The following is a 56,219-nucleotide window of genomic DNA, read 5'->3' on the forward strand; positions in this document are numbered from 1 at the left end:
GCATCGACGTTGCCGCTCTCGAACGCGGCGCGCGCGTCGGCCGGCGCAAGGTACACGGGGCGGATTTCGTCGTAACGCACGCCGGCTTTCTTCAACGCTTCGAGCAGCAGGTAGTTCGCGCTCGAACCCTTCTGCAGTGCGATCTTCTTGCCGCGCAGGCCGGCGACCGAACGGATCGGCGAATCGGCCTTCACGACCACGGCTTCGTTGTGCGGCGCCGGCGGTTCCGCGCCGACATAGACGAAGTGCACGCCGGCCGCCTGTGCGAACACGGGCGGCGGCGCGCCCGTATAGCCGAAGTCGATGCTGCTCGCGTTCAGCGCTTCGAGCAGTTGCGGGCCGGCCGGGAATTCGAACCACTGCACGCCATAGCCGAGCGGCTTGAGCCGCGCTTCGAGCGAACCTTGTGCCTTGATGACCGACAGCAGGCCGGCCTTCTGGTAACCGATGCGCACGACCTTGTCGGCGCCGCCTTGCGCGAAGGCCGACGCGGCGGACAGCGCGACGAGCGTGGTGACGGCGGCGGTGCGGGCGATCCAGCGGGTGAAGCGAATCATCGAACGGACTCCATGCAGAACATCTTCGGGCGAGCGGCGGTGCCGCTCGGTTGGAAGAATCGTCGCATGGGCGATCGTGCCCGCAAACGAAGCATTGCCGATATCAATATGACGGCAGCACGCTTACGCTTCGTCGCTGTCGTCTTTCGATGCCGGCGTGCCGGACTGTCGCGCGGCCTCGTCGCTGAGCTTCTTGTCGAGGATCGTCGCGACGCGGCCGCCGAGATACGCACTCGCCGCGGTTTCCAGTGCGCGGTTCGTCTCGCCTTCGACGAACACGGCCGCAAGCGGGCGCAGGCGCCAGATCGCGTCGACCAGCTCGGGCACGTCGGTGGCGGGCGGCAGCGTGTCGGCGTCGTAGCGGTCGAGCCGCTTCACGACGAGATCGACGAGCAGTCGCGCGATCGCGTCGAAATGCGGCCGTGCGAGGCTGATCACGTCGAGCAGTTCGCGCGGCGGGATGCCTTCCTTCGTCATCGCGGCTGCCGCTTCGAGCAGCGCGGGGCTCTTCGCGACGAACGACAGGCCGCGCCGTTCGAGCAGGCCGAGTTCGGTCACGCGCGACAACTGCGTGGTGGCCTGCGGGCCGAACATCTGCGCGAGCGCGGCGAGCGAATAGGTCTTCGGCAGTTCGTGCGACCAGCGGCCGCCGATCGCGTTTTCGAGGCCGAGGATCGAGCGCAGGTCGTGGCCTTCGTCGATCGCCTTGATCAGGTCCTGGATGTTCGACAGCGTGTAGCCGCGCGCGAGCAGGTGGTTGATCAGCTTCAGGCGCGCGACGTGCGTGTCGTCGTAGATGCCGACGCGGCCGCGCTTTTCCGGCGGCGCGAGCAAACCTCGATCCTGGTAGGCGCGGACATTGCGCACGGTCGTGTCGGACACGCGTGCAAGTTCGTCGACCGTGTACTCGTTGCGGGAGTCCGGCGCCGCCTCGTCGGGTGTGGAATGAGTCTGTTTTGACATGCGGCCATTCTAGCGCGACGCGACAGGCTCCGGCGAGACGGGGCGCGTGTTCGCGCCGTCGCCGAGCGGGCGCTGCAGCAGCGCCGTATCGATCCAGCGGCCGTGCTTGAAACCGGCCGCCTTCAGCATGCCGGCCGGCTCGAAGCCGAACGCGCGATGCAGCGACGTCGAGCCGCCGGTGCCGCCGTCGGCGATCACCGCGATCATCTGCCGCCACGGGCCGGCCTCGCAGCGTTCGATCAGTGCCGCGAGCAGCGCGCGGCCGATTCCGCGTCCGCGCTGCGCATCGTCGATGTAGATCGAATCCTCGATCGTGAAGCGGTATGCGCTGCGCGTGCGGTATCGCGTCGCGTACGCGTAGCCGGCCACGCGGCCGTCGCATTCGGCGACGAGATACGGCAGCCCGTGGCGCAGCACCGCGTCGCGGCGCACGCGCAGTTCGGCGACGTCGGGCGGCGTTTCCTCGAACGACGCGACGCTGTGGTGCACGTGGTGCGCATAGATCGCGTGGATCGCATCGAGGTCGGCGTCGGTCGCGTCGCGAACGACACAGGCGGGGGCGGTGGGCATGGCGGCAGGTCCGGCGAATTCGGAACGCAAACCGCTACTATGCCGGCCGCCGGAGCGCATGGCAAAGCCGGGTGCGGAGGCGGCCGCCTACAGCCGGCCGTCCGCCGCGTGAACGGCATCGGCGATCGCGTCGGCGACGCGCTGCACGCGCGGCGACCGGCGCACGTCCGGGTGGACCACGAGCCAGATCTCGCGCTCGATGTCGCAACGCGGCGCGGCCGTCAGCTCGACGAGCGGTGCACCGGCGTGCGCGGCCGGATCGTCGACGAGAAACCGCGGCAGCAGCGCGACGCCGGCGCCGGCCGCGCACGCGCAATGCTGCGCGGCCAGGTCGTTGGTGACGAACGCGAAACGGCGTCCGGCCGCGAAGCGGGCGAGCCACTGATGCTGCGGCGTTTGCGCGAGCGCGTCGTCGTAGCCGACGAACGGCCAGGTGTCGGGCGGTGCGTCCGCCCATTCCGGCGACGCGCACAGCGCGAAGCGCATCGTGCCGAGCCGGCGCGCGGCGAGCCCCGGCTCGGTCGGCCGCGACAGCCGCACCGCGAGATCGGCTTCGCGCGCATACAGATTCGCCGCGTGCATCTCGCCCAGCAGGTCGATCCGCAGCGACGGCCACGCACGCTGCGCGCGGGCGAGCCGCGGCGCGAGGAAGTGGCTGGCGAACACCGGTGACGCCGATATGCGCACCACGCCGTCGAGTGCCGCCGCGCCCTGGGCGGCGCGCGCGAACGCGTGCGCGTCGGTTTCGAGGCGTGCGGCGTGCTCGGCAAGGTGCAGCCCTTCGTCGGTCGGCGGCCAGCCGCGCGGCAGCCGGTCGAACAGCCGGATGCCGAGCGCGGACTCCAGCGCGTCGATGCGCCGCGCGACCGTCGAATGCTGGACCTGCAGCGCCCGTGCGGCGGCCGACAGGCTGCCGCCGCGCATCACCGCGAGGAAATAGCGGATGTCGTCCCAGCTCATCGGCAGTGCGGACGCGGGAACGGGATCCTGATCGGTCGAATTTTGCACAGTAGATGGGCGCGTGGCGTGAATTCCGTTCGATTATGCACGATGGGATGATCGTGTCACTTCATTCGATTACGAGGAACGTCATGACCCAGACTGCCACTGCCATCCGGATCGGGATCGACCGTTACGGCGACGCCGGCGTGCTGCGCCGCGTCGATGCGCCCGTCGCGCCGCCCGGCGCCGGCGAAGTGCGGATCCGCCAGACCGCGATCGGCGTGAATTTCGTCGACATCTATTTCAGGACCGGTGCGCATGCGTTGCCCGCGCTGCCGGACGCGCTAGGCGTCGAGGCGGCCGGCGTGATCGACGCGGTCGGGCCGGGCGTGATGGATCTCGTTCCCGGCCAGCGTGTCGCCTATGCGGGCATGCCGACCGGCAGCTATGCGAGCCTGCGCACGATGCCGGCCGAGCGCGTGCTGCCGATTCCCGACAGCCTGAGCGATGAAGCCGCCGCAGCTGGGCTGCTGAAAGGGATCACCGTCTACATGCTGCTGCATCGCGTCCGGCAGGTCGGCGCCGGCGACACGGTGCTCGTGCATGCGGCGGCCGGCGGTGTCGGGCTGCTGGCGACGCAGTGGGCGCGTGCGCTCGGCGCGCGGGTGATCGGCACGGTCGGGTCGTCCGCGAAAGCCGCGCTCGCGCGCACGCATGGCGCCGACGCGGTCGTCGATTACCGTGAGGAGGATTTTGTCGCGGCGGCCCGCGCGTTCGGCGGCGGCGCGGGGGTCGATTACGCGATCGACGGGATCGGCGGCGACGTGCTGACGCGTACGCTCGGCGCGGTCCGTCCGTTCGGGATGGTCGCGAGCATCGGGCAGGTGGCCGCGATCGGCGCGCGGCAGACGTTCGATCTCGACGAACTGGGGCCGGCGCGGTCGATCGCGCTCGCGCGGCCGAGCGTGCTCGGCTTCATCGCGCGTGACGTCGACGGCTATCGGGAGGCGGCGCGCGCGACGCTCGAACGGCTGGCGGGCGGGATGCATATGGAGATCGGCGCGCGGCTGCCGCTCGAGCAGGCGGCCGATGCGCACCGGCTGCTGGAGTCGCGCGCGACGACGGGCGGGGTCGTGCTGGTGCCTTGACGGCGGGCGGATGGGGATCGCGACGCGGCTCGACGCTCGCGTCGCGATCCACGGGAGGCTCAGTTGTGCTTGCGCAGCGGCGCATCCTCGACGAACCACGCGAGCACGAACGCGATCGCGATGACCGTCGCCGCCGCCAGATACACGACATGCAGCGAGCCGGCGAACGCATGCAGGTACGCGTCGCGCACGGTATCCGGCAGTTGGTGCACGGCGGCCGGGCCGAGCGCGGGCGGCAACTCCGTGCCGGCCGGCAGCGCAGCCGTCACCCGCGCCTGCAGCCCGTGCGAGAACAGCGCGCCGAACGCCGCGACGCCGAGCGAGCCGCCGATCGAGCGGAACAGCGTCGCGCCCGACGTCGCGACGCCCATGTGCCGAAATTCGACCGTGTTCTGCACGGCGAGCGTGAGCACCGGCATCACCATGCCGAGCCCGATCCCGAGCAGCGCCATGTACGCATACATCGTGTGCAGCGGCGTATCGAGCGTCAGCGTCGACAGCAGCGCCATCGCGATGCCGCCGGTCAGCGTGCCCAGGATCGGGAACATCCGGTACGAGCCGAGCCGCGAGATCAGCCGGCCGCTGACGATCGACGTCACGAGCATCCCGCCCATCATCGGCAGCAGCTGCATCCCGGCCTGCGACGGCGTCGAGCCTTTCACGACCTGCAGGTAGAGCGGGATAAACGTGACCGAGCCGAACAACGCGATGCCGACCACGAAGCCGATCAGGCTGACCAGCACGAAGGTGCGATGGCGGAACAGCTCGAGCGGCATGATCGGTTCGGCCGCGAGTCGCTCTTCATAAATGAAGCCTCCGATCGCGACGACGCCGAGCACGAGCGTCATCCACAGTTGCGGCGACGTCCACGGCAGCAGCGAGCCGCCTTCGCTCGTGAACAGGATCACGCAGGTGAGGGCGGTGGCGAGGAACGCGGCGCCCATGTAGTCGATCCGGTGCTTCACGTGCGCGGTGTGCGGCCGGAACGCGACGCCGATCACCGCGAGCGCGAGAAAGCCGAGCGGCAGATTGATCGTGAAGATCCAGCGCCACGACAGGTGCTCGACCAGGAAGCCGCCGAGCAGCGGGCCGATGATCGTCGCGAGGCCGTACACGCCGCCGAACATCCCCTGGTAGCGCGCGCGGCGATCGGGCGGCACCAGATCGCCGATCGCGGCCATCGTGACGACCATCAGGCCGCCGCCGCCTAGCCCCTGCAGCGCGCGCAGCACGATCAGCTGCGTCATGTCCTGCGCGACGCCGCACAGCGCGGAGCCCGCGAGAAACAGCACGATCGCGGCCTGCAGCACGATCTTGCGGCCGTACAGGTCGCCGAGCTTGCCGTACAGCGGCAGCACGACGGTGGAGGAGAGCAGGTACGCGGTGACGACCCACGACAACTGGTCGAGCCCGCCGAGCTCGCCGACGATCGTCGGCAGCGCGGTCGACACGATCGTCTGGTCGAGGGCGGACAGCAGCATGACGAGCAGCAGCGCGGCGACGATCAGCCCGGTCGGCGCGTCGCGGCGGGCCGTTTCGGCGGCCGGCGGAGTGAGGAGGGTGTCGGTTGTCATTGATATATCTGCCATGGCAGGGAATTGTGTCGAACTATAGCCATGGATAATTGACTAGTCAATTTCTGCCCAGCCTCGATGTGTTGCAACCGTAACAGGAGATTGCCGGCCCGAAAAATTGACCGGGATCAGACGGAAAGCGGGGCCGGACTCAAGTTTTTTGCAGGCAAACCGTAATACAGAGTGCTGCGGACCGATTGCCGCGGCACTTTTCACCGCTCACGTCCCGTCATGAACCTGAACGCCCTGTTTTCCCGTTTCTCGATCCGTACGCGGATCTTCTCCACGCTCGGTCTCGTCGCCGTACTGCTCGTCGTATCGGGGCTGATCGGCCTCGCCGGCATGCAGAGCTCGAACCGCGCCCTCGACGAGGCTTATACGCAGCAACTGGCTGCGAAGACCGCGCTGTCGGCGGCCAGCCTGAACCTGACGATCGTGCGCACGACGCTCGATCGCGCGCTGCTGCATCCGGAAGCGCCGGAAGTGCCCGATCTCGTCAAGAAGGCCGAGAACTATCTCGCGAAGGCCGACACCGCGTGGCGCGGCTATGCGTCGATGCCGCACGACGGCGACGAAGGCCCGCTCGCGAGCCGCCTCGACGCCGCGCGCCAGGCGCTGATCGGGCAGGCACTGAAACCGATGATCGACGCGGTCCGCGAAGGCCGCCGCGACGAGGCCGACCGGCTGCTGATGTCGGTCGCACCGCCGCTGTCGGTCGCGCTTACGCAGGCGACCGATGCGCTCGATGCGTACCAGGTCGCGCGCGGCAAGGATGTCTACGACACCGCGCAGACCTATTACGGCTGGATGCGCGCGGGCGCGATCGCCGGTATCGCATTCGGCCTGGCCGCGTGCCTCGGCTGCGCGATCGGCCTGCATTACGCGATCACGCAGCCGGTGAACCGCCTGCTGTCGCACTTCCGCCGCCTGTCGGACGGCGACCTGACGTCGGAGGTGCGCTGGTCGTCGCGCGACGAGATGGCCGAGCTGGTCAAGGGCGTGACCGGCATGCAGCGCAGCCTTGCGGACACCGTGCGCCAGGTCAGCCAGGGTTCCGAAGCGATCTCGACGGCGACGCACCAGATCGCGGCCGGCAACACCGACCTGTCGCAGCGCACCGAGGAACAGGCATCCGCGCTGCAGGAGACGGCCGCGAGCATGGAACAGCTCACCGCGACCGTGAAGCAGAACGCGGACAATGCGATGGAGGCGCAGGCCTGCGCGGATACCGCGAGCGAGATCGCGATGCGCGGCGCGACGGTGGTCGGCGAGGTGATCGGTACGATGACCGAGATCGACCAGAGCTCGCAGAAGGTCGCCGACATCATCGGCACGATCGAGGGCATCGCGTTCCAGACCAACATCCTCGCGCTGAATGCGGCGGTCGAAGCCGCGCGCGCCGGCGAGCAGGGCCGCGGCTTCGCGGTGGTCGCGGGCGAGGTGCGCACGCTTGCGCAACGCTCGGCTTCCGCGGCGAAGGAAATCCGCACGCTGATCGGCGAATCGGTCGAGCGCGTCGCGACCGGCTCGCGGCTCGTCGGCACGGCCGGCGCGACGATGCAGGACATCCAGCAGGCGATTGGCCGCGTGACGGGCATCATGACCGAGATCGCGGCTGCGTCGAACGAGCAGCGTGACGGGATCGAGCAGGTGAACCGCGCAGTGTCGCAGATGGACCAGGTGTCGCAGCAGAACGCGGCGCTCGTCGAGCAGGCCGCGGCGGCTGCCGCGTCGCTGGAAGAGCAGGCCGACGGGCTGCGCCGCGCGGTGGGGGCGTTCCGGGTGGCTTGATCGATGGTGGGGGCGATTGAGACCAGTGCAACTGCCGACTGCGTCTGTCTTTCGCCCCCGCTGCAATTCATTCGCGACAGTGGCGCCTTGATTGTCACGACGCCGCTCGCGGGATTGTCAGACGTCAGGACCCGAGTCGAGCCGGATCGTCTCGCACAGTACCGCATCCTCTGCGCCACATGACGGCTCGAGTACGAACAATGCCTTTCGATCGGCGTCGACTCGACGGAATCGAAGCCGCAACTCCTGATCGGCCGGCCGATGGTCGATCGTGACGAGCTCGGCATCGTGGAAGGTCGGGATGCGGTCGGGCCTGATCATGCGTGCTCAAAAGAGGGGCAGTCTGGCGCGAAGCCAGTCCCACTTGGTTGGCGGAATTGAAAGCGACCTCATCACGTCACTCTTCGAATTGTCGTAGTAAATAATTGAATCCATGGCATCGATCAGATCTCGCTCGGATGCCGAGTTTGTGTAATACGAAAAATATCGCTGTGCCAGTAATTTTCCGCTGGCATCGAAAAATTGAAATTTTACCTCGGTTCCGTTCTTGATGTCGGCTCCGCACAGCTTTGCAAAATACGTGGTGCCATGGAATTCTTTGCTTCCACCATTTAATTCTTTTGTATAAAAATCGCAGCGCCCGTAGTTCGGTCGATTGAGGTGGAAAAACAAGCCGATGCCAATGTAAATAATAATGGCTAAGCCAATGTATCTGATGGCTCTAATCTGCATATCTCACCAAGTTTGAGTTCAATTGGCTTCTTCAGCTTCACGTAGGCCGGTTTTGAATATATCATGAGATCTCCGCCTCGATGATGCTTTTCTCGCCAGCGGCTGTGGTCTGCGTTGTAGATGGGGAAATAGACGTCCGGCTCCTTGAATTTCCCGAAAATACCTTTTCGTGTGTCAATCGGCTTGTTGATGCTCTTGGCCCAGATGTCGATGTCGGAGTCTCGTTTTGGTGAGCTTGATCCCGTAAGCAATGAGCCAGGTGCGATAATTACGCCGTGCTTGTTCCAGTGTCCCAAATATTGTCCGCCGTTGAACGAGTAGTTGTCTTTTATGTAGATGTACAAGTGAGTAATTTTCCCGACTGCGTCGGTGCAATAAATATTGCTCGTTTTTTCATATCTGAAGTATTTTTCACCAGAAATCTCAACGTTACCTATGGCGGCATAGATGTTGAAATTTGCCAGCGCACCCGTGAGGTCGGTCGGCGTCAGATTCTCCAGGGTATCCCAGTCACTTATTGCGGCAAACTGAAATTGCCAATCGATATGAAATTGAAGAGGATCCTTTGTTGATTGACTGGTGTTGAAGCTGAGGTTTGGTTCTCTTTTCTCCAGAAACCGTTTTTTGATTCGATTGAAAATCTTGGTTTTGGCCAGATCGATAGCTGCGTCTCGGTAAATGTCGCTTTTAAGAAGTTTTTCGTATTTCCTTTTGACGCTTCCGAATTTCAATGCCCAATCAAGAGTGACGGCTCGATCATTCAATGGTTGAATTGAAGTTGCGTCGTCATTGTAAGTATGCGCAGGGCTCGCGAACCAGATACGCGCAAGTTTGGCCGAAACCTTCCAGCCCAGATTGTCCATCGCAATCGGTACATCTTGAAGGTCGAAGAGCGGCGGGTTTTCGCAGACTTCGGCTTCTGGTGGCTCAGGTGGTTCCTTGACCATCGCCTGATCGGTTTTCGGCAATGGGTCGGAAGCAGAGCCCAGCCTGGGAGCACTCGGTGATTTGGCCGTTGGCTTGGGAGGAGGGGGCGGTGGCTTTTCCCCCGGTGCTAGTCGGTCGAGCGAAACGCCCTTCTGAGTCTCAAGCGGAATGCACCCTCTGGAGCCCTGATATTCTTTCAACTCCGATCCAAACAGCCCTTTCTGCGGCTTGTAGTACGGCACCTTCTTTACGTCGGCCATCGAATATCCCGTTCGCAGCGAATGGCCAGGCATCGTAACGACGTGCCGCACGGGGATAAACCATCAGGTGTCGCCGGAATCGCGAAGAAGGCGACCCGTTCAGGGTTTGGGGCGAAACGAAATGTGCCCGATTGTGTCGGCGCGTAATGTCGGGGATCCGGAGATCGTCCCCGTGCCGGACGAGCCGCTCTCCGGCGTCAACCTGCCTCAAGCTGCGCGGCCGCGCGTGACGACGCGACGATCAGCAGCTTCATCGTCGCACGCGTCGCGCCGACGAACAGCTTGCGCGCGGCCCGCGCGTCGAGCGTGTCGAAGTCGACCTCGGTGAGGATCACGCACGGCGCCGACTGGCCCTTGAAGCGGTAGATCGAATCGAGCAGCACGTCGCCTTCGCGATACGCCGGGTTGCCGAACAGGTCGTACTTGCCGGTGAAGCTCTTGAGCCGGTGCGGGCCGAGCTGGTCGAGCGGCGCGAGCACCGAGCCTTCGCGGCCGCGATACGACAGCACCGCGATGTCCTGCTTGCGGAAGCCGAGCGACAGTGCGTGCGTGATCGCCCGCTTGGTCGCATCGATACAGGCTTCGGCCAACCCGTCGCCCGACGCGCCTTCTCCGCCATACGACGACACCGACGGATCCGAACCGTCGAACGGGCTGCCCGAGCGCAGCTCGGCCGCCAGCGGCTCGACCCGGCCGACGATGTCGCGCACGAATTCGAGCAGGTCGCGCGGGCTGCGGTAGTTCGTGAGCGCCTTCAGCGTGACCCAGCCCGGCAGTGCGACGGGCTCGCGCATGTACAGGTTCTGCAGCGGATCTTCCAGCCACCACCATGCGCCTTCCGGCGCCAGCAAGCGCGCCAGTGCGGTCGCCCACGGCGCATGGAAATCCTGCCCTTCGTCGACCACCAGCACGTCGAAGCGCCAGCGCTCCGGAATCGGCGCTTCGGCGAAGCGCGCTTCGAGCCGCTCGAACTCGCCGGGCACCTGGAAGTCGGGCGTATAGCCGCTGTCGCGCGCGACCCAGTCGCACAGCTGGTGGTAGTTCGCGATCTTCGCGCCGGGCGGCGCGATGCGCGCGATGTAGTCGGCGAGCGGCCGGTTGAAACACACGTAGAGCACGCGCTTGCCGGCCGCGACGGCGTCGCGCATTGCCTGCACCGCGAGCTGCGTCTTGCCCGAGCCGGCCGTGCCGGTCACGCGCAGCCGGAACGGCGCGAATTCGAGCTGGCGCGCCCACGCGGCGAGCCCGCCCGACAGCCGCGTGACGAGCGTGCCGGCCTGCCCGACGAGCGCGCTCGTGTCGGGCGTGAGTGCGAGCTCGTCCGCGAGGAAATGGTGGAGTTTCGGTGCGTTTGGAAAGTGATCGTCGTCCTCGGGCAGGATCTGCAGGATCACCTGCGCGAGCTGCGCCTTGCGCGACGCGTCGACGATGCGGTCGGCCGCGACGCCGGCGATCGATGTGTCGCGGATCGAGTAGTCGGGGCAGTACAGCAGCGCCTCGACGCCGTAGACGCCCGCGCCGAGCGCGGCCGTCAGGCGCCGATGCAGCGTTTCCTGCGTGCGCGCGAGCTGGATCGGGACATTGCGTTCCTTCTGCAGATAGACCTTCACGAGCCCCTTCGGCGTTTCGCGCAGGAAACCGGCTTTCTGCTCGATCAGCAGCACGCGGCCGGCCGGGCTCACGACGACGAACGCGGCCTCGCCGAACACCGAGAACGCCTGGTCGGCGCGGGTCCAGTGCACGCCGTGATACACGGTGTAGCTGTCGGGCAGCGCGTGTTCCAGCGCGGCGAGCGTTTCGCGCTCGCGTTCGGCTGCGCCGGTTGCGGCGAGGCTTTTCCAGTCGTCGGGGATGAGGCGGGCCATGGCGTCGGGCGGCGGAAGCCGGCGTGGGCGTGAACGGGTGCGGCTATTGTACTGAGCTATGCACCGGTTCACGACCGCCGTGCCGCGCGGACGTGGGCCGTCCGGAGGAAGAGCGGCCGGGGGACGTTACCCGCGGGCGAGCCGCTTCGCGAGATCGGCGCTGAGGATCGCCATGCGCGCGGGTTTTTCGTAGCAGACGACGTCGAACGCGCGGATCACTTCGCTGATGTCGGCTTCGCTCGCGCGGCCGGTGAGCAGGTCGCCCGTCAGCACGAAGATCGGCGCGCCCGGGTTGTCGGACGTGCGCACGGCCTTGATCGCGGTGGCGGCGGTGCTGTCGTCGAACAGCCACTCGGTCAGGACCGCGTCGAACGCCTGGCCCTGCAGCGCGTCGACGAACGGCGCGAGGCCGTCGAATGCGGCGGTCGCGAAACCCTGGCGTTCGAGATAGCGGCACAGCTCGGTCGCGCTGACGCGATCGGGGTCGATCACCGCGACGACGAGCTTGTCGCTCTCGGCGCGGCGCGGATAGATCTCGATCTTGTGCACGTCGTACGCGTTCTGGTACAGCACGCCCGTGTGGCGCAGCACGCGCCAGCGGCCGTTTTGTTCATACGCGACGAATTCGGGGCGTGCACCGGCTTCGAGCGGCGCGCCGATCCATGCGGTGCACGGAATCTCGGCGACGCCCGCGTACAGTACGGCCTCCTGCGAATAGGCGCCGACCATGCCGGGGTCGAGCGTTTGCGCGCCGAACAGCTGGGCGGCGGGTTCGCCGTACGCTTCGGCGACTTTCTTGATCTGCGCGAGCGTCCAGGGGCTGCTGCCGCGCAGTTTGCGATGGCCTTGCGAGAAACTCAGGTCGAGGATGCGGCACAGCTCGGTGGTCTGCTGGCGCTTGCCGATGCCGTTGCGGCTCATCAGCTCGCGCACGCGCTCGGCAACCGCGAGGGAATCCGTGGTGATTGCTTCAGTGGTCATGCTACGGGAACGGATCGTGACGTTCAGAACGACGCCTTGCGGCAGTCTCGACGGACAGTCTTCATGACGTCCAGGGGCGAGCCGACCGGCCACGCGCGGAAAAGATAACTTTACCGCAAAATGGTCGTTATTCAGCGTCGTGAAAGGTGCGTTTGTGTGAAAGGTGTGTCACGACGTTACCAACGCTGCCCGTATCCGGATGCATTAACGCCTGACAGGAAACAATGACGACAACCTATCCGCTGCACGATGCCCTGACCCTCGCTGACACGCCATTCCCTGCCGAAGCCGACGTGGTGATCGCCGGCGCCGGCATCATGGGCTGCGCAGCCGCGTATTACCTGGGCCTGCGCGGCCTGAAGGCGGTCGTGCTCGACAAGTCGCGCATCGCCGGACAGCAGTCGACCCGTGCGTGGGGCTTCGTGCGGCAGCAGGGCCGCGAGTCTGCCGAGGTGCCGCTGATGATGGCCGGCATGCGGATCTGGGAAGAGTTAGAGGAAACGCTCGGTTTCGATCTCGAATGGCGGCAGGGTGGCTGTCTCTATATTGCGGACAACGAAACGGACTGGGCGTCGTTCAACGCTTGGCTCGCCGTCGCGCGCGAGCACGGGCTCGACACGCGCACGCTGACGCGCGCGCAGATCGACGAGCGCGTCAGCGGCCTTTCGCCGCAGGCACGCACGCTCGGCGGGCTGTACACCGCGACCGACGGGCAGGCCGAGCCGCGCCGCGTGGCCGCCGCGTTCGCCGCGCGTGCCGCCGAGGCGGGCGCGCGCTTCTTCGAGGGCTGTGGCGTGACCGCGATCGAGACGGCCGGCGGCGCGGTGGCCGGTGTCGTGACCGAGCGCGGCACGATCCGCACGCGGCGCGTGATCTGCGCGGCCGGCGCGACCAGCTTCAGGCTGCTCGACGGCGTCGGCATCCGGCTGCCGCAGCAGGCCGTGCGCGGCACCTGCATGCGCACCAATGTGGTGCCGCCGGTGTCGGCGTCGACGGTCTGGGGGCACGGCCTCGGCATCCGGCAGCGCAAGAACGGTGCGATCAATCTCGCCGACGACATGCAGGTCGACGTCGACCTGACGCTCGGCCACTTGCGCGGGTTGAGCGTGTTCTGGCCGGAGTTCTGGTCGCAGCGCGACAAATTCCGGCTGCACCTGAACGGGGCAGCATGGCGCGATACGCTTGCCCGCATCAACGGTGCGGCCGGGCCGATCGAGCCGCGCGATCCGCAGCCGCAGCCGAATCGCGCGCATGCGCCGCGTGCGCTCGCGAAACTCAAGACGATCTTCCCCGCGCTGAAGGACGCGCAGATCGTCGAGGCCTGGGCCGGCCTGATCGACGTGCTGCCCGACGGCATTCCGGTGATCGATGCGCCGGGCACGCCGTCCGGGCTCGCGATTGCGACGGGGTTCTGCGGCCACGGTTTCGCGATGGGGCCGATCGTCGGGCGGCTGCTTGCCGAATGGATCGACACGGGCGCGCCGTCGCTCGACCTGTCGGCGTTTCGCGCGCAGCGCTTCGTCGACGGGACGATGGTGCGGCCGCGCAGCATGCTGTAACGGATGAAGCGACGCGATGGCGTCGGCCGGTTGCGGCCGACCCATCGTAGAATCGAGCCCGCATCCTTCAGGAGATTCCCCGTTGGCTTCGCCCTCCGCCCAGCGCCGCTCATTGCGCTCACGCCTGCGTCGCGCCCGCAATCCGTGGCAGGCGCCGCGTGCGCGCACGCTGTTCACGCGTCCCGCGACGTCGCCGCGGCGCACGCTGCTGTTCCGCATCGGCGCGGTCGTGCTGCTGTGCACGCTCGCGTTCCTCGTGCTGTATCTCGATCGCGACGGCTTGCGCGATTCGACCAAGAGCACGCCGATGACCGTCGCCGATCTCGTGTACTTCACGATGGTTACCGTCGCGACGGTCGGCTACGGCGACATCGTGCCCGTCACCGCGCGGGCGCGCCTGATCGATGCGTTCTTCATCGTGCCGATCCGCATCGGCATCTGGTTCATTTTCCTGGGCACGGCGTATCAGTTCGTGATCCAGCGCGTCGTCGAGGAATTCCGCATGAAACGCCTGCAAAAGCAATTGTCCGATCACATCGTCGTCTGCGGTTATGGCCTGTCGGGCTCGATTGCGGTGCGCGAACTGCTCGAGAGCGGTGTCGATCCGGCGACGCTCATCGTGATCGATTCGCAGCAGCAGGCGATCGAGGCCGCGACGTCGCTCGGCGTGGCGGGCTTGCTCGGCGATCCCGCGCACGAAGATCTGCTGCAGCAGGCGCAGGTGCGTGAAGCGAAGGCCGTGATCATTTCGGTGACCGACGATCCGACCGCGATCCTGCTGACGCTGTCGGTGCGCAGCATCGCGCCCGACACGAAGATCGTCGTGCGGATCCAGGAGAACCTGTACCAGCGGCAACTGCGGCAGGCGGGCGCCGACGTGATCGTGTCGTCGACGAAGATCGGCGCGCTGCTGCTCGCGGATGCCGTGCATAGCCGCTACATCGTGCCGTTCGTGAACGACATGCTGTCGACGCGCGGCCGCGCGACGCTGCTGGAGCGCGAAGCGATGCCGCAAGAGGTCGGCTGCATGACGAACGTCGTGCCGGGCGCGATCGTCGTCGGGCTTGACCGGTGCGGGAAGATTTTTTCATTCTATGAAGATCCGCCGTGCAGGATCGAGAAAGGGGACACGCTGGTCGTGATCCAGTCGGCGCGCATTCCGGATCCGGATGTTTGAGCATCTGGTGTCGAGTGCAGGGTAGGTTTTTCAAACGCTTGCAGATGTCTTGTCGCGCGTGTGTCGATGTGCTCCTTGTCGTGCAGGCGCGATGCAGGCGATCAGCGTCAACCGAGTGTGACGGGCCGTCGGCACTTGATCGCACAACAGGACGGCGCACGGAAATCGCCGCCGTTTGCGCGCGCGTGGCGTGCATCGTTGGGTGATTTCCATACGCCATGAGCGGTCGAGCGCTACGGCGCCATGTCCTGCGCAATCTCCGCAATCTGCCGGCGCAGCCACCCGTATGCCGGATCGTCGTGCGTGCGCTCGTGCCAGATCATCGTCAGCGCAAACGGGGAGACGTCGAAGGTCGATCCACCGGTTCGGCCGTGGCCAGCAGGCTGCGCAGGAACACCATGATCATGTGCCCGATCGGCACCTCGGACAGGATCGACTGCTGCAGCGACAGCCCCTGCGAGAGCCCCATGAATGAAATGGCGAGGACGGCCGGCGATTCGGGCGGCACTTTCTTCAGCCGCGCGAAAATCTGTTCGATGCAATAGGCGAGGCCATCGCGGTGAGCGTCCAGCAACGGCTGCGACGCGATCGCGAAAGCGGGATTGCGCCGCCCCTGAAGCTTGAACTCGACGCCCAGCACCGACCACTCGGGCTCGGCATCGACGGTCCGCGACCAGACATCCAGCGCATTCAATATGTCCTCCCCGGACGCGGCGGGGTCGCTCAGTGCCCGGGCGATGTCGGCCACTTGCGTTTGTGAGCGCTCCCGCATCAGCTCGACGAACAATGCCTCCTTGCTCGCGAAATTCGAATAGAACGCGCCCTGCGTATAGCCGGCCTCGGCCGCGATGTCCCTGAGCGACGTGCCGCCGAACCCGCGGTCGACGAACAGCCGCTTCGCTGCGGCGAGCAAATGGGCGCGGGTCTGCTGTCGGCTTTCTTCGCGGCTCAGCCGCGGGGGAAGGGGGGCCATGTTCATGGCAGGCAGGATATCAGTTGATATTTAAGATAGATACCATTACGATCGCATTTCAAATATCACTTGATATTTGAAATGCAGGGCGCGATTGTGTCGCAAGACGTCAGCAGCGGGGATCCCCGGGCGGACGATCGGGGCGACGCGGGGGCGCGCACTGTGTGCCGGTGCGTGGCGGCGTGTCGTTGCCCGCGTGTCGCGTGCTTCGACGCGCCGACGCGAGGCGTTTGCCGATCGAGTGAATGCCGTCGTCGCCGGGCGTCGTGAAACAGTCAGTTAGTCATGCGAATCATGCGGATTCGCATGCAGATGCGGATGCGGGGCAGGATGCAGAAGATGAGCGCGAGCAAGACCTATGCACAGCTCGTAGTCGAGCTGGCCGAACTGGACGAGGAAATCGAGCGTGCACGCGCGCGCGAACGCGTCGATGCGATCGCGGCGGTCCACTCGTTGATGGATACCTATGCGATCAAGCATCGCGACCTGGTCGGCCGCAACGGCAGCCGGGGTGCGTACATCGTGAAAGTGCTGCCGGCGCGCTATCGCGATCCCGCGAGCGGAAAGGAGTGGAGCGGGCGCGGCAATGCGCCGCTCTGGATCAGGGGCAAGGATCGTCGTCAGTTCGTCATCGTCAAGCAGCCGTCCACGAGCAAGAAAACCAGAACCCGTTGACGGGCGGCGTCGGGCTACGGCGACAGCGGCTTCGCCGGCGCCTGACCCGGCGGCGTGAGCACCACGAGCAGCGTCGCGCCTTCAGGCGACGGCGCCACGTATGCATGCGGCCGATGCGACGAGAACAACGCGCTTTCACCGGCGCGCAACCGCGTCGGCTCGCCGTGTTCGAAGTACAGCTCGAGTTCGCCCGACAGCACGTAGCAGAACTCGTCGCCCTCGTGGCCGGCGAGTCCGCCGGCTTCGTCCACCGTGCGCGCGTCGACCTGCATGCGCAGCGTGATCATCCCGGCCGAGCTGTCGCGATGCAGCAGCGCGTATTCGTACGGGATGTTCGCGATGCGCGTCGTGACGATGTCGTCCGCGTGGCACACGCTCAGCGAGTTGCGATGGCGCGGCTGGTTGGTCAGCACGTCGCGCCAGTCGAAGCCCATGCCTTCGATGATCCGGTGCAGCACACCGAAGGTCGGCGACATCTTGTTCGTCTCGATGCGCGAGAACGTTGCCGCGGGCACGCCCGTCAGCTGGCTGGCCTCGTTCAGCGTGAGGTCGCGCGACTGGCGCAGCGCGCGCAGCCGCTGCCCGATCTGGTCGGCGGGCACCTGCAGGTGCTCGCGGCGCCGCGGTTTGAGCGGCAGCGCCGAAAGAATCGATGTGACGCGGGTTTTCTTGCTCATGATCGTCCGCCGGGGAGAATGTTTTTACCGATACGTAACGAAAATATACCGCATCGGTGCGAACCCGGGCGATGGATTGCATGGCGCTTGTCGTCGGCGGATCTTGAGGCGTACACTTCCCGGGCGTCGGCACGACGAGAAACGGGGCATTCTGGATGCCTCGTTTTTTCGGTCCTTGTATTTACGGATATGTAAATTTAATGAAGGTGTACGACGCATCTCGTCCCGGCCGTTGGGAAATGCCTGCCCTGCAGGCGATGGATGAATGCAACGGTAGCCGCGCGCTTCCACGGCCAGAAATTTACGTATCGGTAATTTCGGAGAGAATGACCATGAGTCTGCAAGACGACCGGATGAACGGCGCGTATCGCGCGGAAGGCTGGGTGCAATGGCCCGGCGAGCCGGAGTTGAGTTTCCAGTTCGCGCGCACGCTCGGCGGCGCGCAGGAAGGCGCGAGCCTGATCAGCGAGTGCTTTCGCGCGGCGTCGCGGATGACGCCCGGCGATACCGAGAGCTGGTACCGCGAATGGCAGGTGCTTGCGAAAGCCAGCGAGCAGCGTGCGCTGGACGCGTACGCGCGCGGCTTCCTGCGTACCGCGAGCAGCAACTGGCTGCGTGCGGCCAACTACTACCGGTCGTCGGAGTTCTACCTCGCGCATGACGATGCGCGGCGGCGCGACAGCTTCGACAGCGTCGAACGCTGCTCGCATCGGTATCTCGAAGGGCTGACGCCGGCCGGCGAGGTCGTGCGCGTCCCGTACGAAGGCGGCGCGCACCTCGACGCGTATTTCATCCCGTGTGCGGGCGGCGACGTGCGTTCGCCGACGGTGATCGCATTCGGCGGGCTCGACGAGTACAAGGACGAGCTGCTCCACGAGATGCCGAAGCACGCGCTCACGCGCGGCATGTCGTTGCTGCTGGTCGACCTGCCGGGGCAGGGCGGGACGCTGCGCCGGCAGGGGATCGTCAACCGCCCGGATACCGAAGTGCCGGTCGGCGCGTGCGTCGACTACCTGCTCACGCGCGGCGACGTCGATCACGGCCGGATCGCGCTGTATGGCGCGAGCGTCGGCGGCGTCTACGCGGCGCGCGCGGCGTCGTTCGAAAAGCGCATCGTCGCGGTGGTCTCGGATTCGGTGATGTTCGACATGGCGTCGCTGTTCGAAAGCTGGCTCGATACGCCGGAACGGCTCATCTGGCGCCACCTGAAATGGGTGTTCGGCTGCGCGACGCCGCAGGCGGTCGTCGACAAGGCGCGGGATTTCCGCCTCGCGGGCGTGATCGACCGGATTCCGGTGCCGTACCTGGTGCTGCAGGGCACGGAAGACTGGCTCGGGCTGAAGACGGCGACCGATACCTACGACTATGCGAAGGCGCATGGCGTCGACGCGACGCTCAGGCTGTTCGATCCGGGCGAAACGGGCGCCGCGCACTGCCAGGTCGACAATCCGACGCTCGGCCAGGAATTCATCTGCGACTGGCTGGCTGCCCGGCTGGGCATCGACCAGCGCGCGGTGCGGCAGCGCAGGCCGGCACTGGCGTAAGCCGCGCGACGGCGCGCATCGAGCTCCGGGAGACATCGTTCGCCGTCATGGCGCGGGCGATGTCTCCCGCGCGGCGCGCTTATCCGCGGCCGACGAACGGCATCGCGGTCGCCATGATCGTCATGTTCAGGATGTTCGTGTCCAGCGGCAGGTTCGCCATCTGGACGATCGCGTTCGCGACATGCGTGACGTCCATGCGTGCCTCGGGCGCGAGGCTGCCGTCGGCTTGCGGGACGCCTTGCGTCATCCGTTCAGTGAGCGGCGTCGCGGCGTTGCCGATGTCGATCTGGCCGCACGCGATGTTGTAGCGGCGGCCGTCGAGCGCCAGCGACTTGGTGATCCCGGTCACCGCATGCTTGGTGGCCGTGTACGCGATCGTATCGGGGCGCGGCGCATGCGCCGAGATCGAGCCGTTGTTGATGATCCGGCCGCCCTGCGGCGTTTGCGCCTTCATCACGCGCCACGCGGCCCGCGCGCACAGGAAGACGCCGGTCAGGTTCGTCGCGACGACGCTGTTCCACACGTCGAATTCGTATGCGTCGAGGGAAACCGGCGGCGCATTGCGGCCGGCGTTGTTGAACAGCACGTCGAGCCGGCCGAACTGCTGCGCGATCTGCGCAAACGCGTGGTCGACCGATGCTTCGTCGGTGACGTCCGCAGGAAACACGTGTGCGTCGCCGCCGGCAGTGCGGATCGCGTCCTGCGTTTCGCGCAACGATTCCTCGGTGCGTCCGAGCAGCGCGACGGTGAAACCGGCCTGGGCGAGCGCGATGGCCGCTGCGCGACCGATGCCGGATCCGGCGCCCGTGACGGCTGCGAATTTCTTCGTGACAGACATGGCTTGATTTCCTGCGGGTTGAATGACGGGTGAGGCTGCGGATGAACGATGACGTTGCCACTTCGGCAATGTAGTCGAAATGCGCGGCATCCATGTTCAAGCGACATCGTAAAGCACGGTCGATTGCGCGATCGCGTCGACTACTTCTTCCGGCCCGGTACGGCTTTCCGCGCTCGCGTGCCTGACTCCGCGAACAGATCGACCACCACGTCGCGCAGCCACCGGTTTCCCTCGTCCTGATTGACCCGCGTATGCCAGAGCATGTGAATCGGCGCGCCCGGCAGCGTGACGGGCAACGCGCGCCAGCCCAGCGAAAACGGTGCGGCGAGCTGCTGCGCGAGATGCTCGGGCACCGTCGCGATCAGGTCGGTGCGCTGCAGGATGTAGCCCACGCTCATGAAATGCGGCACCGTGAGCCGCACCTGGCGCTTCACGCGGCGGCGTTTCAGCCATTCGTCCACCTGCCCGTGACCGGTGCCGGCCGATACCACGACCAGGTGCTCGGCATTGCACCACGCGTCGACCGTCAGCGGCGCGTCCTCGAGCGGATGCCCGCGCCGGAACAGGCACACATAGCGCTGATCGAACAGCCGGCGCTGATAGAAGCCGCCCTTGAGCTGCGGCAGCAGGCCGATCGCGAGGTCGACGCGGCCGTCGGCCATTTCGTCGCCGAGGTTGATGCTCGTGTCGCGCACGGTATTGAGCGCGATGCCCGGCGCTGCTTGCGACAGGTGTTCGAGCAGCGCGGGCAGGAACACGACTTCGCCGATATCGGTCATGCCGATCGTCAGCGTGCGTGTGGCGCGCAACGGGTCGAAACCGGTCTCGGGGTTGAGCGCGGCATGCAGCGTCGCGAGCGCATGCGACACCGGTTCCGCCAGGCGCAGCGCGAACGGCGTCGGCACCACGCCGCCCGGCCCGCGCACGAACAGCGGATCGCCGAGCCGGCGGCGCAGCTTCGCGAGCGCGTTGCTCACGCCCGGCTGGCTCATGTTCATCTGCTCGGCGACGCTCGACACGCGCCGTTCCTGCATCAGCCGCTGGAAAAGCAGCAGCAGGTTGAGATCGATATCGCTCAGTTCCATGGGTTGGGCCTCGCCGGGTTCATTGCATTCAGTGATGAAGCAGATTCCGGTCATTTTATTGCGGGATGAAAGTCCGCTCCCGAGAATACCGATACGGCCCATGCAATCGACATGGCCGCTGCGCAAGCCGCAGACCCCACATCGGAATATCGGAGACACCTTCATCATGCAGACGAACCTGAAGATTGCGATCGTCGGCGCCGGGATCGGCGGCCTGACGCTTGCGCTCGCATTGCGCGAGCACGGCATCGACGCGCAGCTCTACGAGCAGACCGACGTGTTGCGCGAAGTCGGCGCGGCCGTCGCGCTGTCGGCCAATGCGACGCGCTTCTACGAACGGATGGGCTTGCGGGCGGCCTTCGATGCGGTGTGTGCGGACATCCCGGGGCTCGTCTATCGCGACGGCCGCAGCGGCGCAGTGATCGGCCATCATCGCGGCGACCCCGACTATCGCCGGCAATTCGGCGGCGCGTACTGGGGCGTGCATCGCGCGGATCTGCAGGCCGTGCTGTCGAAGGCGGTCGGTCTCGATTGCATCCACCTCGGCCATCGGCTGGTCGATCTCGCGCAGCATCCCGATCGCGTCACGCTGTCGTTCGACAACGACGCGCGCGTCGACGCCGATCTCGTGATCGGCGCGGACGGCGCGCGCTCGATCACGCGGCGCTGGATGCTCGGCTATGACGACGCGCTGTATTCGGGGTGTTCGGGTTTTCGCGGCGTGGTGCCGGCCGCGCGGCTGAGCCTGTTGCCCGATCCCGAAACGCTTCAATACTGGATCGGGCCGCACGGGCACCTGCTGCACTATCCGATCGGCGACAACGGCGACCAGAATTTCCTGCTGGTCGAACGCCATCCGTCACCGTGGCCGTCGCGCGACTGGGTGATGCCGTCGGAAGAGGGCGAGCAACTGCGCGTGTTCAAGGACTGGCATCCGGCGGTGGTGCAGATGATCACCGCCGTGCCGATCAGCCAGCGCTGGGGGCTGTTCCACCGGCCGCCGCTCGGGCGCTGGAGCCGTGGGCGCGTGACGCTGATCGGCGACGCCGCGCATGCGCTGGTGCCGCACCACGGGCAGGGCGCGAACCAGTCGATCGAGGATGCGGTGGTGCTGGCCGCGCAACTGGCGCTGGCCGGGCCGGGCAACTGGCGCGAAGCGCAGGAAGCATACGAGCGGCTGCGCCGCGGCCGCACGCGCAAGGTGCAGTACGCGTCGATCTCCGTGGCCGATGTGCTGCACCTGCCCGACGGGCCGGCCGCGCAGGCGCGCAATGCACGCCTGGCCGAGCGCGACAGCGTGCTGCATCACCTGGACTGGATTCACGATTTCGACGCGCTGGCCGTGGAGCCGAGCGAACGGCAGGGCGGCACGTGGCTTTGAGCCCGCTATCTCGGGCCCGGCGTCAGGCGCGACAGGCGCGCCGGGATGGCGCGGCCGTCGGCGTGCGGCCCGCCGGTCGCAGGCCGGCCTGACGAACACGGGCGGGGCCGTGCCCGCCCGCCGTCACTTCACGCATTCGAGCGCGTACTTCAACCCCTGCCCGAGCAGCCCGCGCCATACGTCCCACGTATGCCCGCCGTCGACGATGCGCAGCTCGGCCGGGTTCTGCGCGCGGCGCAGGTGCGTGTACAGCACGCTCGATTCGGCCTGGATGGTCAGGTCGTCGTCGCCGGCCGCGATGAACATCGGGATCCGCCAGCTGCGCGCGAAGTAGCCGCGCATCAGCGCGGGGTAGTTGAGCTCGTGCCACACGCGCGGGTCGAACTGCCGGTCGCCGAACACGCCGACGTAGCGCGCGGCGGAATTGAGCGGCGGCTCGTTCGCGTAGATCGCGGGGCTCAGCAGCATCGCGCCGCAGAACAGCCCGGGTTCGAGCAGCGAGAAACGCAGCGCGCCGAAGCCGCCCATCGACACGCCGCCGATCGCGCGGCCCGCACGCTGGTTCGACACCGCGAAGTGCGCTTCGACTTCCGGCAGCAGGTCGTTGAGGAACGCGCTCTGCATCTTCTCCTTGCGGTCGACGTACCAGTCGGTGCCGCCCTGCGGCATCACGATCACGACCGGCGGGATCTCGCGGCGCTCGATCAGCGTGTCGGCGGTGGCCTGCAGCCGGCCCTGCGTGACCCAGTCGTTCGCGTTGCCGGCGTTGCCGTGCAGCAGGTACATCACCGGGTAGCGCGCGCCTTCCGGGTTGTAGCCGGGCGGCAGGTAGACCGTGTACGACCAGTCGCGCTTCAGCGACGCCGAGCGGAACGAGCGCAGCACGACGCTGCTGCCCGGGTTGACCGGGGGCTCCTGCGCGGCCGACGGGGTGGTCGCGGTCTGGACGGCCGGCGGCGGCGCGGGCGATGCCGCCGGCGCGGACGGTGTGGCGCGGGCCGTGGCGATGGAGCCGGCGATCAGGGCGAGGGCGAACGGAAGGGCGAGTCGGCGCATGTCGAAGCGTTTCAGGAGAGGCGCCGGCTATCGTAGCAGCGGCGCATGACGGCGCGGCGCGTCATCGCCGCGAACGGAACGGCAGCCGCGCGACGAGCGGCCCGTAGAGTTTGGCGACGAGATACAGCAGGCCCATCGCGACGACGTCGGCAATCAGCCCGAGCTTCACGTCGAGATAGCCTTCGGTCGCCTGGTACAGCAGCGAGTCGACCGCGAGCGAGATGCCGGTGCCCGCGACGAAGCACAGCAGCCCCTGCCGCCCGATCGTGCCGATCCACGGCATCGCGTGCGCGACCTTCTTCATCCAGCCCAGGTGCACGAGCTTGGCCGCGAGCCACGCGATCGCGAGGAAGTTCGCGAGCCGCAGCGCGCCGAGGTTCTGCTTGATCGACGGATCGGTCGGGAACGGTTCGATGCGCAGCCGGTAGTACGCACCGGCCGCGACGATCGCGAGCGCCGCGGCCGTCAGCAGCCAGCCCTGCGGCTTCGGCGCGAGCGTCTGGTAGACGGGCTGGCAGCGCGCGATCACGCCGAGCACGAACAGGAATTGCCACGCGAACGGATTGAAGTCCCACGGCGCGCCTTCGACGGTCGGCAAAAAGCGCGCGACGTGCGGCGCCGCGTACCAGAGCGACCCGCTGAACGCGAGCAGCAGCCACGGCTGCGTGCGTGCGAGCGGCAGCGTGAGCGGGACGAGCAGCGCGAAGAACGCGTACATCGGCAGCACCGACGCGAGGTACGGCTGGCGGCGGAACAGCAGGATGTCGCGCAGCGCGGCGAGCGGCTTGTGGAGCAGACCGTCGAGATCGTTGGTCGGCATGTTCGGGCCGTCGATCGCGAACGCGTTCAGCGCGGCGGTGATCAGCAGCATCAGGCCGGCCGTCACGAGGAATGCGCGGTAGATCTCGAACGCGCGCCGGATGAAGCGCTGGCGCGCGGCGGCCTCGTCGTGACGCTCGGCGAGCGAGTTGTACGCGATCGCGGTGGCGAAGCCGCCGAGGAACACGAAGACTTCGGCCGCGTCGCACAGCGCGTACGCGTGCAGCGTCACGCGCGACAGGATGCTGCCGCCGATGTGGTCGACGACGATGACGAGCAGCACGAGGCCGCGGAAGAAATCGAGCTCGGCGTAGCGGCCGGCCCGGGCCGGTGCGGTCATCGGACCGCCTCCCGGCGCGGGCTGCGGGCGCGGCCGGCACGCGCCGCGCATGAATCGGGGTGAAGCATGACTTCGTGAAGAAATGACGAACGGATGCGCATTGTGCCACCGATGCGGCGCACACCGGGTTTACGCGGATGGCCGGCCGTCCTGCCGCTGCCGATAAGCCGGGTCAGGCAGTCTGCGCAACGGGGCAGTTGGACGAGCGCAACGGTTTGCGCAGGGTTCATATACCCCGATGGACGGACGGTTTGCGACGTGACACCATTTTGACCTCACGCGGCCGCACACCGCGTCGTCCGCCCTGCGGGCCACACATACAACAGACCAAACATTCGCCGGGCGCTCGACCATGCCCGGCCACCGGCTCCGGAGATCCGTCATGAAGAAGCACGTCATTTTTACCGCCGCGCTGGCCGCTTTCGCCGCGCCGGTCTTCGCCCAGAACAGCGTGACGCTGTACGGTGTGATCGACGAAGGCTTCAATTACACGAACAACGTGAACGTCAATGGGGTCGGAAAATCGAATTACCAGCTCGCGAGCGGCTATGCGCAGGGCAGCCGCTGGGGCCTGAGGGGCAGCGAGGATCTCGGTGGCGGCCTGAAGGCGATCTTCACGCTGGAAAACGGCTTTGACGTGAACAACGGACGGCTCGGCCAGGGCGGCCGCATGTTCGGCCGCCAGGCGTTCGTCGGGCTGAGCGAGTCGCGCTTCGGCACGCTGACCTTTGGCCGCCAATATGACTCGGTCGTCGACTATCTCGCGCCGCTCACCGCCAACGGCAACTGGGGCGGCACGCTGTTCTCGCACCCGTTCGACAACGACAACACGGACAACTCGTTCCGCGTCAACAACACGGTCAAGTATGCGAGCGCCGACTGGAACGGCCTGACGTTCGGCGGCACGTACAGCTTCAGCAACAGCACCGGCTTCTCGAACAACCGCCAATACAGCCTCGGCGCGCAGTACTCGCTGGCCGGGCTGCAGGTCGCGGCGGCGTACCTGCAGGCGAACAACCCGGGCATCGGCAGCGCGGGCGCGATCTCGGCGGATGACGCGAACTTCGTCGCCGACCGCCTTCGGATCTTCGGCGGCGGCGTCAACTACACGTTCGGCCCGGCCACGGTCGGCTTCGTCTACACGAAGACGGACGTGAAGAACCCGGTGTCGACCGTCTACCTGCCGGCCTCGACGTTCGCCGGCCTCGGGCTGACCGCGACGAAGTTCCAGAACTTCGAGATCAACGGCAAGTACCAGCTCACGCCCGATTTCTATCTCGGCGCGCAGTACGTGTACACGGACGGCAAGTTCGATGCCGCGGCCGGGTCGTTCAAGCCTAAATACCACACCGTTGGCCTGATGGCCGACTACAGCCTGTCGAAGCGCACCGACGTGTACCTGCAGGGCGCGTGGCAGAAGGTGGCCGGCGACAAGACGGGTACCGCGGCCGATGGCGGCTACGTGGTCGGCACGGACGGCCCGTCGGCGTCGTCGAACCAGTTCGCGGTGCGCGCCGCGATCCGCCACAAGTTCTGATCGGGCGGCGCCGGGGCCGGGTGCGCCGGCGCCGGCTGCCGTCAGCCCTCCCGTGGCGTGGCGCCGAGCGTTTCCGCGAGCCAGTCGACGAAGATCCGCACGCGCGGCGCGAGGTGCCGGCCGGTCGGAAACACCACCGATACGGGCAGCGGCTCGGCATTCCATTCCGGCAGCACCTCGACCAGCGAGCCGTCGGCGAGCAGCGGCCCGAGCCCTTCGCGCGGTGCCTGGATCAGCCCGAGGCCCGCAAGACAGCACGCGAGATACGCCTGCGAGCTGTTGACCGACACGACGCTGCGCATCTTGACCGCGTGCAGCTCGCCCGAATCCATATCCGCATATTCCCAGTCCAGCTCGCGGCCCGTGCGGCTCGAGAAATAGCCGACCGCGACGTGGTCCGGCAGCTCGTCCGGCGAGCGCGGCGTGCCGTGCCGCTCGAGGTACGCGGGCGCCGCGCAGTTGATCTGCGCGAGCTCGCCGATGCGCCGTGCGACGAGCGACGTATCGGACATCGCGCCGACCCGCACCGCGCAATCGATGCCGTCGGCGACGAGGTCGACGAAGCGGTCGGTCGTGCCGATCATGACGCGCAGGTCGGGGTAGCGCGCATGGAAACCCGGTAGCGCCGGAATCACCTGGTTCAGCGCGAAGCGCTCGGGCAGGTCGACGCGGATCGCACCGCGCGGCATGGTGCCGGCGTCCTCGAACAGCGTTTCCGCATCGTCGAGATCGGCCAGCAACCGCATGCAGCGCTCGTAATAAGTCGCGCCCTCGGCCGTCAGCGCGACGCGCCGCGTCGTGCGCTGCAGCAGGCGGACCTTCAGGTGCTTTTCCAGATACTGGACGGCGTTGCTGACCGTCGGGCGCGGCAGTTGCAGCTGCTCGGCCGCTTTGGTGAAGCTGCCGAGATGGGCGACGCGCGCGAAGATGCGCATTGCTTGCAGATGGTCCATGCGTGGCGGGTGTGTTGGCGGATGGGGCAGGCTCCATTGTTAATCAGCGTCGAATGGTTTGGTTGAGTGTTTCGCGTTTATCGCGCGCCACGATGCGCCCAGAATCCGGCCTGTTCATTCATCACTCGAGGAAACGGACATGGATACGCGTGAACTGGGCCGTACCGGCCCGCGGGTGTCGGCACTCGCGCTCGGCTGCATGGGGATGTCGGATTTCTACGGGCCGGCCGATCGCGACGAAAGCATCGCGACACTGCACGCGGCACTCGACCACGGCATCACGATGCTCGACACCGGCGATTTCTACGGGATGGGCGACAACGAGATGCTGATCCGCGATGCGCTGCGCGGCCGGGCACGCGACCAGGTGCTGATCAGCGTGAAATTCGGCGCGCTGCGCGATCCGGCCGGCGCGTTTGCCGGCTACGACGCGCGGCCGGTGGCGATCCGCAACTTCGTCGCGTACTCGCTGAAACGGCTCGGTACCGACTACATCGACATCTACCGGCCGGCGCGCGTCGATCCGGCGGTGCCGATCGAGGAGACGATCGGCGCGATCGCCGATCTCGTGAAGGCCGGGTACGTGCGCCATATCGGCCTGTCGGAAGCCGGCGTCGACACGATCCGTCGCGCGGCCGCCGTTGCGCCGATTGCCGACCTGCAGATCGAGTATTCGCTGCTGTCGCGCGGCATCGAAGCAGGGATCCTGCCCGCGTGCCGCGAACTCGGGATCGGCGTGACGGCCTACGGCGTGCTGTCGCGCGGACTGCTGGGCGGACGCTGGAGCACGGCGCGGCAGGGCGAGCGCGATTTTCGTGCGGCGAGCCCGCGCTTCCAGGGCGAGAACCTCGCGCACAACCTCGCGCTTGTCGACGCGCTGCGCGCCATCGCCGACGAGAAGGGCAGCAATCCGGCGCAGGTCGCGATCGCGTGGGTGCTGTCGCGCGGCGGCGATATCGTGCCGCTGATCGGTGCGCGCAAGCGCACGCAGCTTCAGGATGCGTTGCAGGCGGCTGATATGCAACTAACGGTCAATGACATCGCTCGCATCGAAGCGGCGGTTCCCGCCGGGGCGGCTGCCGGTGAGCGTTATCCGGCCGCACAGATGGCGCACCTCGACAGCGAGCAGGGGCGGGGGGCATCTCACGGGGACTGATCGGCTCGGATCGGCTTTTGTTGAGGAACAGGCCCGGCACTTGGCCCGGATTCGTGTGCCGGGGCGGGGTTCGTCAACCCGGATGCATGGTCCGGCCCCGCCTGCCTGGACGAATGCGGCGCGCTTTTCGTCACGCCCGCGGCGCGACAGCACATCGGCATAATCGTGCCGCCGCACCGTCCTGCAAGCCCTAGCCAGCCTCAGGCAAAACCAGATGGCGGGCGGCGCGCTCGGGGTTCACCATCGGCGCCGTACTCAACCGGACGGAACGCCTTTCATGCAAGTGCATACGCTGACGATCATCGCCGTGGTTTTCCTGCTCGCCGGCACGGTAAAAGGGATGATCGGGCTCGGGTTGCCGACGATCGCGATGGGGCTGCTGACGCTCGCGATGCCGCCATCGGCCGCTGCGAGCCTGCTGCTCGTGCCGTCGTTCATCACCAACGTGTGGCAGTTGTGGCTCGGCCCGTCGTTCGGGCCGTTGCTGCGCCGGCTGTGGCCGCTGCTCGCCGGCCTGACGATCGGCACGCTGACGGGCGGGCTGCCCGCGCTCGCGGCCGGCAGCACCTGGACGCATGCGGCGCTCGGCGTGGTGCTGATCCTCTACGGGCTGTGGGGGCTGGCCGCCGCGCGGCTGCCCGCGCCGGGCCGCCATGAAAAATGGCTGTCGGCCGTGGTCGGCTACCTGACGGGTGTCGTGACGGCCGCGACCGGCGTGTTCGTCGTGCCGGCCGTGCCGTACCTGCAGGCGCTGCGGCTGTCGAAGGACGACCTGATCCAGGCGCTCGGGCTCTCGTTCACCGCATCGACGATCGTGCTCGGCCTGCAGCTGCGCGTGACGGGCGCGCTGCAGACGGTCGATCTCGGCGTGTCGGCGCTCGCGCTCGTGCCGGCGCTGGCCGGCATGGCCGGCGGGCAATATGCGCGGCGCGTAATGAGCGAGAAGGCGTTCAAGCGCTGCTTCTTCGTCGGGCTGATCGTGCTCGGCGCGTATATGGCGGCTTCGGGGTGGCTGTGAGCGGGCATCGCCGGCGAACGTGATGCCCGCTGTCCGTGACGATCCCGACGCCGGTTTCGACAACTACCGGCTTCGGGAGCATTCACCGGCCGCGGGTCACACGGCTCACGCCGGATCGGCGTACTTCAGCGTCCATCCGAACGTGCGGGTTGCGCCCGTACCGAGTGCAAACGGCTTCGTCGTGCACGCGAAGTTCGAATGCAACTGGCCGATCGGCGTCGTCGACAGCGGATTCGTCGTGCCGTTCGCCGTATCGAAGGCGGACAGCGCGCAGGCGTCGAACCCGGACGCCGCATAGCCGGTCGCGGCGCTGTTCGCGTAGGTCACCGACACGCCGTCGCCGTTGGCCTGCGTCGACGCGAAATCCGCGAACGACGTGAAGTCCGTCTCGACCGACAGGTTGCCGGTGAGCGTGCCCGTGCTCAGCGTATCGCTGCGTGCGACCGAGCCGTGCGCGAACGTCAGCACCGTATGCACCTGCAGGTCGAGATCCGTCGTGTACGCCGCGTTCTTCGACGCGAGCCGGAACTTCGCGGTATCGAACGACACGATCACCTGGCCGTTGCTTTGCTGGACGTTCAGGTTCTTGTAGTACGTGACGGGAATGTAGGTCTTCCCGTTGTACGACACCTGCGGCACCAGCAGCGCGTAGCCGAGATCGGTCGTGCCGTAGATCAGCTTGTCGGAGAACGGCACCGGGTAGTACGGCGTGTACGAGTTGTAGTCGGGCGCCTGGCTGAGGTTCAGGTTGATCACGCGCCGCCCGTCGCGCACGGTGACGAGCGCCGCACTGTACGGATGCGCGGTGTCTCCCGGCTGGTTGTACCAGGTGAGCGTGTAGTGCGGCAGCGCGTCGAGCCACGCGTTGTAGTCCGCATCGGCCATCGGCGCCTTGCCGCCGAAGCCGAGCTTGTTCCACCACGCGTTCACGTACAGGTACTGGTGCAGCAGGCTGAAGTTCTCGCCCATCACGCGCGGCTTGCCGCGATACGCGTCCGTGCCGCGGCCCTTGACCCACATGTTCACCGACGGCGTCGGCAGCGACGGGTCGTACCAGTACGTGTCGAACCGATGCGCGGCCTGGTAGATGAACGCATACGCGACCTGCTTCTCCTGATCGGTCAGCACGCCGGCATTGGCCGCGGCCGTCAGCACTTCCATGAACGCCGAATCGCCGTACGGGCCGATCGAGCGGCCGTAGTTGAAGCCCTGGCCGTTCGCGTTCAGCTGCGGCAGGATCAGGTCGACCGACTTGCGCAGATAGCCCTTCAGCTCGGGCGTGAGGTTTGCCTCGTTACCCATCTCGAACGTGCGCTCGGTCACTTCGCCGATCAGCAGCGTGCTGTAGCGGTCGAAGCGCGCCTGGTCGTAGTAGGTCGTGTGCGTGTTCGACGCTTCGTCCGAGAACCCGCCCGACGAGTCGTTGCGGATATGGTTCGTGAGCGTGTACAGCAGCGCGTCGCGCGCGCCCATCGTCGCGACCGACGGATCGGTCTTCGCTGCAAACGTCGGGCTGCTCCAGCCGAGCTTCTGGCGCAGCCCGGCAATTCCGTAGGACACCGCATAGTAGTTCTGCGCGGTGTTGAGCGACGCGATGTCGATCGGCGTGCCGGCTGCGGGGCAGGTATCGGTCTTGCCGCTCGCATCGGGGCCGAACATGTCGCAGAAGGTGAGCCGCTGCTGCAGTGTCGCGAGCATCGCGTCGCTGAAGACTTCGTTGAGCATCCCGTGCGCCTTCAGGTTGTTCAGCGCGACGAGGTAGTAGTACTCGCCCCACGACGTATTCGCGTACGTGTAGTTGCTGCCCGACTGCGCCATCATCGCGGTCGTGATCGTCTGGTAGGTCGCGAGGTAGCTCGCGTACTGCGGATCGTTCTTCGACTTCATGTCGATCAGGATGTACGACAGGCCGAGCGCGAGCTTGCCCGGCAGGAATTTGTCGCCGGTGTTCGTGTCGAGCACGTGGACCGGCGTGCCGTCGCCGAGATCCATCACGACCTGCGTGAAGTCAGGCGATTTCCGGATCAGGTCGAACAGCGCGCGCATCTGGCCCATCATCGTGACCGGCACGTTCGCGCCGGCCGGCACGCTGGTGTCGGGCGCGCCGTAGACGAGCGCCTGCAGCGAGTTCGACGCGAGCGACGGTGTCGTGGACGGGGGCGGCGAAGAGGATGACGGCGTGTCGGTCACGTCGTTGCCGCCGCAGGCGCTGACGAACAGGACGGAAAGGGCGCTGAGCGCGGCGCCGAGCGCGAATCTGCTGCGCGGATGCATTGTGTCTCCAGTTTTGAATAGTGATGAAGGCCGGGCGGGTATGGCCGTTGCCGCGCTCGATGCCCGTCCCTGGCCGCCGTCTTGAACCCTGATCCCTGAAGACGGACGGCCTGAATCACCCATCGAGCGGGCAAGCGTTCTCCCTGCACGGGCCGTGACCGGCGTCGCGCGGATGTATTGGAAAACGTTTTCCAAATTTAGGCAGCGATCGGCATGATGTCAATGAACTTTCATGCCGGACGGGACGGGAAAAACCCGGATAGTGGGAAGCGTGGCGTGGGGCGCGAGATCGGAATATCGCGGGAATTACCGGAATTTCTTACGGATGAGGTGACGCGCAGCGCGGGATATCGATGCGGAAGCGGCGATCAGGATGGCTAGCCGGCGATGTGCGCTCACCCGATCTTGTGAGAAAACGTTATCCATAAGGATCGAAGCGAAGCGGGCCGTGCATCGCGGCATCGACCGCCAGCGGCGCACGTCACCGCGGTGTGGTTTCGCCCGACAGGAACGCGACGAATTCGCGCGTGTACTTCGGCAGCGCATCGAACGACCGCGCGCACAGTTTCAGCCTGCGGTGGCTCCACGGATCGGACAGCTCGACGAGGCGCACGTCCATCGTCTGCATCGCGCGCTCGGCCGCATGGCGCGACACGATGCCGATGCCCACGCCGCTGGCGATTACGCGGCAGATCGCATCGAAGCTCTTCAGTTGCACGCGATAGCGGATCCGCTTGCCGAGCGCGCGCGCCTGGTCGGCAAGATGCACCTGCAGCGCGCTGCCGTCGGTGAGGCCGATGAAGTCGGCATCGGCGATCGTGTCGAACGCGACCTTGTGCTGCGACGCGAGCGGATGTGCGGCCGGCACGACGACGATCAGCCAGTCCTCGCGGAACGGCTTCTGTTCGAGCCCGCCGAGCCCGACCGAATCGGCGACGATGCCGACTTCGGCCGTCTTGTTGCGGATCGCATGCACGATCTCCTGGCTCGAGCGCTCCTCGACGCTGATCGACAGCTTCGGATGATGCGGCAGGTAGTCGGCCAGCGCGTCGGGCAGGTATTCGCTCAGCGACGCCGTGTTGCACAGCAGCCGGATATGCCCGCGCAGCCCCTGGCCATACTGCTGCAGTTCGCCGCGCATGTGGTCGATCTGCTGCAGCACCGTACGCGCGTGGTGTTCGAGCGCGCGGCCCGCATCGGTGGCCTGTGCACCCGATTTGGTTCGGTGCAGCAGCGGCACGCCGAGCTCGTCTTCCATGCCGCGGATGCGCTCGCTCGCGGCCTGCAGCGTGATGTGGGTCCGCTCGGCGCCGCTCGTGATCGTGCCGGCCTCGCAGATGTTCAGGAAGAGCCGCAGGTCGGTCAGGTCGAAGCGCATGGTCGGTGGGGGCAATCTTGTTGGAATGGCCGATAAGTTAGCAGGGAACCGCAGCCGAGGTCTCAGGCGCAGCCTGAGGCCCGATTCGCCGCTTCCGCATTTTCGGGGTGCGATCGATGGCGGATCATGGCCGCACATCAACCGGGGAGCCTGTCATGCAGATCGATCCGTCGTGGAGCGTGTCGTTCAAGATCGCATTGCACGTGCTGTTCCTGTGCATCGGCGTCGCGTGGGCGTGTTCCGAACTCGCCACGTGGCTGCGCTGAACGTCGCGGCAGGCGCGTGCCGCCGCGGGCGACGGTCGACGCTTCGCGTCTATTGAAATAAATTCGTCATAGTTTCCCGAGACGAAAATTCTTCCGCTTTCCTGCAAAAAGACCATCAAGTTTTTCTGAATCGGACCGTATTACCGGTAGCGAATGCCGGCCGGCATCCGGTTCGTGATCGTTTGTCATCATTGTTTGCATCCGGTTACACGTCGGCCGTTCCGTTTTTGAGATGCTTGAAAGATTGTCAAACCGGAGTCGGATCGTCCATGAAAACGCGCGAGATTCACCGCAACGCGGCGTGGCTGCCGGGCCTGGCCGCCGTGCTCGTCATGGCCGGTTGTGCAGGCACGCAGTCCGTCCCGCCGAGCGACACGCTGGCGGGATCATCATCATCGCCGAGCCAGTCCGTCGCTGCGCCGTCGGCCGACACACCGCCGCCGGCGCCGATTTTCGTCGCGCAGAAGTACGTCGTGAAGCGCGGCGACACGCTGACGGGCATCGCGTCCGCGAACGGCTGCAGCATTGCCGACCTGCGCACCTGGAACAAGCTGGGCGCGAACGGCAGGCTGCGCATGGGGCAGGTGCTGCGCATCGTCAAGCAGCAGCCGTTGCCGCCGCCGGGCGCGGCCGGCACGCAGGTGGCCGCATCGTCGGCCGCGGGCAATGGTGCGGCAGGCAACCCGCCAGCCGCGCAGACCACCGCATCGACTGCAAGCGACCGTCAGGTCGTCAAGGAAACGAAGCGGCATGCGGGCGGTGTTGCGCTCAAGTGGCCCGCGAGCGGCAAGATCGTCGACGGGTTCCGGCCGGGGCAGAACCGCGGCATCCAGATCGCCGGCCGGCCGGGCGACCCGGTCCGTGCCGCCGCCGCCGGCCGCGTGATGTACGCGGGTACCGGCCTGAACGATTACGGCAGCCTGATCATCGTCCAGCACAACGCGGATTTCCTGACCGCCTATGCACACAACCGCAAGCTGCTCGTGAAGACGGGCGACATCGTGCGCCAGGGCGACGAGATCGCGGAAATGGGCGATCTCGACAACTCGCGTGTCGCGCTGCTGTTCGAAGTGCGACGCGACGGCAAGCCGGTCAATCCGATGCCTTACCTGCCTTCGTCGCAAGGGTGAAGCAGGGCCGTTTCGCTGGAACGTGGCGGCGGTCGCTGCTACGCTAGGGTCTGTTCATGCGAGTCCCGCGCGTCGCGGGGCCGACGGTCGTCTTTCGGGGATGCGCGGCGAATGCCGTCGCGGGCCGGCTGTCGGCGTGAACGGGTGCGCTTCTTCAACGCGTGCCCGAGCTGCTTCGTGCCACCGATTCCGACAGAACACACGACATTCATGGAACACTCTCCGACACGCCGCTCGCTGTTGCTTGCCGCCGTTGCCGCGCCGTTCGTCGCCGCGTGCAGCTCCGCGCCGGTCGCCGACCAGGGGCGCGCCCACGCCGCCCAGGCTGAATTGACCGCGCTCGAAAAGGCCTCGAATGGCCGGCTCGGCGTCGCCGCGCTCGATACGTCGAACGGCGTACGCATCGCTCACCATGCGCGCGAGCGCTTCCCGCTGTGCGGCACGTACGCGGTCGTCGCGGCCGCCGCGATGCTCGCGCGCGGCTCGCTCGACGCGTCGCTGCTGCCGCGCCGTATTCTGTACCGCCGCTATGAAATCGTTGCAGGCTCGCCGATTACGGAAAGCCACGTCGACACGGGCATGACGATCGAGCAGCTTTGCGTGGCGATGCTGCAGTCGGGCGACAAGGGCGCCGGCAACCTGCTGATGGGCGTGCTCGGCGGCCCGCAGGCCGTCACGGCGTTCGCGCGCGCGAGCGGCGACACGTCGTTCCGCCTCGATCACTGGGAACCCGAACTGAACAATGCGGCGCCCGGCGACGAACGCGACACGTCGACGCCGGTCGAGATGGTCGACACGCTGCAGCGGCTGCTGCTCGGCAACACGCTGCAGGAGCCGCAGCGCACGCAATTGACGGAATGGATGGCTGGCGGCGCGCGCGGCGCGACCGGCGTCGCGGCGGGCGTGCCGCCCGGCTGGCGCGTCGCGGGCAAGGCCGGCACGGGCGGTTACGGCACGACGACCGACGTCGCGGTGCTGTGGCCGCCGTCGCGTGCGCCGATCGTGATGGCCGTGTCGTTCACGCAGCCGCAGGCCGCCGCAACGGCCCGCGCGGACGTCGTTGCGTCGGCGGCGCGCATCGTGGCGGGCGCGCTCACCGCGACGGCCTGAGCGTCCCGCGCCTCGCGCAAAGCCGGCGTTTGGCTTATCGTGTCGGACAGCGCGCGCCGGGGTCGGCGCGCGGTCCCTCCGCGCCGTTTTTCCGTTTGCCTTCCTCATGCGCCGACTTCCGCCCCTGCACGCGCTGCAGATCTTCTCGACGGTGGCTCGCCACCGCAGCTTCACGCGCGCGGCCGAGCAGCTGTGCATCACGCAGGGTGCGGTAAGCCGGCAGATCCAGACGCTCGAGGCGCATTACGGTTTTCCGCTGTTCAAGCGGCATGCGAAGGGCCTCACGCTGACGGCGGAAGGCGAGCAATTGCTGCCGGTCGTCAACGAGAGCTTCGCGCGGATCGAAGATATTTCGATGAAGCTCACGCGGCAGCGCACCGATCTCGCGCTGAAGGTGCCGACCTGCGTGATGCGCTGGATGCTGCCGCGCATCATGCGCTTCCAGGGCGAGCACCCCGATCTCCATGTGCAGATCACGACCGCGTGGCAGCACGTCGTCGATTTTTCGACCGAGCCGTTCGATGCGGCGATCGTCTACGGGACGTCGCCGGGCGCTGGCGTGTTTGCGCTGCCGCTGTTCGACGAGCGCTTGACACCCGTCTGCGCGCCCGAATTGCGGCAGACGTCGCCGCTCGACGCGATCGGCGATCTTGCGCGCCATACGCTGCTGCATCCGACTCGCGACCATCGCGACTGGCGCGCGTGGCTCGATCACGCGGGCGAGCGCAGCGTCGATCCCGCGCGCGGACCGACATTCGACACGCTCGATCTCGCGACGAACGCGGCGATGCAGGGCTTCGGCGTCGCGATCGGCGACGTGACGCTCGTCGACGACGACGTCAGCGCGCGTCGGCTCGAGCGGCCGTTCGACATCGTGCTCGAGACGGGCGCGCGCTACTTCTTCGTCTATCCCGAGAACATCGGCAACCAGCAGAAGATCCGCGCGTTCAGCGACTGGATCGCGCGCCATCGCGATTGACCGGCGAAGTGCGCACGTGCGCCGAACCGGCGCGCGGAACCCGTCGGGTGCCGCGCCGGCAGACCGCTTTACTGGTACGTCACGACGGCGATCATCGGCGCCTGGTTGTTGCCCGGACGGTTAGGTAAAACGATTGCGCGCGAGGCCTGAGTAAAGGTCGTGGTCTTGATGGCCTGCTGGCTCGCGGCGTCGACGAACGCAATCTGGCCGCTTGCCGGGCGAGGACAGTCTGGGCGGACGTGCCCGCGGGCGAGATCGGCCGTATCGAGCGCGAACGAGCAGGGCGGCTCGACGATCATGCCGGAGAAGTGGATGATGCCGGACGCGCCGGCGGCAAAGGACGAGGAAGTGGCCAGAAGCGAGGCAGCCAGGACGAACGAGGCGGCGATAGGGCGATGCTTCATGACAGGCTCCAGAGAGGAAGCGCGTCGCAGCGGGGCCGCTCGGGTGGCAGTCCGTCAACGCTGCGATGCTGTATGCGTAAACGGCAAAACCATCGGACCTCTTGAACGAAAAAATCGAAATAATGGCAATCGGCAAACGATTGCGCATTGCTTTAATCAATGTAGGCCGAATCTGCGCAATCGCAAGTCAGGGAAATGCCGGGTGGCATAGGATGGGAGGGCGAACGGCCTGCGCGACCGTTGTGCAGGCAACGGCCTGGCGCCGTCCGGAAAGCAAAACGGCCGCTCGGGATGAGCGGCCGTTTTGCGTTGGAGCCGAAGGTGCGCCGTTCAGTTCATGCGCTTGCGTACCACGCCGACGATCACGAGCAGCACGATCGCGCCGATGATCGACGCGATCCAGCCCGCGCCCTGGCCCGGCGCGTACCAGCCGGCGGCGCGTCCGACGTAGCCGGCGAACAGCGAACCGACGATGCCGAGCACGGTGGTCATCAGGATGCCCATCTTGTCGTCGCCGGGCTTGAGCGCGCGGGCGAGGAGGCCGACGATGAGCCCGACGACCAGGGTTTCGATGAATTGCAGCATGAACGCCTCCCTATTGCGGTTGAGCTGTTGACGAAACGAAGTTGACCCGTGCGGCGCATCAGGGTTCCATGCGCGGCCGGTCGGTGCATGGCGCGCCGAGTATCGCACGCGGGCGCGTCGCGCAAATGTCAGGCCGCCGGCGCGCCCGCCACCGGGTCGAGACGGCGATAGCCTTCGGTCGCATTCAGCAACGTGCGCGTGTAATCGCGCGCCACCTGCCCGGCGCGCACGTCCTCGATCCGCAGCTGCTCGACGATCTCGCCATGCTGCATCACGGCGACGCGCTGGCACAGGAAGCCGATCACCGCGAGATTGTGGCTGACGAGGATCATCGTCAGGTTGCGTTCGCGATGCAGGCGGCGCAGCAGGTTCAGGATCTCGGCCTGCACCGACACGTCGAGCGCGGACGTCGGCTCGTCGAGCAGCAGCACGCGCGGCTCGACGATCAGCGCACGCGCGATCGCGACGCGCTGCCGCTGGCCGCCCGACAACTGGTGCGGATAGCGGAACCGGAATGCGGGGCCGAGTCCGACCTCGGATAGCGCGCGGGCGATGCGCGCATCGGTGTCGCCCATGCCGTGGATCGACAGCGGCTCGCGCAGCGTCTGGTCGACCGTGAAGCGCGGATGCAGCGACGCATACGGATCCTGGAACACCATCTGCACGTGTCGGCGAAACGCACGATCGGGTGTGCCGCCCACCGTCCGGCCGTCGATCGTCAGGCTGCCGGACGCGAGCGGCACGAGCCCCGTCAGCGCGCGCAGCAGCGTCGACTTGCCGGAACCCGATTCGCCGACGAGCCCGAACACTTCGCCGTCGCGCACGGCGAAGCTCGCGTCGCGCACGGCGTCGACGTGGCCCGTGCGGGTCGGAAAACGGATCGATGCGTGATCGACGTCGATCATCGTGCGGCCTCCTGTCGATCGGCGGGCGTGCCGGCGTGCGATGCGGGCTCGAGCCACGCGGGATCGCGCCGCAGCACGGGCAGTTCGTCCGGCGGGTTCGCGAGCGGCGGGTTCGCCGCGAGCAGCCCGCGCGTATAGGGATGGGATGCGTTGCGCAGGTCGCGCGCGGCGCAGGTTTCGACCACGCGTCCCGCGTACATCACCGCGACGCGATCGCAGAACGACATCACGAGCGGCAGGTCGTGGCTGATGAACATCAGGCCCGTGCCGTGCCGCGCGATCATCGCGTCGAGCACCGCGAGCACCTGCATCGACACGGCGACGTCGAGCGCGGAGGTCGGCTCGTCGGCGATCAGCAGGCGCGGGCCGGTCGACACCATCATCGCGATCATCACGCGCTGGCCCATGCCGCCCGACAGCTCGTGCGGATACGCATCGGCGACGCGCGCCGGGTCGCGTATCTGCACGGCCGCGAGCGCGTCGACGATCCGCTCGCGCAGCGCGCGGCCGCGCAGGCCCGGCTCGCGCAGCCGGAACGCTTCGCCCATCTGCTTCGCGACCGTCATCACCGGGTTCAGCGAATATTTCGGGTCCTGCAGGATCATGCCCATCTGGCCGCCGCACAACCGCCGGCGTTCGCCCGGCGACATCGCGAGCAGGTCGTGGCCCGCGAAGCGCATCGTGCGTGCCGACCAGCGCGCGGCGTCGGGCAGCAGGCCGAGCAACGCGCGGCCCGTCAGCGATTTGCCGGAGCCCGATTCGCCGACGATGCCGAGCCGTTCGCCGGGGGCGAGCGTCAGCGACAGGTCGCGCACCGCATCGGTGACGGTGCCGTCATGGCCGCGAAAGCCGATCTTCAGGCCGTCGATCTCGCAAAGCGGCGCGGGCGAGGAGGCGGAATTCAGTGGCATGTCACGCTCCATGACGCGGATCGAAGACGTCGCGCAGCCCGTCGCCGAGCAGGTTGAACGCGAGGCTCACGAGCAGGATCGCGCAGCCGGGCAGCGTCGCGACCCACCACGCGTCGAGCAGCACGTTGCGGCCCGACGCGACCATGAAGCCCCATTCGGGGCTCGGCGGCTGCGCGCCGAGGCCGAGGAAGCCGAGGCCCGCGACGGTCAGGATGATGCCGGCCATGTCGAGCGTCGCGCGCACGATTACCGACGACATGCACATCGGCACGATGTAGCGCAGCAGGATGCGCGGGCCCGACGCGCCCTGCAGCCGCGCGGCGTGAATGTAATCGGCCTGCGCGATGCGGATCGTCTCCGCGCGCGCGAGCCGCGCATACGCGGGCCACGCAGTGATCGAGATCGCGATGACCGCGTTAATCACGCCCGGCCCGAGCGCGGCGGCGAACGCGAGCGCGAGCACGATCTTCGGGAACGCGAGCGCGATGTCGGTGATGCGCATCAGCACGCTGTCGACGAAGCCGCCGCAATAGCCGGCCGTCGTGCCGATCAGGAGGCCGATCGGTACGACGATCACGACGACGAGGATGGCGATGCCGAGCGTGAGGCGCGAACCGGCGATCAGCCGCGAAAGGATGTCGCGGCCGAGCTGGTCGGTGCCGAGCCAGTGCGACGGCGAGCCGGGCGGCAGCAGCCGGTCGGACAGCACCTGGCGCAGTGGATCGTGCGGCATGATCAGCGGGCCGACGATCGCGACGACGATCAGTGCAACGAGGATCGCGAGCCCGAACAGGTTGAGCGGATTCGCGGCGAAACGACGCCAGCGTCGGTATGCGAGGCCGAGTGCGGCCTGCGAGCGCGACGCGGGCGCGTCGGAGAGAAGCCACGCACGAAGCGTGAGGCGCTCGGCGTTCATGAATGGACGACCTTCGGCATGGGCGATGAAAGAAGCAGGGTGGAGGCGGTCATGTCGTGGCGGCCCTCAGCGCGCACGCGGATCGAACACGCGGTACAGCGCGTCGGTCAGCAGGTTGACGGTGATGAACATCGCGCCGATCACGAGCGTCGCGCCGAGCACCGCGTTCATGTCGGCGTTCAGCAGCGCGCCGGTCAGGTACGAGCCGAGCCCCGGCCATGCGAACACGATCTCGGTCAGCACCGAGCCTTCGAGCAGGTTGCTGTACGTGAGCGCGATCACGGTGAGCAGCGGCACCATGATGTTGCCGAACGCATGCCGCCAGATCACGCGCCGCTCGGACAAGCCCTTCGCGCGCGCGGTGACGATGTATTCCTGGCTCAGCTGGTCGAGCATGAACGAGCGCGTCATGCGGCTCAGATAGGCCACGGAGTAGTAGCCGAGGATCGCGGCCGGCAGCGCGATGTGCGACACCGCGTTGCGAAACACGTCCCACTCGCCCGCGAGCGCCGCGTCGATCAGCAGGCTGCCCGTGCGCGTGTCGACCATCCCGTCGTACACGGGATCGAGCCGGCCGGGCCCGCCGACCCAGTGCAGCCGCGCGTAGAACAGCAGCAGCCCCATCAGCCCGAGCCAGAACACCGGCACCGAATTGCCGATCAGCCCGACGAAGCGCGCGATGTGGTCGATCGGCCGGTTGTGCTTCACGGCGGCCGCGACGCCGAGCGGCACGCCGATCGCGATGCCGATCAGCGTCGCGATCGTCGCCAGTTCGAGCGTGGCCGGGAACACGCGCTTGATGTCGTCGAGCACGGGGTTCGCGGTCAGCAGCGACATGCCGAGATTGCCGTGCAGCACGTCGCGCGCATAGATCAGAAATTGCGTGACGAGCGGCTTGTCGAGCCCGAGCGCGATGCGTTCGGCCGCGTACGCCTCGGCCGACGCGCGATCGCCGAGGATCGCGAGCACGGGATCGATCGGCACCTTGCGGCCGATCACGAACGTCAGCGCGAGCAGCCCCGCGAACGTGACGGCGAGCGTGAGCGCCCAGCGCAGCACGCGCAGTGCCCAGCGCACGGCCGGGCGCCGCGCGGGCAGCGTGCGCAGGGCTTCGAGGGAGGAGGCGGGAGTCGACATGCGGCGAATCTTATTGCTTCTTCAGGTTGCGGTACGACACGAGATCGTTGATCGGCCCGACTTCGAGCCCGCTCACGCCGGGCCGCGTCGCGACCTGCGCGACTTTCTCGAACATGATCACGAACGGCGAGCGCGCGAGCATTTCCTTCTGCATCGCCTGGTACCGTTGCGCGCGTTTCGCGGCGGTCGGTTCGGCGAGCGCGGTGTCGGTTTCCTTCGTCAGTTGCGGGATGTCCCAGCTGTTGCGCCAGGCCAGCATTTTATAGCTCGACTTGTCGGAATTGTCGGGGTTCCACGCAAAACCCTGCGCGTTGCTGTGCGGATCGATGTAGTCGGCCGACCATTCGCCGATATAGATGTCGTGCTGGCGCGCACGGTATTTCGCGAGCGTCTGCTTGTTGTCGCCGGGGATCAGCTGCACCTTGATGCCCGCCTGCGCGAAGTTCGCCTGCACGGCCTGCGCGATCTCGGTGTACGGATAGTCGTTGCGCACGTCCATCGTCACCGTAAAGCCGTTCGGCACGCCCGCCTTCGCGAGCAGTGCCTTCGCCTTCGCGACGTCGAGCTTGTACGGGTTCGCGTTCAGCGTGCCGAGGAAGCCTTCGGGCAGGAAGGTCTGGTGGACCTTGTAGGTCGTCTTCACCACGTTGCCCTGGATGCCCGCATAGTCGACGAGCCACTTCAGCGCTTCCTGCACGTCGGGTTTGGCGAGCGTCGGGTTCTTCGTGTTCAGGCCGAGATACAGCAGCGTCGCCTGCGGCGACGCCGACACCTTCGCCTTGCCGGACTTCGCGACCGCCACCAGATCGTCGGGGCTCAGGTCACGTGCCGCATCGACGTCGCCGTTCTCCAGCAGCAGGCGCTGGCTCGCGGCTTCGGGCACGTGACGCAGCACGATGCGCTTCATCGCGAGCGGCAGCCGGTAGCCGTCGAAGCGTTGCAGCACGAGGCTATCGCCGGCCGTCCACTTGACCAGCTTGTAGCCGCCGGAGCCGGCTTCGTTGGTCTTCAGCCACGCGTTGCCGAAGTCGTTGCCCTGCTGGTGCGACAGCAGCAGCTTCTTGTCGAGCACCGATGCGGGCCACGAACCGAGCACGTTCAACACGAAGGTCGGCGCGTACTTCTGGTCGGTCGTGACCGACACCGTCTGGTCGTCGAGCTTCTTCACGTTGGCAACGACGTTCGCCTTCGTGAGCCCGATGCCGGTGAGGACGGCGGCCGGGCCCTTGTCGAGCAGCACCGCGCGCTGGATCGACCAGGCGACGTCGTCGGCCGTCAGCGGGTTGCCCGAGTGGAACTTGAGGCCGGGGCGCAGCTTGAACGTATAGGTCAGCCCGTCGGGGCTCACCGTCCACGACTGCGCGACGTCGCCGTTGAATTTCGACGGATCGCGCAGGTCGACGCGCACGAGCCGGTCGTACGTGTTCGCGACGTATTCCTCCGGCACCAGCTCGTAGATCTCGCCCGGGTCGAGCGTCGTGAATTCGTCGAGCAGCGTGGCCATCACGAACATGTCCTTCGGCGTTTCCGCACGCGCGGCGGAAAGCGGAACGGCGGCGAGAACGGACGCGGCGGCCAGCGCCGCGACGAGCCGGGATGTCAGCAATTTCATGTGCGCTCCATCTGTCGTTGAAGTCGTTGAAGTCGTCGAACGTGAACGGTGAAGGGAATGCGTATGGCCATCACATCAGGTGCCATGGGCCGCTGTCGGCGTTGTCGATCTGCGGCAGCGCGCGCGAGCCCGGCAATTCGTAGTGCCACCATTCGCTGTCGATGTGCGCGAAGCCGGCCGCATGCATCACGCCGAGCAGCAGCAGGCGGTTGCGTTGCACGGCTTCGGGCAGCCCCGCGTGGAAGTGGCCGGAGGCGGCGACCATCTCGTCGAAGCCGGTGCCCATGTCGAGCGGCTCGCCGTCCGTGCCGACGAGCGTCAGGTCGAGCGCGGTGCCGCGGCTGTGATTCGAGCCGCGCCCGAGGTCGGCGATGAAGTTCGGATCGGGCAGGAAATCCCACAGCACCTGCTGTGCCTGCGGCGGGCGGTACGCGTCGTAGATGCGCAGCGTGAAGCCGGCCTGCGCGGCGACGTCCACCGCGCGGCGCAGCGCGGCTTCGGCCGGCTCCAGCAGCAGGCAGTGCGCGTGGCGGTAGATCGGCTTGCCGGTCAGGTTGCGGTCGGTCGCGTAGACGAGATCGATGTCGACGCGATGCGTGGCGGGCGTGATTTCAACGAGGCGGTGAGCGTTCATCGGCGGTTCGGAGGGCACTCGCATTCAGGCATTCAGGATTCGAATTGATCGAACGTGTGCTGCAGTTCGCGGTTGCGCGCGACGCGCCGGTCGATCGCGGGGCCGAGGCGGTCGACCACGGCCGTGATCAGCAGGTTGAACAGGCAGGTGAGCGGCGCGAGCGAATCCCAGAACTGGCCGACGTCGGTCTTCACCTGCAGCAGGTCGGCCGGCCAGTCGCGCGCCCACGGGCACGAGAGATCGGTAACCAGCGCGAACGGCTGCCCGCGCTCGGCCGCCGCCTGGCAATAGCGGCGTGCGCTGCGCGAATACGCGCGCGTATCGGTGACGATGCAGTACGGCCGCTCGAATTCGGAGTTCAGCGAATCGACGTACGAGCCCGACTGGCCGTCCGAATAGAACACGCGCGGGCGCAGGTACTCGAGGTAGCTGCTGAACGCGTTGCTGATCCCGCGCGTCGACTGGATGCCGAGGATGAACACGGCGTCCGCATGCGCGATCCGGTCGGCCACCTGCGCGAATACCGGGCTTTCGGCGAGCCGGTACACGTGGCGGATCGCATCGAGCTCGCGCTCGAGCGACGACGCGAGCGGGCTGTCGCTGCCGTTGCCGTCGGGTTCGGCCAGTGTCGTGCCGGCCACGCGGCGGTATTCGTCGAGCCGGTCGGTGATCATCCACGGTCGGTCGCCGCCGCCGCGCAGTTCGCGCTTCAGGTCGTCGAGGTTGCGGTAGCCGACGCTGCGCAGGAAGCGCCCGACCGAGATGCCGCTGGTGCCGGCTTGCTGCGCGATCTGGTCGGCCGTCTCGAGCCCGAGCCGGTCGAGGTTCGCGAGCATGTAGCTCGCGATGCGCTTGGCCGTCGGCGTCAGCTCGGCATAGCGGGATTCGACGGTACGGGCAAATGCGCAGGTCATCGGCTGTTAGATCGTTGTCGTCTGATGATCGAATGTCATCCATCTAACAAAGCCAAAATCATTCGCGCCAGCGGATAAAAACTATGGTGTGAGGATAGGTGATAGGGTCGAAAGGGAGCTGGGTGGCAAGGGCAGGGGCGTGGGCGGGGCTGACAAATTATTCCTGTCAGGCATAAACGCAAAATATGCCTGACAGGAATATTCGACCCGTCACCGAGCGTTTTGCTTGCCGCAGGAGGCTTTTGACGCAATGTTCGCGTCACGCGGGTTCGACGAAATGCAGTGGGAGTGAGTCGTATCCCGACCCGACCGGGTTGGATGACGTTCGACATATCGGCAAATGTCTGTTGCGGCTCCATTCGATCAGTTATCCAAAGCGAATGGATGGCATGACGACCGCGCACGGTTGCATTTCCACCTTCACTTGATTCGACCGATTCACCTGTGTCCCGCACCCCACAGCACCTGAATAATTACAAAATTAAAGAGAATCAGATTAACTAATTAATTCAGGTTAATAATTCATTTAAGTTTTAACGAGAATTGGATTTAACTTGCGTCACGGGATGTTCGATTTTCGATAATCCGAAAAACGGCATGTGTTCCGTAATGGAAATTCGCTCAATCTCAGGAATGAAGAGGAAACCATGACGAATCTTTCTCGACGCAAGATGCTGGCGGGAACGGCCGGTGCCATTGCCGCCGCGGGTATCGCGGTATCGGCCAGGGCTGCCTCGTTCGGCAACCCGGACCGCCCGCCGGAAGGCGCGGTGAATGCAGGCAACCGCCAGAGCCTGACCGACCCGGGGCCTGAAAATCCGGCAATCGCCAATCAGTTTCCGTCCTTTCAGGATCCGCCGGCCACCGATATCAACGGCATGCCGTTATTCTGGGCCTCGTTCAATAATGCACATAAACGCATTCAAAACGGCGGATGGGCGCGTGAAGTCACGCAGGACGATTTTGCGATTTCAGAAACCATTTCCGGCGTCAACATGCGCCTCACGCGCGGCGGCATTCGCGAGATGCATTGGCACCAGCAGGCCGAGTGGGCCATCATGCTCGACGGCCGCTGCCGGATCACGGTGCTGGACGAATCGGGGTGGCCGTCGGTGCAGGACGTGAAAACCGGCGATCTCTGGTATTTCCCGCCCGGACTGCCGCATTCGCTGCAGGGCCTCGGCACCGACGGCGCCGAATTCCTGCTTGCGTTCGATAACGGCCGCGCATCCGAATTCAACACGCTGCTGCTGACCGACTGGATCGCGCACACGCCGCCCGACGTGCTCGCACTCAATTTCGGCGTATCGGCCGATGCGTTCAGGAACATTCCGCTCGACAACCTCTGGATTTTCCAGGGCGACGAGCCCGGCCCGCTCGCGGAAGCCCAGCGCGCGTCGGCATCGTCGGCAGGGGCGCCGCCGCATCCGTTCATCTTCTCGCTCGGCGACATGAAGCCGGTCAGGAAGACGCGCGGCGGCGAAGTGCGGATCGCGGACAGCACGAACTTCAATGTATCGACCACCGTCGCGGCGGCGCTCGTCACCGTGCATCCGGGCGGCATGCGCGAGCTGCACTGGCACCCGAACGCGGACGAATGGCAGTACTACCTGCAGGGCGACGCACGGATGACCGTGTTCGACACGGGGCCGAAGGCGCAGACGGCGGATTTCCGCGCGGGCGACGTCGGCTACGTGAAGAAGAGCCTCGGGCATTACGTGCAGAACACCGGCAACACCGACCTGGTGTTCCTCGAGATCTTCAAGACCGACCGCTATGCGGAAGTGTCGCTGTCCGACTGGCTCGCGCATACGCCGCCGCAGCTCGTCGAAGCGCACCTGAACGTCGCGCCGGACGTGATTGCGCAGTTTCCGCGCAACCGTCCCGACGTCGTGCCGCTGTAACGCCGCCGCCTCGGCCGGCACGCGGCATGCCGGCCAAGGCACCCGAACGTCAGGAAGCCCTCTTCATTCGAACGGAACCTCACCATGATTCCCGTCACGAGCAAACCTGCCGGCGGCTTCGCGCTGCCGGGCCTGTCCACCACGCATACCGACGGCGCGGCCCGCGCCGCGCTGGAAGGGCGCCGCACCGGCATCGTCGCGCTGCTGCCGTTCGTCGGCCCGGCCGTGATCGCGTCGATCGGCTACATGGATCCCGGCAACTTCGCGACCAACATCCAGGCCGGTGCCGCATACGGCTACCGGCTGCTGTGGGTCGTGCTGGCCGCGAACGCGATCGCGATGCTGTTCCAGGCGATGTCGGCGAAGCTCGGCATCGTGACCGGCCGCAATCTCGCGGAGCTGTGCCGCGACCGGTTTCCCGCGCCGGTCGTATGGGGCATGTGGGTCGCATCCGAGATCGCCGCGATGGCAACGGATCTCGCCGAATTCCTCGGCGGCGCGCTTGCATTCGGGCTGTTGTGCCACCTGTCGCTGTTCACGGGGATGATCGCGACGGCGCTCGCGACCTGCGCGATCCTCGCGCTCGAAAAGCGCGGGTTCCGGCCGCTGGAAGCCGCGATCGCGGCGCTGGTCGGCGTGATCGGCGCGTGCTATCTCGGCGAACTGCTGATCGCGCCGCAGGACTGGCACGCGGCCGCGTTCCACCTGGTCGTCCCGCAGATTCCGGATCATGCGGCGCTGACGATCGCGGTCGGGATCATCGGCGCGACGATCATGCCACACACGCTGTATCTGCATTCGGGGCTCACGCAGGATCGCACCGCGCCGCGCGACGACGTTGAGCGGCGGCGGCTCGTGCGCTTCTCGAATCGCGAGGTCGTCGTCGCGCTCGGGCTGGCCGGGTTCGTGAATCTCGCGATGGTGATGATGGCGTCGTCGGCGTTTCACGCGAGCGCGCCGGGCATGACCGATATCGGCGACGCGTATCACACGCTGATCCCGGTGCTCGGGCCTGCGGCCGGCGCGCTGTTTCTCGTCGCGCTGCTGACGTCGGGCGTGTCGAGTTCGGTGGTCGGCACGATGGCCGGGCAGATCGTGATGCAGGGCTTCATCCACCGCCGCATGCCGGTCTGGGTGCGGCGCGCGGTGACGATCGCGCCCGCGTTCGCGGTGGTCGCGCTCGGCTGCGACGTCACGCGCGCGATGGTCGCGAGCCAGGTCGTGCTGAGTTTCGTGCTGCCGCTGCCGATGATCGCGCTGCTGATGCTGTCGGCGCGCGCGGACGTGATGGGCGCCTACGCGATGCGGCTGCCGCTGCGGATCGTCGCCGGAGCGGCGACGGTCGTGATCGTCGGGTTGAACGCGTACCTGGTGTGGGCGGCGTTCAATTGAACGGCAGCGGGCCGGCGCCTACTGCTGCATGTCGGGCGCTTCGCGAAGCCGCCAGATCACGTTGCACTGCTGGCCGCCGAGGCTCGTCGAGCGCAGCGTGATGACGGTGCCGGCCACGATCCGATACGAGACATGCGCCATCAGCTCGGTACCCTTGCGCTGGGGCTGCCCGTCGACCAGCACTTCGCACAGCAGCGGCGACGGCGAGCCGGACGGGTGGGTGACGTAGACGTTGAGCCGCGCGATGTCGCGGGTCGCGGTGAGCACGACTTCGTGGTTTCCGCTGCCGATCAGCATCGTGCCGCCGGGTTCGTCGATCGCCTGCAGGTAGGCGCCCGCGCTTCCCTCGATCGCCGTGGCCGTCACTGTCAGTCCGGCCGAGCGCACGTAGTCGGTCGCCGCGATGCGCGCGGCGACCGCGTCGGATTGCGACGGCGTGCCGTCCGACAGCGCGAACGGCACGCCGTCGCGCAGCGCGGCGTCGATGTGGTTCGCGTAGTAGCGCCACCGGTCGAGGAAGCGGATATCGCCGGTCATGTGCAGCGCGCGGATCGGCTCGCCGTGATACCGGAGCGTCGTGGTGCCGTTGCTCGCATCGAACGCTTCGTGAATGCCGTACTTGCTGACGAAGTTCTGGACCGGATCGAGCAGCGCCGTTTCGCCCTGCGCACTCCACAGATGCAGGAACGTCGTGTCGATCCCGAAGCATTCCTGGAAATCGGTGCCGATGCGGGCGATGCAGTCGCGCAGGTGGCTGGCATAGCGTGCCCACGCGTCGGCGGTCCCGGCAACGAGCCCGGCCTGCAATGCGCCGCCGTGGCGCGCGGAGACTTCGTCGACGACGAGGCGCCAGTGATGGTCGCGCCGCTCGCCGATCAGCGGCGTGACGACGAACGTGCAGAACAGCGGGTCGGGGCACGCGTGGATCCGGTCGTCGCCGATCTGCGAGAACAGGTCGAACCCCGGCGCGCAGAACCAGATGTCGGCGTCGTACAGCGCGAGCTTGCGGATCTGCGGGTTGCGCGCGCAATACTCGGCGGCCTCGATGAAGCGGCCGACCGGCAGCGCATACGCGTCCGACGCTTCGATCACATCAACCGACTGGCTTGCCAGGATCTGCCGCTTGCGTTCGGAGAGGCCATAGCCGATCACCGCGATCCGGCCGTCGTAGCCGGTCTGCCGCAGCGACAGCAGGAACGGCACGAGCATTTCATACCAGGCGCGGTTGTTGTCGTTGATCGCCACGCAGACCGCGTGCTCGCTCGAATGCATGTTCTTTCCCCGTTACGTGTGCGCGGCGCGGTATTTCCGCGGTGCCGGCCATTGTAGATCGCCGGCCGCCGCACGCCCTGGCGCCGGCGCGGCGGCCGCGGCGATTACCCGCGCGCCGGCGGTGCCGGCCGCGCGGGCAGCCGCGATTACTTCGCGAGCGTGCGGTATGACACGAGGTCGTTGATCGGCCCGATTTCCGGCCCGGTCACGCCGGGGCGCGTCGCGACCTGCACGACCTTCTCGAACATGATGATGAACGGCGAGTTCGCGAGCACGGCCTTCTGCAGCGCGTCGTAACGCTGCGCGCGCTTCGCGGGCGACGGCTCGACGAGCGCGGCCTCGGTGTCCTTCGTCAGTTGCGGAATGTCCCAGCTGTTGCGCCACGCGAGCATCTTGGTCGGCGACTGGTCGGAGTTGTCCGGATTCCACGCGAAGCCGCGCGCATTGCTGTTCGGGTCCATGTAGTCGGGCGACCATTCACCGATGAAGATGTCGTGCTGGCGCGCGCGATACTTGCCGATCGCCTGCTTCGCATCGCCCGGAATCAGCTTCACGCGGATGCCGCCTTGCGCGAAGTTCGCCTGCAGCGCCTGCGCGATCTCGAGGTACGGATAGTCGTTCGGCATGTCCATCGTCACGTCGAAGCCGTTCGGCAGGCCGGCCTTGGCGAGCAGCGCCTTCGCCTTCGCGACGTCCTGCTTGTACGGCCGCGCGTTCGACGCGCCGAGGAAGCCTTCGGGCAGGAAGGTTTCATGCACCTTGTAGGTCGTGCTGACGATGTTGCGCTGGATGCCGTCATAGTCGACGAGCCATTTCATCGCCTGCTGCACCTCGGGTTTCGCGAGGTTCGGGTTCTTCGTGTTCAGGCTCAGGTACAGCAGCGCGGACACCGGCCACGACGCGACCTTGATCTTGCCGGCCTTCGTCAGCGCGGCGAGACTGTCGGGGCTCAGATTGCGCGCGGCGTCGGCGTCGCCGTTCTCCAGCAGCAGCCGTTGTGCGGACGCTTCGGGCACATGACGCAGCACGACGCGCTTCATCGGGTACGGCGTACGGTATTTCTCGAAACGCTGCAGCACGATGGTCTCGTTGGGTGTCCACTTGACGAGCTGGTACGGGCCCGAGCCCGCGTCGTTGGTCCGCAGCCAGCCGCTGCCGAAATCGTTGCCCTGCTGGTGCGACAGCAGCAGCTTCTTGTCGAAGACCGATGCCGGGCACGCGCTCAGCACGTTGAGCACGAAGCTCGGCGCGTACTTGCGGTCGGTTTCGAGCACGACGGTCTGCGGGTCGACCACGCGCACCTTCTGCATCACGTTCGCCTTCGTGAGACCGAGATCGGCGAGCACGCCGGCCGGCCCCTTGTCGAGCAGGATGGTGCGCTGCAGCGACCACGCGACGTCGTCGGCGGTCACCGGGTTGCCGGAATGGAACGTGAGGCCGGGGCGCAGCTTGAACGTGTAGGTCACGCCGTCGGCGCCGACCGTCCACGATTGCGCGATCTGCCCGTCGAAGCGCGTCGGGTCCTTCAGGTCGACGCGCACCAGGCGTTCGTAGGTGTTCGCGACGTACTCGGACGGCACCAGCTCGTAGATCCCGCTCGGGTCGAGGGTCGTGAATTCGCCGAGCTGCGTGGCGACGACGAAGATGCCGGGCGGCGTGGCCGCCTGTGCCGGCAGCGCCGGAACAAGCGCGACGAGCGCGGCGCTGACGAACAGGCGGGACAGCAGGTGCTTCATGCGGGCTCCGTTGAAAGGGAATCGTGGGTGCGATTCTCTCATCGACGGCCGCCCGGATGAAAATATTCGGCGTGCGCGCCGGCGGGGTGGCGCGCGGCAGCGAGCCGGGCGGGCGCCCGGCATCGGCAGGTTCGGATCAGATCGCGCAGCGCGCGATCGCGAAGCGCATCGCTTCCTCGGCCGGCTCGTTGCCCGAGCCGCGCACGACCTTGATGACGGAGCCGTTGCCCGACGGCGTCAGCGTGACGAAGTACGAGTTCGAGCCGACGGCGATGTCGGTCACGCCGTTGTGCTGCGATTGCTCGGTGCCCGACAGGCGGCTGTCGAGGCAGTTGGCGATCGCGTAGGCCGGGCGTTGCGACGACACGTAGATCATCGGCGCTGCGCCGGAGGAGGCGGCCGAGTCGGACGAGGGAGCGGAACCGCACGCGGCTAGCAGGGCGGCGGGAAGGAGCAGCAGGAATCGTTTCATGGCGGGTCGTCGTGTGTCTCGTATCGAGGCTGGGGCGCGGGGTAGGCGAAACGCGAAGCTTCGCGACGAAACCGCCCGGAATCGGGCCGTTTTTGACGGACGACGATGCAACAGGCGGCTGACGACGGAGTATACCCGCAGCGTTTGACGGCGTTGGGACGTTGAAACGATTCGATACAACAAGCACCCGCTACCGCATCGCGGCAGCGAGCGTTTCAGGTGATGGCGAATGGCACTTGCCGGTGTTGTCGATCTTATTGGCCGATCTGGTGGCTGACCGCGTTTTCCTGCTGGTTCAGCACGTGCTTTTCGCTCTTCGTGATGTGGCTGTGATCCTGCCCAGCCATGTCCCGCTCTTCCTGGCGGATCTTGCGGTCGTCACGGTGCAGGCGCGCGGCCTCGGCGTGCGACATCTCGCCTTCCTTCACTTCGTGATGGATCCGGCGATTCTGGTTTGCGAGGCGCTGGTTGACCTCTTCGCGGCGCGGATGCGCCTGTTGCCACGGCGTGTCGGCGAACGCGGTGCCGGTCAGCACCGACATCAGGGTGGCGGCAATCGCGAGATGGCGGGTAAAGGCTCGCATGGTGTTTTCTCCTGTCGTTGCGCGTCCGGATCGTGGGCGCTTGTCCAAAAAACGCGGAGGGGGCACCGGCTGTTGACGTTTCCGCCTGTATCGATTGCAAGTCTTTATTACGTCTGCGCGTCGCGGCGCGGGCCCCGGCGTGAGCGGCCGGGGCCCGACCATCGCACACGCGGATCAATGCGCGCCGGCCGCCGCCGCATCGGCATCGCCGCCGCCCGAGCGCGATGGTTTCGTGATCCAGATCAGCGGAATGATCGCGATGAAGATGATCGCCGACACATAGAAGATGTCGTTCAATCCCATCACGGCCGCCTGTGAATCGACCGATGCGTTGAAGAACGCGAGCGCCGAGTCGGGGCCCAGGTGCAGCAGCGAACGCGTCGTGTCGACGTGCTGCGCGAAGGTCGGGTTGGTGATGCTCGCCTGTTCGGTGAGCCGCACGTGATGCAGGATCGTGCGGTCGTTCCACGCGTTGCTGATCAGCGACGTGCCCACCGCGCCGCAGAACGTGCGGCCGAAATTCGACAGGCCGGCGGCGGCCGGGATCTTTTCCGGCGGCAGCCCGGACAGGATGATCGACGTCAGCGGCACGAAGAACATCGCCATCGGGATACCCTGCAGCAGCGTCGGCAGCACGAGATCCCAGCGCGACACGTCGGTGTAGAAGGTCGTGCGCATCATGAACACGACCGCGAAGCCGACGAACGCGAGCGTCGCGATGTAGCGCGGATCGGTGCGTGGCAGCAGGCGCCCCATGACCGGCGTGAGCAGGATCGCGAACACCCCGAGCGGTGCGGTGGCGAGCCCCGAATCGACCGCGCGGTAGCCGAGATAGCCCTGCATCCACTGCGGCAGCAGCACCAGCGTGCCGAAGAACATCCCGTACGCGACCGAGATCGCGATCGTGCCGCCCGCGAAATTGCGTTGCGTGAACAGGCGCAGGTCGACGATCGGGTTGGTTTCGTAAAGCTCCCACACGAGGAAGAACGCGAAGCCGATCAGCGCGACGACGCCGAGCGCGACGACGACGGGCGAGTTGAACCAGTCGAGATCCTTGCCCTTGTCGAGCATGATCTGCAGCGATGCGACCCACAGTACGAGCAGCAACAGGCCGACCGTATCGATCGGCATGCGTTTCGTGGCCGATTCGCGATCGCGGAACACGATCCACGTGACGGCAGCCGCGAAGAAGCCGACCGGGATGTTGATGTAGAAGATCCACGACCAGTTGTAGTCGTACGTGATCCAGCCGCCGAGCGACGGCCCCGCGATCGGGCCGACGAGCGCGGTCATCGACCACAGCGCCAGCGCGCTCGACGATTTCTGCCGCGGCCACGCGCCGAGCAGCAGCGCTTGCGACAGCGGCGCGAGCGGCCCGGCGACCGCGCCCTGCAGGATCCGCGCGGCGAGCAGCGTCGGCAGGTTCGGCGCGATCCCGCACAGCCACGACGCGAACACGAACAGCAGGATCGACGTGACGAACAGGCGCACCTGGCCGAAGCGCTGCGTGAGCCAGCCCGTCAACGGAATCGACACCGCGTTCGCGGCCGCGAAGATCGTGATCACCCACGTGCCTTCGTCGACCGACACGCCGAGGTCGCCCGAGATCGTCGGAATGGCGACGTTCGCGATCGACGAGTCGAGGACGTTCATGAACATCGCGAGCGATACCGCGATCGTGCCGATCGCGAGGCGGCCGCCCGATAGCGGGGCTGAAGATGACGGAGAGGACATGAGGTTTCCTGCGTAAGGTGCGTAACGGATGCGGCCCGTTGCGGCGGGCACGCGCTATCGCGCGCGGCCGCGCACACGCGCGCGAAAGCGACGCACGCGCGGCGCGGCTGCTGAATGGAAGGGGGCACGGCGCGCGCGACGCGGCCCGGTACGGGTGCCGACGCGTGTGACGTGCTGCTCGATCGGATGCACGAAGCCGTGGCGGGCTTCGGGGCGCGGGATGCTGCCGGTCAGGAAGGCGGGACGCGCGTGACGCGCCTGCGGGCAGCGCTCAGGCGGCTGCGGTCGCGTGTGGAGTTGTTTTGCATCGCGACAGGCTAACGATGCGGCGAGCCGCCATCAACACGGGCCGGCTCATTAATCGATTTCGCTTGCTGCAATAATCGGTGTGCGAACCGTGCCGGTTACGGTGCGGTGCGCCAGTCGTCGAACACTTCCGCGAGGAATTCGACGAACGCGCGCACCTTGCTGTCGAGCGTCGCGCGTCGCGGATACAGCACGTGCAGCTCGACGTCGTCGGTCCGGTGCCAGTCGGGCAGCACGATTTCGAGTTCGTTCCGTTCGAGCCGGCGGGCCGTGTAGTGCGTCGACGCCAGCGCGATGCCGCCGCCGCTCGCGGCCTGGCGCAGCACCGTCACCGATTCGTTGGTGATCAGCACCGGCCGCACCGGCACGTCGGCCACTTCGCCGGCCGCATTGGTGAGCCGCAGCGTCAGGCCGGGCGCGTCGCGGCCGACGAGCAGCAGGTCGTGCTGCGCGAGGTCCTGCGGCGTGGCGGGCCGGCCGGCGCGGTCGAGATAGGCGGGGCTCGCGGCGAGCTTCGCCTGCGACCAGCCGAGCGAGCGCGCGATATAGCTGGAGTCGGTCAGCACGCCCGCGCGCAACGCGACGTCGAAGCCGTGCTCGACGAGATCGAGCGGGTTGTTGTCGTAGATCAGCACCAGCTGGACCAGCGGGTAGCGCCGGCGAAACTCGGCGAGCGCCGGCTCCAGCTCGAACAGGCCGATCGAGTAGGGCACCAGCACGCGCAGCATGCCTTCCGGCGCCGTGCGCAGCGCGCGGGCCTGGCGGTCCGCGTCGAGCAGGATGTCCTCGGCACGCAGGCAGCGCTCGTAGTAGTCGCGCCCGGCCTCGGTGACGGATACGCGGCGCGTGGTGCGATACAGCAACTGGACGCCGAGATCGTCCTCGAGCTGCTTGACCTTGCGGCTCACGCGGCTGAGCGGCATGTCGAGTTGCGTGGCGGCGGCGGTGAAGTTGCCGCGCTCGACCACGCGCAGGAATATCCGGATGCTTTCGAAGTCCATACAGGGTGCTTCAGTGTTCGACCTGCGCGCATCTTACCCGCGCCGGCCGAATCGCTTCGTGCGGCGGCGATTATCCTGCCCGGCGCAATAACGCATCCTGTCCGCGCCTCTTAGTGGCGGCGGCACGCCCCCGTATGCTCGCCGCATGAAATTCGCCTTGCCCCATCTCCCGCCGCTCGCGGCCGTACTTACCGCGCTGCGCGACGCCCGGCCCACGCTGCCGCCCGGCGCCCTCGGCTTCGCGTTGCGCAACACGGCCGCGTCGCTGCTCGCGCTCTACATTGCCTTCCGGATGAACCTCGACGACCCGAAATGGGCCGCGTCGACGGTGTGGATCGTCGCGCAAGGCAGCCGCGGGATGGGCTTGTCGAAGAGCCAGTACCGGATTCTCGGCACCGCGATCGGCGCGGCCGTCGCGCTGGTGCTGACCGGGGCTTTCGCGCAAACCCCCGAGCTGTTCCTGCCTGCGCTCGCCGCGTGGATCGGCCTGTGCGCGGGCGTCGCGACCTTCCTGCGCAATTTCCGCGCGTATGCGGCGGTGCTCGCGGGCTATACGGCGGCGATCATCGCGATGGATGCCGTCTCCGCGCCGCTGCACGCATTCGACATCGCGACCGCGCGCTTCCTGTATGTGGTGGTCGGCATCCTGTGCGGCGCGGCGTTCGAGACGGTGTTCGCGCCGGGTTCGCCGCTGGCCGACGTCCGCACGCGGCTTGCGCGCTATCTCGACCGCGCGGTGGCCGTCGGCGCGGGCGCGCTGCGCCGCGAGCCGAACGGCGCGGCCGTGCACCGGCTGTTCGCGGACGCACTCGAACTCGACACGGCCGCCGAATATGCGGCCGCCGGCGCGCCGCCGGTGCGCGACGCGATCGGCCATTTGCGTGCGGCGGTGCTGGGCGTGCTGTCCGCGCAGGCCGCGGGGCAGGCGTTGCACGAGCACGCGGCGCGCAGCGGCGGCACGCCGGACCCGCTCGTCGCCGATGCCGCGCAGGTGCTTGACGGCGTGGCGGCGGCTGGCGAAGCGGGATCCGAGTTGAGCGCATTGCGGGCGCGCGTGGACGATGCAGTGCGCGCCGAGGCCGCGGACCCGGCCGGTTCGGACCCGTCGCGCCTGCTCACGCTCGACCGGCTGGCGGCGCTGCTTGCCGGGTTCGACGCCGCCTTTGCCGGCAAGGCCCAACTGGACCGGCCGGATCCGCCGGCATCGCGCGTGCGCTATGCGTTCCACCGCGATCCGGTGCTCGCGTGGCACAACGGGATTCGTGCGTTCGTCGCGGTGCTGGTCGCCTCGGCGCTCTGGATCGTCACCGCATGGCCGTCGGGCGCCGGGTTCGTCGCGATCACGGGCGTGGTCTGCGCGCTGTTCTCGACGCGCCCGAATTCGGTCGGCGCGACCGTCGGCTTCCTGAAAGGGGCGGCGTGCGCGGCGCTCGCGGGCGCGCTCTGCAATTTCGTGCTGCTGCCGGCGGTGTCGGGCTTCGAGATGCTCGCGTACATCCTCGGCGTGTTCTTGATCGGCACGGGCATCGCGATGCGCAATCCGCGCACGGCCGGCATCGGCAGCG

The 56,219-nt window shown here is 67.0% G+C and carries 50 protein-coding genes (2 of these 50 running past the window's edge); 16 read left to right on the plus strand and 34 right to left on the minus strand.

The window, feature by feature from the left end:
• The 4 genes from BDI24065_RS08120 to BDI24065_RS08135 all read right to left on the minus strand — a co-directional run.
• Nucleotides 1-557, minus strand: the 5' portion of a protein-coding gene (locus BDI24065_RS08120) for a sulfonate ABC transporter substrate-binding protein (protein WP_175030776.1). Its footprint begins 427 nt before the window's first position; the window shows 557 of its 984 coding nt (coding positions 1-557); it begins with the start codon at nt 555-557; its stop codon lies beyond the left edge, outside the window.
• 123 nt (nt 558-680) lie between these two features.
• A complete protein-coding gene (locus BDI24065_RS08125; RefSeq protein ID WP_175030777.1) occupies nt 681-1,520 on the minus strand; it encodes a MerR family transcriptional regulator in 840 nt (279 codons plus the stop codon).
• 9 nt (nt 1,521-1,529) lie between these two features.
• Nucleotides 1,530-2,090: a GNAT family N-acetyltransferase gene (locus BDI24065_RS08130; protein ID WP_175030778.1), complete on the minus strand. Its 561-nt coding sequence runs from the start codon at nt 2,088-2,090 to the stop codon at nt 1,530-1,532.
• Between the two features lie 87 nt (nt 2,091-2,177).
• Complete coding sequence (locus BDI24065_RS08135; RefSeq protein WP_175030878.1) at nt 2,178-3,050, minus strand: LysR family transcriptional regulator; 873 nt, start codon at nt 3,048-3,050, stop codon at nt 2,178-2,180.
• A gap of 131 nt (nt 3,051-3,181) precedes the next feature.
• On the opposite strand from BDI24065_RS08135, the gene BDI24065_RS08140 reads away from it, so the two are divergent.
• Nucleotides 3,182-4,180 carry a quinone oxidoreductase family protein gene (locus tag BDI24065_RS08140; protein ID WP_175030779.1) on the plus strand — a complete coding sequence of 333 codons (999 nt, stop codon included), beginning with the start codon at nt 3,182-3,184 and terminating at the stop codon, nt 4,178-4,180.
• 59 nt (nt 4,181-4,239) lie between these two features.
• Here BDI24065_RS08140 and BDI24065_RS08145 read toward each other — a convergent pair whose 3' ends face one another.
• Complete coding sequence (locus BDI24065_RS08145; protein WP_175030780.1) at nt 4,240-5,754, minus strand: MDR family MFS transporter; 1,515 nt, start codon at nt 5,752-5,754, stop codon at nt 4,240-4,242.
• A gap of 231 nt (nt 5,755-5,985) precedes the next feature.
• Between BDI24065_RS08145 and BDI24065_RS08150 the strand changes: the two genes are divergently transcribed.
• Nucleotides 5,986-7,545 carry a methyl-accepting chemotaxis protein gene (locus BDI24065_RS08150; protein ID WP_175030781.1) on the plus strand — a complete coding sequence of 520 codons (1,560 nt, stop codon included), beginning with the start codon at nt 5,986-5,988 and terminating at the stop codon, nt 7,543-7,545.
• Nucleotides 7,546-7,662: 117 nt separating this feature from the next.
• Here BDI24065_RS08150 and BDI24065_RS08155 read toward each other — a convergent pair whose 3' ends face one another.
• The 5 genes from BDI24065_RS08155 to BDI24065_RS08175 form a co-directional block, all read right to left on the minus strand.
• Nucleotides 7,663-7,866 carry a hypothetical protein gene (locus BDI24065_RS08155; RefSeq protein ID WP_175030782.1) on the minus strand — a complete coding sequence of 68 codons (204 nt, stop codon included), beginning with the start codon at nt 7,864-7,866 and terminating at the stop codon, nt 7,663-7,665.
• Between the two features lie 6 nt (nt 7,867-7,872).
• Nucleotides 7,873-8,277 (minus strand): hypothetical protein, encoded by a 405-nt coding sequence (locus BDI24065_RS08160; RefSeq protein WP_175030783.1) that lies wholly within the window; start codon nt 8,275-8,277, stop codon nt 7,873-7,875.
• Nucleotides 8,244-9,464 carry a DUF6402 family protein gene (locus BDI24065_RS08165; RefSeq protein ID WP_175030784.1) on the minus strand — a complete coding sequence of 407 codons (1,221 nt, stop codon included), beginning with the start codon at nt 9,462-9,464 and terminating at the stop codon, nt 8,244-8,246. The genes BDI24065_RS08160 and BDI24065_RS08165 overlap by 34 nt, the downstream gene beginning before the upstream one ends.
• Nucleotides 9,465-9,661: 197 nt before the next feature.
• On the minus strand, nt 9,662-11,329 hold the full coding sequence (locus BDI24065_RS08170; RefSeq protein ID WP_175030785.1) for an ATP-binding domain-containing protein: 1,668 nt from the start codon (nt 11,327-11,329) through the stop codon (nt 9,662-9,664).
• 126 nt (nt 11,330-11,455) lie between these two features.
• Nucleotides 11,456-12,310, minus strand: coding sequence for a helix-turn-helix domain-containing protein (locus tag BDI24065_RS08175; RefSeq protein ID WP_175030786.1), 855 nt, complete (start codon nt 12,308-12,310; stop codon nt 11,456-11,458).
• Nucleotides 12,311-12,534: 224 nt separating this feature from the next.
• Between BDI24065_RS08175 and BDI24065_RS08180 the strand changes: the two genes are divergently transcribed.
• Together BDI24065_RS08180 and BDI24065_RS08185 are read left to right on the plus strand one after the other, a co-directional pair.
• Nucleotides 12,535-13,869 (plus strand): NAD(P)/FAD-dependent oxidoreductase, encoded by a 1,335-nt coding sequence (locus tag BDI24065_RS08180; RefSeq protein WP_175030787.1) that lies wholly within the window; start codon nt 12,535-12,537, stop codon nt 13,867-13,869.
• An 82-nt stretch (nt 13,870-13,951) separates the two neighbouring features.
• Nucleotides 13,952-15,046 (plus strand): potassium channel family protein, encoded by a 1,095-nt coding sequence (locus BDI24065_RS08185; RefSeq protein WP_175030788.1) that lies wholly within the window; start codon nt 13,952-13,954, stop codon nt 15,044-15,046.
• Nucleotides 15,047-15,371: 325 nt separating this feature from the next.
• On the opposite strand, the gene BDI24065_RS08190 is transcribed toward BDI24065_RS08185, so the two are convergent.
• The gene (locus BDI24065_RS08190; protein ID WP_175030789.1) at nt 15,372-16,025 is read right to left on the minus strand and encodes a TetR/AcrR family transcriptional regulator; all 654 of its coding nucleotides are present in this window, start codon (nt 16,023-16,025) and stop codon (nt 15,372-15,374) included.
• Nucleotides 16,026-16,358: 333 nt separating this feature from the next.
• Here BDI24065_RS08190 and BDI24065_RS08195 point away from each other — a divergent pair, with 333 nt between their 5' ends.
• Complete coding sequence (locus BDI24065_RS08195; RefSeq protein ID WP_254609707.1) at nt 16,359-16,694, plus strand: H-NS histone family protein; 336 nt, start codon at nt 16,359-16,361, stop codon at nt 16,692-16,694.
• 14 nt (nt 16,695-16,708) lie between these two features.
• On the opposite strand, the gene BDI24065_RS08200 is transcribed toward BDI24065_RS08195, so the two are convergent.
• The gene (locus BDI24065_RS08200) at nt 16,709-17,371 is read right to left on the minus strand and encodes a helix-turn-helix domain-containing protein (protein ID WP_175030791.1); all 663 of its coding nucleotides are present in this window, start codon (nt 17,369-17,371) and stop codon (nt 16,709-16,711) included.
• Between the two features lie 332 nt (nt 17,372-17,703).
• Here BDI24065_RS08200 and BDI24065_RS08205 point away from each other — a divergent pair, with 332 nt between their 5' ends.
• Nucleotides 17,704-18,915: an alpha/beta hydrolase family protein gene (locus BDI24065_RS08205; RefSeq protein WP_175030792.1), complete on the plus strand. Its 1,212-nt coding sequence runs from the start codon at nt 17,704-17,706 to the stop codon at nt 18,913-18,915.
• Nucleotides 18,916-18,994: 79 nt separating this feature from the next.
• Here the strand turns inward: BDI24065_RS08205 and BDI24065_RS08210 are convergent, their stop codons facing one another.
• Entirely contained in the window at nt 18,995-19,753 is a 759-nt protein-coding gene (locus BDI24065_RS08210) for an SDR family oxidoreductase (RefSeq protein ID WP_175030793.1), read from the minus strand.
• A gap of 140 nt (nt 19,754-19,893) precedes the next feature.
• Nucleotides 19,894-20,838 carry a LysR family transcriptional regulator gene (locus BDI24065_RS08215; RefSeq protein ID WP_175030794.1) on the minus strand — a complete coding sequence of 315 codons (945 nt, stop codon included), beginning with the start codon at nt 20,836-20,838 and terminating at the stop codon, nt 19,894-19,896.
• A gap of 166 nt (nt 20,839-21,004) precedes the next feature.
• Between BDI24065_RS08215 and BDI24065_RS08220 the strand changes: the two genes are divergently transcribed.
• A complete protein-coding gene (locus BDI24065_RS08220; RefSeq protein WP_175030879.1) occupies nt 21,005-22,219 on the plus strand; it encodes an FAD-dependent monooxygenase in 1,215 nt (404 codons plus the stop codon).
• 123 nt (nt 22,220-22,342) lie between these two features.
• Here BDI24065_RS08220 and BDI24065_RS08225 read toward each other — a convergent pair whose 3' ends face one another.
• Both BDI24065_RS08225 and BDI24065_RS08230 read right to left on the minus strand, forming a co-directional pair.
• Nucleotides 22,343-23,275 carry an alpha/beta hydrolase gene (locus BDI24065_RS08225; protein WP_175030795.1) on the minus strand — a complete coding sequence of 311 codons (933 nt, stop codon included), beginning with the start codon at nt 23,273-23,275 and terminating at the stop codon, nt 22,343-22,345.
• A 61-nt stretch (nt 23,276-23,336) separates the two neighbouring features.
• Nucleotides 23,337-24,434, minus strand: a complete 1,098-nt coding sequence (locus tag BDI24065_RS08230) for an OpgC domain-containing protein (protein WP_175030796.1) — start codon at nt 24,432-24,434, stop codon at nt 23,337-23,339.
• A gap of 382 nt (nt 24,435-24,816) precedes the next feature.
• On the opposite strand from BDI24065_RS08230, the gene BDI24065_RS08235 reads away from it, so the two are divergent.
• Nucleotides 24,817-25,971 carry a porin gene (locus tag BDI24065_RS08235; protein ID WP_175030797.1) on the plus strand — a complete coding sequence of 385 codons (1,155 nt, stop codon included), beginning with the start codon at nt 24,817-24,819 and terminating at the stop codon, nt 25,969-25,971.
• 41 nt (nt 25,972-26,012) lie between these two features.
• Here BDI24065_RS08235 and BDI24065_RS08240 read toward each other — a convergent pair whose 3' ends face one another.
• A complete protein-coding gene (locus BDI24065_RS08240; RefSeq protein WP_175030798.1) occupies nt 26,013-26,924 on the minus strand; it encodes a LysR family transcriptional regulator in 912 nt (303 codons plus the stop codon).
• 139 nt (nt 26,925-27,063) lie between these two features.
• On the opposite strand from BDI24065_RS08240, the gene BDI24065_RS08245 reads away from it, so the two are divergent.
• Both BDI24065_RS08245 and BDI24065_RS08250 read left to right on the plus strand, forming a co-directional pair.
• The gene (locus tag BDI24065_RS08245) at nt 27,064-28,080 is read left to right on the plus strand and encodes an aldo/keto reductase (protein ID WP_175030799.1); all 1,017 of its coding nucleotides are present in this window, start codon (nt 27,064-27,066) and stop codon (nt 28,078-28,080) included.
• Between the two features lie 277 nt (nt 28,081-28,357).
• The gene (locus BDI24065_RS08250; protein ID WP_175030800.1) at nt 28,358-29,098 is read left to right on the plus strand and encodes a sulfite exporter TauE/SafE family protein; all 741 of its coding nucleotides are present in this window, start codon (nt 28,358-28,360) and stop codon (nt 29,096-29,098) included.
• A 105-nt stretch (nt 29,099-29,203) separates the two neighbouring features.
• Here the strand turns inward: BDI24065_RS08250 and BDI24065_RS08255 are convergent, their stop codons facing one another.
• Both BDI24065_RS08255 and BDI24065_RS08260 read right to left on the minus strand, forming a co-directional pair.
• Complete coding sequence (locus BDI24065_RS08255) at nt 29,204-31,372, minus strand: hypothetical protein (RefSeq protein WP_175030801.1); 2,169 nt, start codon at nt 31,370-31,372, stop codon at nt 29,204-29,206.
• 481 nt (nt 31,373-31,853) lie between these two features.
• Nucleotides 31,854-32,750: a LysR family transcriptional regulator gene (locus tag BDI24065_RS08260; protein WP_175030880.1), complete on the minus strand. Its 897-nt coding sequence runs from the start codon at nt 32,748-32,750 to the stop codon at nt 31,854-31,856.
• A gap of 535 nt (nt 32,751-33,285) precedes the next feature.
• On the opposite strand from BDI24065_RS08260, the gene BDI24065_RS08265 reads away from it, so the two are divergent.
• The 3 genes from BDI24065_RS08265 to BDI24065_RS08275 all read left to right on the plus strand — a co-directional run bounded on the left by BDI24065_RS08265 (nt 33,286) and on the right by BDI24065_RS08275 (nt 36,235).
• Nucleotides 33,286-34,146, plus strand: coding sequence for a peptidoglycan DD-metalloendopeptidase family protein (locus tag BDI24065_RS08265; RefSeq protein WP_175030802.1), 861 nt, complete (start codon nt 33,286-33,288; stop codon nt 34,144-34,146).
• Nucleotides 34,147-34,356: 210 nt separating this feature from the next.
• The gene (gene bla / locus BDI24065_RS08270) at nt 34,357-35,256 is read left to right on the plus strand and encodes a class A beta-lactamase (protein ID WP_175030803.1); all 900 of its coding nucleotides are present in this window, start codon (nt 34,357-34,359) and stop codon (nt 35,254-35,256) included.
• 106 nt (nt 35,257-35,362) lie between these two features.
• Nucleotides 35,363-36,235 (plus strand): LysR substrate-binding domain-containing protein, encoded by an 873-nt coding sequence (locus BDI24065_RS08275; RefSeq protein ID WP_175030804.1) that lies wholly within the window; start codon nt 35,363-35,365, stop codon nt 36,233-36,235.
• Between the two features lie 68 nt (nt 36,236-36,303).
• On the opposite strand, the gene BDI24065_RS08280 is transcribed toward BDI24065_RS08275, so the two are convergent.
• The 9 genes from BDI24065_RS08280 to sapR form a co-directional block, all read right to left on the minus strand.
• Complete coding sequence (locus tag BDI24065_RS08280; RefSeq protein WP_174916546.1) at nt 36,304-36,639, minus strand: type 1 fimbrial protein; 336 nt, start codon at nt 36,637-36,639, stop codon at nt 36,304-36,306.
• 330 nt (nt 36,640-36,969) lie between these two features.
• Nucleotides 36,970-37,224: a GlsB/YeaQ/YmgE family stress response membrane protein gene (locus BDI24065_RS08285; protein ID WP_175030805.1), complete on the minus strand. Its 255-nt coding sequence runs from the start codon at nt 37,222-37,224 to the stop codon at nt 36,970-36,972.
• A gap of 128 nt (nt 37,225-37,352) precedes the next feature.
• A complete protein-coding gene (locus tag BDI24065_RS08290; protein ID WP_175030806.1) occupies nt 37,353-38,129 on the minus strand; it encodes an ABC transporter ATP-binding protein in 777 nt (258 codons plus the stop codon).
• Entirely contained in the window at nt 38,126-39,040 is a 915-nt protein-coding gene (locus BDI24065_RS08295; protein WP_175030807.1) for an ABC transporter ATP-binding protein, read from the minus strand. Before BDI24065_RS08295 ends, BDI24065_RS08290 begins: the two co-directional genes overlap by 4 nt.
• A 1-nt stretch (nt 39,041) precedes the next feature.
• The gene (gene nikC, locus BDI24065_RS08300) at nt 39,042-39,956 is read right to left on the minus strand and encodes a nickel transporter permease (protein ID WP_175030808.1); all 915 of its coding nucleotides are present in this window, start codon (nt 39,954-39,956) and stop codon (nt 39,042-39,044) included.
• Between the two features lie 66 nt (nt 39,957-40,022).
• Nucleotides 40,023-41,093, minus strand: coding sequence for an ABC transporter permease (locus tag BDI24065_RS08305; RefSeq protein WP_046548070.1), 1,071 nt, complete (start codon nt 41,091-41,093; stop codon nt 40,023-40,025).
• 10 nt (nt 41,094-41,103) lie between these two features.
• On the minus strand, nt 41,104-42,705 hold the full coding sequence (locus tag BDI24065_RS08310; protein ID WP_175030809.1) for an ABC transporter substrate-binding protein: 1,602 nt from the start codon (nt 42,703-42,705) through the stop codon (nt 41,104-41,106).
• A 70-nt stretch (nt 42,706-42,775) separates the two neighbouring features.
• On the minus strand, nt 42,776-43,339 hold the full coding sequence (ddpX, locus tag BDI24065_RS08315) for a D-alanyl-D-alanine dipeptidase (RefSeq protein ID WP_175030810.1): 564 nt from the start codon (nt 43,337-43,339) through the stop codon (nt 42,776-42,778).
• 32 nt (nt 43,340-43,371) lie between these two features.
• Complete coding sequence (gene sapR, locus BDI24065_RS08320) at nt 43,372-44,253, minus strand: sap1 transcriptional regulator SapR (protein ID WP_175030811.1); 882 nt, start codon at nt 44,251-44,253, stop codon at nt 43,372-43,374.
• A gap of 647 nt (nt 44,254-44,900) precedes the next feature.
• Here sapR and BDI24065_RS08325 point away from each other — a divergent pair.
• Both BDI24065_RS08325 and BDI24065_RS08330 read left to right on the plus strand, forming a co-directional pair.
• Nucleotides 44,901-46,157: an oxalate decarboxylase family bicupin gene (locus BDI24065_RS08325; protein WP_175030812.1), complete on the plus strand. Its 1,257-nt coding sequence runs from the start codon at nt 44,901-44,903 to the stop codon at nt 46,155-46,157.
• An 84-nt stretch (nt 46,158-46,241) separates the two neighbouring features.
• Complete coding sequence (locus tag BDI24065_RS08330; protein WP_175030813.1) at nt 46,242-47,549, plus strand: Nramp family divalent metal transporter; 1,308 nt, start codon at nt 46,242-46,244, stop codon at nt 47,547-47,549.
• A gap of 18 nt (nt 47,550-47,567) precedes the next feature.
• Here BDI24065_RS08330 and BDI24065_RS08335 read toward each other — a convergent pair whose 3' ends face one another.
• The 6 genes from BDI24065_RS08335 to BDI24065_RS08360 form a co-directional block, all read right to left on the minus strand.
• Nucleotides 47,568-48,821, minus strand: a complete 1,254-nt coding sequence (locus BDI24065_RS08335) for a hypothetical protein (protein ID WP_175030814.1) — start codon at nt 48,819-48,821, stop codon at nt 47,568-47,570.
• Between the two features lie 146 nt (nt 48,822-48,967).
• The gene (locus BDI24065_RS08340) at nt 48,968-50,557 is read right to left on the minus strand and encodes an ABC transporter substrate-binding protein (RefSeq protein WP_175030815.1); all 1,590 of its coding nucleotides are present in this window, start codon (nt 50,555-50,557) and stop codon (nt 48,968-48,970) included.
• A gap of 136 nt (nt 50,558-50,693) precedes the next feature.
• Complete coding sequence (locus BDI24065_RS08345; protein ID WP_174937459.1) at nt 50,694-51,029, minus strand: sugar ABC transporter ATPase; 336 nt, start codon at nt 51,027-51,029, stop codon at nt 50,694-50,696.
• Between the two features lie 254 nt (nt 51,030-51,283).
• Entirely contained in the window at nt 51,284-51,613 is a 330-nt protein-coding gene (locus BDI24065_RS08350) for a hypothetical protein (RefSeq protein ID WP_175030816.1), read from the minus strand.
• A 174-nt stretch (nt 51,614-51,787) separates the two neighbouring features.
• Nucleotides 51,788-53,347: a DHA2 family efflux MFS transporter permease subunit gene (locus tag BDI24065_RS08355; protein WP_175030817.1), complete on the minus strand. Its 1,560-nt coding sequence runs from the start codon at nt 53,345-53,347 to the stop codon at nt 51,788-51,790.
• A gap of 404 nt (nt 53,348-53,751) precedes the next feature.
• A complete protein-coding gene (locus BDI24065_RS08360; protein ID WP_175030818.1) occupies nt 53,752-54,654 on the minus strand; it encodes a LysR family transcriptional regulator in 903 nt (300 codons plus the stop codon).
• A gap of 145 nt (nt 54,655-54,799) precedes the next feature.
• Here BDI24065_RS08360 and BDI24065_RS08365 point away from each other — a divergent pair, with 145 nt between their 5' ends.
• Nucleotides 54,800-56,219 carry the 5' portion of an FUSC family protein gene (locus BDI24065_RS08365; RefSeq protein ID WP_175030819.1) on the plus strand. The gene runs 611 nt beyond the window's last position, so only the first 1,420 of its 2,031 coding nucleotides appear in the window; the start codon lies at nt 54,800-54,802; the stop codon falls past the right edge of the window.

Origin of the sequence: Burkholderia lata, assembly GCF_902499025.1 — a bacterium.
GTDB lineage: Bacteria > Pseudomonadota > Gammaproteobacteria > Burkholderiales > Burkholderiaceae > Burkholderia > Burkholderia lata_C.

What these genes read in the sequence shown, in the direction of transcription:
- BDI24065_RS08275 (WP_175030804.1), top strand. Translation starts at nt 35,363, where the DNA reads ATGCGCCGACTTCCGCCCCTGCACGCGCTGCAGATCTTCTCGACGGTG.
- BDI24065_RS08360 (WP_175030818.1), bottom strand. Translation starts at nt 54,654, where the DNA reads ATGGACTTCGAAAGCATCCGGATATTCCTGCGCGTGGTCGAGCGCGGC.
- BDI24065_RS08215 (WP_175030794.1), bottom strand. Translation starts at nt 20,838, where the DNA reads ATGGAACTGAGCGATATCGATCTCAACCTGCTGCTGCTTTTCCAGCGG.
- BDI24065_RS08305 (WP_046548070.1), bottom strand. Translation starts at nt 41,093, where the DNA reads ATGTCGACTCCCGCCTCCTCCCTCGAAGCCCTGCGCACGCTGCCCGCG.
- BDI24065_RS08325 (WP_175030812.1), top strand. Translation starts at nt 44,901, where the DNA reads ATGACGAATCTTTCTCGACGCAAGATGCTGGCGGGAACGGCCGGTGCC.
- BDI24065_RS08140 (WP_175030779.1), top strand. Translation starts at nt 3,182, where the DNA reads ATGACCCAGACTGCCACTGCCATCCGGATCGGGATCGACCGTTACGGC.
- BDI24065_RS08180 (WP_175030787.1), top strand. Translation starts at nt 12,535, where the DNA reads ATGACGACAACCTATCCGCTGCACGATGCCCTGACCCTCGCTGACACG.
- BDI24065_RS08210 (WP_175030793.1), bottom strand. Translation starts at nt 19,753, where the DNA reads ATGTCTGTCACGAAGAAATTCGCAGCCGTCACGGGCGCCGGATCCGGC.
- BDI24065_RS08350 (WP_175030816.1), bottom strand. Translation starts at nt 51,613, where the DNA reads ATGCGAGCCTTTACCCGCCATCTCGCGATTGCCGCCACCCTGATGTCG.
- BDI24065_RS08250 (WP_175030800.1), top strand. Translation starts at nt 28,358, where the DNA reads ATGCAAGTGCATACGCTGACGATCATCGCCGTGGTTTTCCTGCTCGCC.
- BDI24065_RS08150 (WP_175030781.1), top strand. Translation starts at nt 5,986, where the DNA reads ATGAACCTGAACGCCCTGTTTTCCCGTTTCTCGATCCGTACGCGGATC.
- BDI24065_RS08260 (WP_175030880.1), bottom strand. Translation starts at nt 32,750, where the DNA reads ATGCGCTTCGACCTGACCGACCTGCGGCTCTTCCTGAACATCTGCGAG.
- BDI24065_RS08190 (WP_175030789.1), bottom strand. Translation starts at nt 16,025, where the DNA reads ATGAACATGGCCCCCCTTCCCCCGCGGCTGAGCCGCGAAGAAAGCCGA.
- BDI24065_RS08340 (WP_175030815.1), bottom strand. Translation starts at nt 50,557, where the DNA reads ATGAAGCACCTGCTGTCCCGCCTGTTCGTCAGCGCCGCGCTCGTCGCG.
- bla (WP_175030803.1), top strand. Translation starts at nt 34,357, where the DNA reads ATGGAACACTCTCCGACACGCCGCTCGCTGTTGCTTGCCGCCGTTGCC.
- BDI24065_RS08230 (WP_175030796.1), bottom strand. Translation starts at nt 24,434, where the DNA reads ATGACCGCACCGGCCCGGGCCGGCCGCTACGCCGAGCTCGATTTCTTC.
- BDI24065_RS08335 (WP_175030814.1), bottom strand. Translation starts at nt 48,821, where the DNA reads ATGCATTCGAGCGAGCACGCGGTCTGCGTGGCGATCAACGACAACAAC.
- BDI24065_RS08160 (WP_175030783.1), bottom strand. Translation starts at nt 8,277, where the DNA reads ATGCAGATTAGAGCCATCAGATACATTGGCTTAGCCATTATTATTTAC.
- BDI24065_RS08330 (WP_175030813.1), top strand. Translation starts at nt 46,242, where the DNA reads ATGATTCCCGTCACGAGCAAACCTGCCGGCGGCTTCGCGCTGCCGGGC.
- nikC (WP_175030808.1), bottom strand. Translation starts at nt 39,956, where the DNA reads ATGAACGCCGAGCGCCTCACGCTTCGTGCGTGGCTTCTCTCCGACGCG.
- BDI24065_RS08195 (WP_254609707.1), top strand. Translation starts at nt 16,359, where the DNA reads ATGAGCGCGAGCAAGACCTATGCACAGCTCGTAGTCGAGCTGGCCGAA.
- BDI24065_RS08245 (WP_175030799.1), top strand. Translation starts at nt 27,064, where the DNA reads ATGGATACGCGTGAACTGGGCCGTACCGGCCCGCGGGTGTCGGCACTC.
- BDI24065_RS08225 (WP_175030795.1), bottom strand. Translation starts at nt 23,275, where the DNA reads ATGCGCCGACTCGCCCTTCCGTTCGCCCTCGCCCTGATCGCCGGCTCC.
- BDI24065_RS08290 (WP_175030806.1), bottom strand. Translation starts at nt 38,129, where the DNA reads ATGATCGACGTCGATCACGCATCGATCCGTTTTCCGACCCGCACGGGC.
- BDI24065_RS08135 (WP_175030878.1), bottom strand. Translation starts at nt 3,050, where the DNA reads ATGAGCTGGGACGACATCCGCTATTTCCTCGCGGTGATGCGCGGCGGC.
- BDI24065_RS08355 (WP_175030817.1), bottom strand. Translation starts at nt 53,347, where the DNA reads ATGTCCTCTCCGTCATCTTCAGCCCCGCTATCGGGCGGCCGCCTCGCG.
- BDI24065_RS08280 (WP_174916546.1), bottom strand. Translation starts at nt 36,639, where the DNA reads ATGAAGCATCGCCCTATCGCCGCCTCGTTCGTCCTGGCTGCCTCGCTT.
- BDI24065_RS08310 (WP_175030809.1), bottom strand. Translation starts at nt 42,705, where the DNA reads ATGAAATTGCTGACATCCCGGCTCGTCGCGGCGCTGGCCGCCGCGTCC.
- BDI24065_RS08285 (WP_175030805.1), bottom strand. Translation starts at nt 37,224, where the DNA reads ATGCTGCAATTCATCGAAACCCTGGTCGTCGGGCTCATCGTCGGCCTC.
- BDI24065_RS08125 (WP_175030777.1), bottom strand. Translation starts at nt 1,520, where the DNA reads ATGTCAAAACAGACTCATTCCACACCCGACGAGGCGGCGCCGGACTCC.
- BDI24065_RS08205 (WP_175030792.1), top strand. Translation starts at nt 17,704, where the DNA reads ATGAGTCTGCAAGACGACCGGATGAACGGCGCGTATCGCGCGGAAGGC.
- BDI24065_RS08130 (WP_175030778.1), bottom strand. Translation starts at nt 2,090, where the DNA reads ATGCCCACCGCCCCCGCCTGTGTCGTTCGCGACGCGACCGACGCCGAC.
- BDI24065_RS08240 (WP_175030798.1), bottom strand. Translation starts at nt 26,924, where the DNA reads ATGGACCATCTGCAAGCAATGCGCATCTTCGCGCGCGTCGCCCATCTC.
- BDI24065_RS08155 (WP_175030782.1), bottom strand. Translation starts at nt 7,866, where the DNA reads ATGATCAGGCCCGACCGCATCCCGACCTTCCACGATGCCGAGCTCGTC.
- BDI24065_RS08200 (WP_175030791.1), bottom strand. Translation starts at nt 17,371, where the DNA reads ATGAGCAAGAAAACCCGCGTCACATCGATTCTTTCGGCGCTGCCGCTC.
- BDI24065_RS08235 (WP_175030797.1), top strand. Translation starts at nt 24,817, where the DNA reads ATGAAGAAGCACGTCATTTTTACCGCCGCGCTGGCCGCTTTCGCCGCG.
- BDI24065_RS08145 (WP_175030780.1), bottom strand. Translation starts at nt 5,754, where the DNA reads ATGACAACCGACACCCTCCTCACTCCGCCGGCCGCCGAAACGGCCCGC.
- BDI24065_RS08220 (WP_175030879.1), top strand. Translation starts at nt 21,005, where the DNA reads ATGCAGACGAACCTGAAGATTGCGATCGTCGGCGCCGGGATCGGCGGC.
- BDI24065_RS08345 (WP_174937459.1), bottom strand. Translation starts at nt 51,029, where the DNA reads ATGAAACGATTCCTGCTGCTCCTTCCCGCCGCCCTGCTAGCCGCGTGC.
- sapR (WP_175030811.1), bottom strand. Translation starts at nt 44,253, where the DNA reads ATGACCTGCGCATTTGCCCGTACCGTCGAATCCCGCTATGCCGAGCTG.
- BDI24065_RS08170 (WP_175030785.1), bottom strand. Translation starts at nt 11,329, where the DNA reads ATGGCCCGCCTCATCCCCGACGACTGGAAAAGCCTCGCCGCAACCGGC.
- BDI24065_RS08165 (WP_175030784.1), bottom strand. Translation starts at nt 9,464, where the DNA reads ATGGCCGACGTAAAGAAGGTGCCGTACTACAAGCCGCAGAAAGGGCTG.
- ddpX (WP_175030810.1), bottom strand. Translation starts at nt 43,339, where the DNA reads ATGAACGCTCACCGCCTCGTTGAAATCACGCCCGCCACGCATCGCGTC.
- BDI24065_RS08175 (WP_175030786.1), bottom strand. Translation starts at nt 12,310, where the DNA reads ATGACCACTGAAGCAATCACCACGGATTCCCTCGCGGTTGCCGAGCGC.
- BDI24065_RS08265 (WP_175030802.1), top strand. Translation starts at nt 33,286, where the DNA reads ATGAAAACGCGCGAGATTCACCGCAACGCGGCGTGGCTGCCGGGCCTG.
- BDI24065_RS08295 (WP_175030807.1), bottom strand. Translation starts at nt 39,040, where the DNA reads ATGCCACTGAATTCCGCCTCCTCGCCCGCGCCGCTTTGCGAGATCGAC.
- BDI24065_RS08255 (WP_175030801.1), bottom strand. Translation starts at nt 31,372, where the DNA reads ATGCATCCGCGCAGCAGATTCGCGCTCGGCGCCGCGCTCAGCGCCCTT.